The sequence below is a fragment of the Acidobacteriota bacterium genome (genome assembly GCA_016716435.1).
GTDB lineage: Bacteria > Acidobacteriota > Blastocatellia > Pyrinomonadales > Pyrinomonadaceae > OLB17.
The window spans coordinates 1,319,925-1,377,595 of sequence record JADJWI010000008.1; the positions used below are offsets into that span (position 1 = coordinate 1,319,925).

Annotated in this window: 43 protein-coding genes, 1 other RNA gene and 1 pseudogene (2 of these 45 cut by a window edge); 35 read left to right on the forward strand and 10 right to left on the reverse strand. The window is 51.8% G+C overall.

Features of this window, described 5'->3' with window-relative positions; all coding sequences use genetic code 11:
• A protein-coding gene (tdh, locus tag IPM21_18090; protein ID MBK9165780.1) for an L-threonine 3-dehydrogenase crosses the window boundary here: on the reverse strand, window positions 1-289 show its 5' portion. 746 nt of this gene lie to the left of the window's left edge; only the first 289 of its 1,035 coding nucleotides appear in the window; its start codon is at window positions 287-289; the stop codon falls past the left edge of the window.
• Between the two features lie 149 nt (window positions 290-438).
• On the opposite strand from tdh, the gene pheS reads away from it, so the two are divergent.
• From pheS to ssrS, 6 genes are all read left to right on the forward strand, one after another.
• Window positions 439-1,605 carry a phenylalanine--tRNA ligase subunit alpha gene (pheS, locus tag IPM21_18095; protein ID MBK9165781.1) on the forward strand — a complete coding sequence of 389 codons (1,167 nt, stop codon included), beginning with the start codon at window positions 439-441 and terminating at the stop codon, window positions 1,603-1,605.
• Between the two features lie 43 nt (window positions 1,606-1,648).
• On the forward strand, window positions 1,649-2,023 hold the full coding sequence (locus IPM21_18100) for a hypothetical protein (GenBank protein ID MBK9165782.1): 375 nt from the start codon (window positions 1,649-1,651) through the stop codon (window positions 2,021-2,023).
• 48 nt (window positions 2,024-2,071) lie between these two features.
• A complete protein-coding gene (locus IPM21_18105) occupies window positions 2,072-4,159 on the forward strand; it encodes a phenylalanine--tRNA ligase subunit beta (protein ID MBK9165783.1) in 2,088 nt (695 codons plus the stop codon).
• 36 nt (window positions 4,160-4,195) lie between these two features.
• The gene (locus IPM21_18110; protein ID MBK9165784.1) at window positions 4,196-4,537 is read left to right on the forward strand and encodes a hypothetical protein; all 342 of its coding nucleotides are present in this window, start codon (window positions 4,196-4,198) and stop codon (window positions 4,535-4,537) included.
• Complete coding sequence (locus IPM21_18115) at window positions 4,537-4,893, forward strand: cell division protein ZapA (protein MBK9165785.1); 357 nt, start codon at window positions 4,537-4,539, stop codon at window positions 4,891-4,893. The genes IPM21_18110 and IPM21_18115 overlap by 1 nt, the downstream gene beginning before the upstream one ends.
• Before the next feature lie 77 nt (window positions 4,894-4,970).
• A non-coding RNA gene (ssrS, locus tag IPM21_18120) (6S RNA) lies at window positions 4,971-5,175 on the forward strand.
• A gap of 6 nt (window positions 5,176-5,181) precedes the next feature.
• Here the strand turns inward: ssrS and IPM21_18125 are convergent.
• Complete coding sequence (locus IPM21_18125) at window positions 5,182-5,979, reverse strand: hypothetical protein (protein ID MBK9165786.1); 798 nt, start codon at window positions 5,977-5,979, stop codon at window positions 5,182-5,184.
• A gap of 54 nt (window positions 5,980-6,033) precedes the next feature.
• Here IPM21_18125 and IPM21_18130 point away from each other — a divergent pair, with 54 nt between their 5' ends.
• Entirely contained in the window at window positions 6,034-7,014 is a 981-nt protein-coding gene (locus IPM21_18130; GenBank protein MBK9165787.1) for a hypothetical protein, read from the forward strand.
• Here the strand turns inward: IPM21_18130 and IPM21_18135 are convergent, their stop codons facing one another.
• The 3 genes from IPM21_18135 to IPM21_18145 all read right to left on the reverse strand — a co-directional run bounded on the left by IPM21_18135 (window position 7,015) and on the right by IPM21_18145 (window position 9,425).
• Window positions 7,015-7,464, reverse strand: coding sequence for a zinc-ribbon domain-containing protein (locus tag IPM21_18135; protein ID MBK9165788.1), 450 nt, complete (start codon window positions 7,462-7,464; stop codon window positions 7,015-7,017).
• Window positions 7,465-7,507: 43 nt separating this feature from the next.
• Window positions 7,508-8,476 (reverse strand): Gfo/Idh/MocA family oxidoreductase, encoded by a 969-nt coding sequence (locus tag IPM21_18140; protein MBK9165789.1) that lies wholly within the window; start codon window positions 8,474-8,476, stop codon window positions 7,508-7,510.
• A 100-nt stretch (window positions 8,477-8,576) separates the two neighbouring features.
• Window positions 8,577-9,425 (reverse strand): sugar phosphate isomerase/epimerase, encoded by an 849-nt coding sequence (locus IPM21_18145; GenBank protein MBK9165790.1) that lies wholly within the window; start codon window positions 9,423-9,425, stop codon window positions 8,577-8,579.
• Between the two features lie 163 nt (window positions 9,426-9,588).
• Here IPM21_18145 and IPM21_18150 point away from each other — a divergent pair, with 163 nt between their 5' ends.
• The gene (locus tag IPM21_18150; protein ID MBK9165791.1) at window positions 9,589-10,962 is read left to right on the forward strand and encodes a transglycosylase SLT domain-containing protein; all 1,374 of its coding nucleotides are present in this window, start codon (window positions 9,589-9,591) and stop codon (window positions 10,960-10,962) included.
• A gap of 77 nt (window positions 10,963-11,039) precedes the next feature.
• Here the strand turns inward: IPM21_18150 and IPM21_18155 are convergent, their stop codons facing one another.
• Window positions 11,040-11,474: a hypothetical protein gene (locus IPM21_18155; protein MBK9165792.1), complete on the reverse strand. Its 435-nt coding sequence runs from the start codon at window positions 11,472-11,474 to the stop codon at window positions 11,040-11,042.
• 320 nt (window positions 11,475-11,794) lie between these two features.
• Here IPM21_18155 and speB point away from each other — a divergent pair, with 320 nt between their 5' ends.
• From speB to IPM21_18195, 8 genes are all read left to right on the forward strand, one after another.
• A complete protein-coding gene (gene speB, locus IPM21_18160; GenBank protein ID MBK9165793.1) occupies window positions 11,795-12,703 on the forward strand; it encodes an agmatinase in 909 nt (302 codons plus the stop codon).
• Between the two features lie 133 nt (window positions 12,704-12,836).
• Entirely contained in the window at window positions 12,837-14,339 is a 1,503-nt protein-coding gene (locus IPM21_18165; GenBank protein MBK9165794.1) for a Do family serine endopeptidase, read from the forward strand.
• A gap of 17 nt (window positions 14,340-14,356) precedes the next feature.
• Entirely contained in the window at window positions 14,357-14,875 is a 519-nt protein-coding gene (locus tag IPM21_18170; protein MBK9165795.1) for a hypothetical protein, read from the forward strand.
• A 779-nt stretch (window positions 14,876-15,654) separates the two neighbouring features.
• Complete coding sequence (locus tag IPM21_18175) at window positions 15,655-15,885, forward strand: hypothetical protein (GenBank protein ID MBK9165796.1); 231 nt, start codon at window positions 15,655-15,657, stop codon at window positions 15,883-15,885.
• A gap of 521 nt (window positions 15,886-16,406) precedes the next feature.
• The gene (locus IPM21_18180; protein ID MBK9165797.1) at window positions 16,407-19,094 is read left to right on the forward strand and encodes a pyruvate, phosphate dikinase; all 2,688 of its coding nucleotides are present in this window, start codon (window positions 16,407-16,409) and stop codon (window positions 19,092-19,094) included.
• A 9-nt stretch (window positions 19,095-19,103) separates the two neighbouring features.
• Window positions 19,104-20,750 (forward strand): NAD(P)-binding protein, encoded by a 1,647-nt coding sequence (locus tag IPM21_18185; protein ID MBK9165798.1) that lies wholly within the window; start codon window positions 19,104-19,106, stop codon window positions 20,748-20,750.
• A gap of 39 nt (window positions 20,751-20,789) precedes the next feature.
• The gene (nifJ, locus tag IPM21_18190) at window positions 20,790-24,353 is read left to right on the forward strand and encodes a pyruvate:ferredoxin (flavodoxin) oxidoreductase (GenBank protein ID MBK9165799.1); all 3,564 of its coding nucleotides are present in this window, start codon (window positions 20,790-20,792) and stop codon (window positions 24,351-24,353) included.
• Between the two features lie 12 nt (window positions 24,354-24,365).
• Complete coding sequence (locus IPM21_18195; protein ID MBK9165800.1) at window positions 24,366-25,376, forward strand: dihydroorotate dehydrogenase-like protein; 1,011 nt, start codon at window positions 24,366-24,368, stop codon at window positions 25,374-25,376.
• Between the two features lie 299 nt (window positions 25,377-25,675).
• On the opposite strand, the pseudogene IPM21_18200 reads toward IPM21_18195, so the two are convergent.
• The 3 genes and pseudogenes from IPM21_18200 to IPM21_18210 all read right to left on the reverse strand — a co-directional run bounded on the left by IPM21_18200 (window position 25,676) and on the right by IPM21_18210 (window position 30,286).
• Window positions 25,676-26,894, reverse strand: a pseudogene (locus IPM21_18200) (IS256 family transposase).
• Window positions 26,895-27,074: 180 nt separating this feature from the next.
• On the reverse strand, window positions 27,075-29,684 hold the full coding sequence (locus IPM21_18205; protein MBK9165801.1) for a serine/threonine protein kinase: 2,610 nt from the start codon (window positions 29,682-29,684) through the stop codon (window positions 27,075-27,077).
• Between the two features lie 41 nt (window positions 29,685-29,725).
• Window positions 29,726-30,286, reverse strand: a complete 561-nt coding sequence (locus IPM21_18210) for a sigma-70 family RNA polymerase sigma factor (protein ID MBK9165802.1) — start codon at window positions 30,284-30,286, stop codon at window positions 29,726-29,728.
• A gap of 615 nt (window positions 30,287-30,901) precedes the next feature.
• Here IPM21_18210 and IPM21_18215 point away from each other — a divergent pair.
• The 7 genes from IPM21_18215 (at window position 30,902) to IPM21_18245 (ending at window position 41,705) form a co-directional block, all read left to right on the forward strand.
• Window positions 30,902-31,762 (forward strand): hypothetical protein, encoded by an 861-nt coding sequence (locus tag IPM21_18215; GenBank protein ID MBK9165803.1) that lies wholly within the window; start codon window positions 30,902-30,904, stop codon window positions 31,760-31,762.
• A gap of 85 nt (window positions 31,763-31,847) precedes the next feature.
• Entirely contained in the window at window positions 31,848-34,004 is a 2,157-nt protein-coding gene (locus IPM21_18220) for a hypothetical protein (GenBank protein MBK9165804.1), read from the forward strand.
• 12 nt (window positions 34,005-34,016) lie between these two features.
• Window positions 34,017-35,927: a hypothetical protein gene (locus tag IPM21_18225; GenBank protein MBK9165805.1), complete on the forward strand. Its 1,911-nt coding sequence runs from the start codon at window positions 34,017-34,019 to the stop codon at window positions 35,925-35,927.
• A 100-nt stretch (window positions 35,928-36,027) separates the two neighbouring features.
• Entirely contained in the window at window positions 36,028-37,680 is a 1,653-nt protein-coding gene (locus IPM21_18230) for a hypothetical protein (GenBank protein MBK9165806.1), read from the forward strand.
• An 89-nt stretch (window positions 37,681-37,769) separates the two neighbouring features.
• The gene (locus tag IPM21_18235) at window positions 37,770-39,386 is read left to right on the forward strand and encodes a hypothetical protein (protein MBK9165807.1); all 1,617 of its coding nucleotides are present in this window, start codon (window positions 37,770-37,772) and stop codon (window positions 39,384-39,386) included.
• Window positions 39,387-39,533: 147 nt separating this feature from the next.
• A complete protein-coding gene (locus tag IPM21_18240; protein ID MBK9165808.1) occupies window positions 39,534-39,944 on the forward strand; it encodes a tail fiber domain-containing protein in 411 nt (136 codons plus the stop codon).
• A gap of 9 nt (window positions 39,945-39,953) precedes the next feature.
• The gene (locus IPM21_18245; protein MBK9165809.1) at window positions 39,954-41,705 is read left to right on the forward strand and encodes a tail fiber domain-containing protein; all 1,752 of its coding nucleotides are present in this window, start codon (window positions 39,954-39,956) and stop codon (window positions 41,703-41,705) included.
• 828 nt (window positions 41,706-42,533) lie between these two features.
• Here the strand turns inward: IPM21_18245 and IPM21_18250 are convergent.
• Entirely contained in the window at window positions 42,534-43,685 is a 1,152-nt protein-coding gene (locus IPM21_18250; GenBank protein ID MBK9165810.1) for a site-specific integrase, read from the reverse strand.
• Between the two features lie 771 nt (window positions 43,686-44,456).
• Between IPM21_18250 and IPM21_18255 the strand changes: the two genes are divergently transcribed.
• The 12 genes from IPM21_18255 to IPM21_18310 all read left to right on the forward strand — a co-directional run.
• Window positions 44,457-45,017 carry a hypothetical protein gene (locus IPM21_18255; GenBank protein MBK9165811.1) on the forward strand — a complete coding sequence of 187 codons (561 nt, stop codon included), beginning with the start codon at window positions 44,457-44,459 and terminating at the stop codon, window positions 45,015-45,017.
• A gap of 113 nt (window positions 45,018-45,130) precedes the next feature.
• Entirely contained in the window at window positions 45,131-46,048 is a 918-nt protein-coding gene (locus IPM21_18260) for a hypothetical protein (GenBank protein ID MBK9165812.1), read from the forward strand.
• Window positions 46,049-46,542: 494 nt separating this feature from the next.
• A complete protein-coding gene (locus IPM21_18265; protein ID MBK9165813.1) occupies window positions 46,543-47,874 on the forward strand; it encodes a hypothetical protein in 1,332 nt (443 codons plus the stop codon).
• Window positions 47,875-47,991: 117 nt separating this feature from the next.
• On the forward strand, window positions 47,992-48,957 hold the full coding sequence (locus tag IPM21_18270) for a tetratricopeptide repeat protein (protein MBK9165814.1): 966 nt from the start codon (window positions 47,992-47,994) through the stop codon (window positions 48,955-48,957).
• A 1-nt stretch (window position 48,958) separates the two neighbouring features.
• Window positions 48,959-49,810 carry a tetratricopeptide repeat protein gene (locus IPM21_18275; GenBank protein ID MBK9165815.1) on the forward strand — a complete coding sequence of 284 codons (852 nt, stop codon included), beginning with the start codon at window positions 48,959-48,961 and terminating at the stop codon, window positions 49,808-49,810.
• Window positions 49,811-49,846: 36 nt separating this feature from the next.
• The gene (locus tag IPM21_18280) at window positions 49,847-50,548 is read left to right on the forward strand and encodes a hypothetical protein (GenBank protein ID MBK9165816.1); all 702 of its coding nucleotides are present in this window, start codon (window positions 49,847-49,849) and stop codon (window positions 50,546-50,548) included.
• A gap of 163 nt (window positions 50,549-50,711) precedes the next feature.
• The gene (locus IPM21_18285; protein ID MBK9165817.1) at window positions 50,712-51,278 is read left to right on the forward strand and encodes a hypothetical protein; all 567 of its coding nucleotides are present in this window, start codon (window positions 50,712-50,714) and stop codon (window positions 51,276-51,278) included.
• A 75-nt stretch (window positions 51,279-51,353) separates the two neighbouring features.
• Window positions 51,354-51,755, forward strand: a complete 402-nt coding sequence (locus tag IPM21_18290; GenBank protein ID MBK9165818.1) for a hypothetical protein — start codon at window positions 51,354-51,356, stop codon at window positions 51,753-51,755.
• 160 nt (window positions 51,756-51,915) lie between these two features.
• Window positions 51,916-54,771 (forward strand): CHAT domain-containing protein, encoded by a 2,856-nt coding sequence (locus IPM21_18295; GenBank protein MBK9165819.1) that lies wholly within the window; start codon window positions 51,916-51,918, stop codon window positions 54,769-54,771.
• 795 nt (window positions 54,772-55,566) lie between these two features.
• Complete coding sequence (locus IPM21_18300; protein ID MBK9165820.1) at window positions 55,567-56,142, forward strand: type IV toxin-antitoxin system AbiEi family antitoxin domain-containing protein; 576 nt, start codon at window positions 55,567-55,569, stop codon at window positions 56,140-56,142.
• A 234-nt stretch (window positions 56,143-56,376) separates the two neighbouring features.
• On the forward strand, window positions 56,377-56,727 hold the full coding sequence (locus IPM21_18305; GenBank protein MBK9165821.1) for a helix-turn-helix domain-containing protein: 351 nt from the start codon (window positions 56,377-56,379) through the stop codon (window positions 56,725-56,727).
• Window positions 56,724-57,671 carry the 5' portion of a type II toxin-antitoxin system HipA family toxin gene (locus tag IPM21_18310; GenBank protein ID MBK9165822.1) on the forward strand. Its footprint extends 354 nt past the window's final position, so 948 of the gene's 1,302 nt are visible here — the first part of the coding sequence; the start codon lies at window positions 56,724-56,726; its stop codon lies beyond the right edge, outside the window. Before IPM21_18305 ends, IPM21_18310 begins: the two co-directional genes overlap by 4 nt.

The window sequence follows — 57,671 nt, forward strand, 5'->3', positions numbered from 1 at the left end:
GGCAGCGGCCGCAGACCAGATGGCCCTCAACGCTGACAACGTCGCCGGCGGCAAAATCAACGACGTTCGAGCCGACATCAACTATCTCGCCGACAAATTCGTGGCCAATTATCGTCGGCACCGTGATGGTCGCCTGTGCCCAGGCGTCCCAGTTGTAAATATGGAGGTCCGTGCCGCAGATGCCGCCACGCTTCACGCGGATCATCACATCATTGATACCCATTGCGGGCTCGGGCACATCCTCTATCCAAAGACCGGGCTCGGCCTTGCTTTTAACAATAGCTTTCATTTATGATCTCACTTTACGGGGCCGAAAAGCCAATGATATCAGAGGTACGGACGCCGGTCGAAGGTCCGCACCGCGAACCGCGGCGGCCGATTCGGATATTTCCTTCTGTCCTGTATTTTCTCGCGCGACTTCGGTTATCCTTAGTGTTTATGTCTGATGCGAATCAACATATCGAAGCGGCGAGGACGGCATTTGCCGAGGCCTTTTCTCCGTTCGATTCACTTGACCTAAATGGCGGCGGCCTTGCCGACGCCGAGGCGAAGCTCCGCGAACTCGGCGAGCTAAAGGTCCGCCACACGGGCAAGAAATCTGCCCTCGCCGAGGCGAAAAAGATGATCGGGCGCGTCGCCCCGGAGGAGCGGTCCGACTTTGGCCAGGCGGTTCAGGCCGCCGAAAAGGAGATCACCGATCGGCTTGAAAAGGCCGAGACGGAGCTTAATGTATTCATCACGTCGGCTCGTATCGAACGCGAGCGGCTTGATGTGACGATTCCCGGCCGCCGGCCGCGGACCGGCCATCTGCACCCGATCACGATACTACGGCAAAAGATCGAGGACATCTTTGTCTCGATGGGCTACGCGATCGAGGACGACCGCGAGATAGAGACGGACTATTATAACTTCGACGCGCTGAACATCCCCGAGGGGCATCCTGCCCGCGAGTCGCAGGACACGTTCTACACGACCGGCGGCTTTGCATTGCGTTCGCAGACCTCGACCGTCCAGATCCGGGCGATGGAACGACGCGGCGTGCCGATCCGCATCATCGCACCGGGCAAGGTCTTTCGCCGCGATACGCCGGACATGACACACGTGCCGATGTTTCACCAGATCGAAGGCCTCTGCGTCGATAAAGGCATCACGATGGCGCACCTGAAGGGCACCGTCACCGAATGGCTCAAGCGGCTCTTCGGCGAGGACACCGTCACGCGTTTCCGCCCGTCGTACTTCCCTTTCACCGAGCCCTCGGCCGAGTTCGATTTCTCGTGCTTCGTGTGCCACGGAAGTGGAAGGGTGAGCAGCGAGCAGTCAGCAGTGAGCAGTGAGAAAGGCGAAGATGGCGGCGAACTGCTTACCGCTCACGGCTCACAGCTCACTGACAGGTGTCGGCCCTGCAAGGGCTCGGGCTGGATCGAGCTTGGCGGGTCGGGAATGGTCCATCCGAATGTGCTGCGTTCGTGCGGCGTCGATCCGGCAGTCTACTCGGGCTTCGCCTTCGGCTTCGGCCTCGAACGCATGGCCGCGATGATGTTCAACATCGACGACATCCGGCATATGTTCGAGAACGACGTGCGTTTTCTTGAGCAATTCCGGTAGAATCCGGCCTGGAAACCAAGCGAGCGGGGCGAGGAGGCATGAAATGTCCAAGTTATTCCGATCAAAAGCGGGTTTTGCAACAGCGGGGCTTTATTTGCTTGTTACATTGCCGTTTATTGCGGCGACGGCGGTGTTTTTTCTAGTCCGTTACTACAATAATAACCAGCCCGTTCCCCCGTTCGAGGAACCGCTCAGCATCGTCTCCTTTGCATTAACGCTGCCGTGGTCGATCGGCGTGACCATATTGGGGATAATCATCCACGGTGGGCAAGGGATGCATACGGGAAGACTCGTAATTATCATTGGTCTGGTTGTTTCGGCGATAATTAACGCCTTGATCCTCTATTTATTGGCATTTGGGGTGTCGAGCGCGGTTAAACACCTCTACAACGCCGGCAATCCGAAACCGAAACCGTAACCGCAATGTTCGCTGCGTGCTGGAACATTGCGAGACTTTAAAATATAAATGAACATCAGTTACAATTGGCTCAAAGAGCTCATCGATATCGACCTTTCTGCCGAGGAAACTGCGGCGGCTCTGACGCGCGTGGGGTTGGCGGTCGAGGGGATCCATCCGCATAAGGGCGACCTTGTTTTGGACATTGATCTTACGTCGAACCGCTCGGACTGCCTTTCGCATCTCGGTGTCGCCCGCGAGCTCGGTGTGATAACCGGACGGTCGCTCAAGGCTACGAGCGGGTCGGCGGCGGCGGGCGATGAGCTTGACGCGGTTCCCTTTCCTTCGGTTCTTGCGCCTGAGGTCGTGCGGGTTGATGCTCCCGAGTTTTGCAATCGCTTCACCGCCCGGGTGATCCGCGGCGTAAAGATCGGCCCTTCGCCTGAGTGGCTGGTCGATCGGCTTGAGGCTCTCGGTGAGCGTTCGATCAACAACGTCGCCGACATCACTAACTACGTAATGCTCGAGCTCGGCCAGCCGATGCACGCCTTTGACCTCGATAAGCTTGCCGAAAAGCGGATCGTCGTCCGCACCGCTCGAGCCGGCGAAACGATCACGACGCTGGACGAAATTGAGCGAACGCTCGATGAAACGATGCTCGCCATCTGCGACGCCGAACGGCCGGTTGCGGTCGCCGGTGTGATGGGCGGCATCGAAAGCGGCATCACCGAGACGACGACAAACGTTCTTCTCGAGGTCGCATATTTCAAACGCGAGAATATCCGCCAAACCTCGCGGAAACTCGGCCTCGCGACCGAGGCGAGCTATCGCTTCGAACGCGGCGTCGATATCGAAAACCTCATCCGTGCCTCGGACCGTGCGACGGAGCTGATCGTTCAGCTCGCCGGCGGTGAGGCCGCGGACATCGTCGACGTCTATCCCGAACGTCAGCCCGAGCGGACGGTTCGTTCGGCAGATGTCGCGTCGGCCGTCAAACGGCTCACTGGGCTCGATGTTGCGGCGGATGAATGTGAACGGATACTCTCGGCTCTCGGCATTGCCCGCATCGGCGATGGCGAATATACGTCGCCGACCTGGCGGCACGACATCGCCATCGAAGAAGATCTGGTGGAAGAGGTCGCCCGCCACGCGGGCTATGAGAATATCAAGGACGAGCTGCCGCCTGCCTTCGGTGCTGGCGAGTATCAGGCAAGCGAGGTTCGGAAACGCCGCCTCCGCGGTGCACTCGTCGAGCAGGGCTTTGACGAGGCCATCGCCTATAGCTTCATTGACGTCCGCCACGATGATCTTTTCGCAGCGGTCCCCGAGTTCCTTCGCGAAGGCGGCGAGGAGAAATTCGTTACGCTGAAGGATTCCGTCATCGAAGGCTCCGTTCGAATGCGGCCGACGCTTATCCCGGGCCTGCTCGGTGCTCTGCGGCTCAATTTGAACCACCAGCGACGCGACGTAAAGCTCTTCGAGATCGGCAAAGCATTTGCCGCTTCCGGAATGGGCGAACTCCCGACCGAGCGTGAGCTTTTCACGATCGCCGTGACCGGCGGCGAAGTCCATGAGGACCGGGCGATGCCCGCCCGACAGCTCGATCTTTACGATGCGAAAGGTGCGGTCGAGGCCGCTCTCGAGGCCGCCGGGGCCGCAGATTGTGACTACCGTCCAGCGGAGATCTCGCATTTGCGGGCCGGACAATCGGGCGAGGTCGTGAAAGATGGTCGCGTTGTTGGAACCTTTGGCCGGCTAAATGAGGAAATCGCAGCCAATTACAAGTTTAAGCAGCCTGTATATGTTGCGGAGCTCGATCTACAAACGATACTCGCGGAACCGAGCGAGCCGGCTGTTTACACGCCTTTATCGCGGTTTCCTGCGGTCGTACGCGACATTTCGTTTTTGGTCCCGCGTTCGCTGACCTTTGCGGAGATTCAAAGCTCCGCCATCGGAGCCGACGCAACGAACCTCCGGGCGGTCTCGTTCGTCGATATTTTTGAAGGCAAGGGACTTGCCGATGATGTCCGCTCGCTGACGATCCGGCTCGAATTTCGCAGCGATGAGCGAACGCTTACCGACGCCGAGGTCGATGCGGAGTATTCGGCCGTTCTTACAAAGCTCAAGCATGAGCTTTCACTGGAGCCTCGAACGTAGGCTTGAAACATACAACTTGCAGTTTGGTGAAAAAATTTGGATAATCATCGTCACGCGATCAGCCAAAACCTCTCACCTGGAGTCAATCGGATGAATGGTCTAACGGGAATGGAGAAATTCTCGCATCTCGAGGATAAGATTTACCTCACCATCGAGTTTGCAAAAAAACTTCGTGAAGAGAACGACAAGCTCGAAAAAGAGCTCGTTGACCTTCGCAGAGAAAAGCTCGGCTTTGACCGAGAGCGGATGCGGCTCGAGGAAAAGATCGAATCGCTGCTCACCGAGCGCGATGCGATCCAGCTCAAGGTCGAGGCCATGCTTGAGGCAATGACGATACTCGATACCGAGGTTGCCGCTGCGGTCGGGAGGGTTCAGTGATGGCTGTCGGGCGTGAGGACGGAGGTTCGGCCGAGCAGGCGATCCGCGTCGAGATATACAATCAGACGTACAGCATTCGCTCGGATGGCGACAACGAGTATATCCAGAAACTCGCTGACTATGTCGATTCGAAAATGCGGGACATCTCTTCCGGAACGCTCACTGTCGATTCGCTCAAGGTGGCGATCCTCGCCGCTCTTCACATCGCCGACGAACTCCATCAGCATCAACATCAGAACCAGCAGACCGATGCTCAGCTTGCCTCGCGAAGTGCCGAATGTTCCGAAATGCTCGACCGGATTTTGAAGCACAAAGACATCGTTCCGCAGGAGCTCGAGTCGGACCGTTCGATGTAGTTTACTCGCCGCTTTTTTTACCTTCGTATTTCTTTATTTCCACTTCCCTGAGTGCTATAGTTTTTCTAGGCGGCGAGCAATGACTGCCTAGTGCGTCACCAAGCGCAACTATAATTGAGCCAACACTTGAATTGAGGGAGGCTGATGCCGATTTCAGTGCGGCCCCCTACGCGGGAAGCCGCCGGAGGATGAGGCTTCGATGCATCGAAAGATGCAGAAGGCCACCCACCTGTTAAAAGCAGGTTCAATTCATGCGTTTGGAACGGCTCAGGCGGTCGCTCGCTGCCTTTACTTTTCTAAGAGGGTTTGTTCGGCCGCTGCGGCCTCGCTCTCAAGCTCCAACCTGATTTCTTCCGTAGCCTGTGCTTCCTGCAGTGCGAGAGGCAATTCAGATGAACGAGCCGAGAGCCGCTTCATCGCGAGCTCGGTTCCGGCGAGGCTGCCACCGCGAAGCACCGCCGCCTCGATCATCTGCAAGCGGGCCTCGGCCTCGCCGAGCATTCCCTGGGCGTCGGCGTTGATCTTGCCGATCTTGTCCGCGTCTTTCCTTATCGATTCGAGAAACTCTGACTGTCGCTCGGTCTTTAGCTGGCGGAGTTTTGATTCGCGGCGTTTTGTTTCACTAAGTTTCTTGCGCGTGGCCCTTATTACACGCGTCGCGGTCAATCGCGAGGCAAGCGTTTCGCGATAGGCATCGGCAAGCAACGGTTCATTCCGCTCCATTTCCTTGAGGGCACGCTTCTCTTGGGGTTTGAGCTCGTGGCGGAACCACTCGACCTCGTTCGCCTTTATGCCGTCAACGGCGATCATTTCCCTGATCTCCGCTCGCCACCGCGAATATTTATATCCAAAAATACCCGAAAGTATCGCTCCTTTGAGAAAACCGATCGCAGTTATCAGGAATCCAAAAAACAAGATCGTAGCCGCGACCGGAGGCGAAGAGGCGAACAAAACAAAAAGAATTGCAGAGACGATGACGGGAAGCAGCGTCAAAACGACCGGCGAGGCAATGGCCGCAAGCCGCAAGTTTCGCCCGCGTGCAAGCTCGCGCGGCTCGATATCGTATTTTACCGGAAGTTCGCTCATTCCCGATTAACTTTACAAACACTGCCGTTCTAATTCAAACTAAGGCCTGTAAAGATGAGCAAGGAACGAAATGGTTTTGCGTTTAATGATGTGCGGCCGCGGGTGGCGGTGCTGTTCACCTTCGTTCTGATCGCCTCGGGCTTTCTCACCGCACAGGCACAGGACCCGCAAAACAGTCAGGCGAGAACCGTTTCGATCCCGATCTCGATCTACACTCAGCAGGAACTCCGCACCGGGCAGCAACAGGAACTGGTCGAGGTCGATCAGTTGCTCGTTCGCGAGAACGGTATGGACCAGACCATCCTTTCGATCCGCAGCATCGACGAGGCTCCGTTGGCCCTTGCCGTGCTGATTCAAGACGACCTTGCGACCGAGTTCAATCTGCAATTAAAAGATGTTGCCAGCTTCATACGCGGGCTTCCGAAAGGCTCGCGTGTGATGGTCGGATATCTTCGTTCCGGAACGATCCAGATCCGGCAGAGATTTACGACAGACCTCGAGAAAGCGGCAGGGGCTCTCAGGATAGTCGCGTCGAGTACGGCCGTTTCGCCCCGCAGCCCCTATGACGGCGTCCTCGACGCACTCAAACGCTTTGATTCGCTGCCGGCCGGACGCCGGGCGATCCTTATGGTTTCGGACGGTGTTGATGCTTCGCAAGGCTTTTTCGGCGCTACGCCGAGCCAGAGCGTTGACCTCGACCGAGCGATCTTTAACGCACAGCGAAAAAGTGTTTCGGTCTTCTCGATCTATTCTCCGACAGTTTTGACGGACAATCGAAACACGCAGCTTGCCTTATTTGGCCAGGGTTCGCTTGATCGGCTCGCGAAGGAAACCGGCGGCCGTGCATTCTTTCAGGGCCAGATCGCTCCGATCAACTACGACCCGTTCTTCCGTGAGCTCAAGCTTCTGCTCGACAGGCAGTTTCTGCTCACCTATCTCTCTACAAATACAAAAAAGGGCTTTTATCGTCTTGATGTAATAAGTACGAATCCGGACGTCCGCATCGTTCATCCAAAGGGCTACGTTTACCGTTAATTATTTGACCGCGCGTTTGCAGATCGGGCAAACCGGAACATCCTCTTTCAAAAGAAGTCCGATCCAGAAAAACACTACCGTGAACAAGAGTAGGGTTCCGAAGACGATCCAGCCCGCGGTCGAAATGCGCCGTTCGTTCACGGGCAGAAAGTGTGTGCCGCAGAATGGGCATCGGTAGTTGCCCGAAAGGTCTTTCGGCCCGGTGTAGGCGAGGGCTCCGGCGTGAGGAGCTAAATGGGTCTCAAGAAGTGGCGAGGTTCGCTGTTTGTAGTCAAGACTGACGGTCCGTCCTTCGGCTTGGGTCTGGTACTCGTCCGTCTTCCAGGCATACGGCCGCGGCGGAGCCTGGTCGAAATCAACCTCTTGCCGCAGAGCCATCCTCGCTCCGCAAAATCGGCAGAACTGGCTTTCATCGGCATTTGTTTTGCCGCAATTTTGACACTGGATCACAACCTTAGCTACGAGCAACTATGAACCGAGGTTCCCGCCACGTTCAAAAGCGAATGCGTTCACCGCTACGGATGGCAGTATACACCGATTCGACCAACTCGACCGACCGAAATCCGTCATCGGCGGTCACGGGCGGCTCGCTGCCGGACAGTATCGAATCGATAAAAGCCCGATCTTCCTGAACGTATCCCCAACGCTCCTCTTTCTCGGTCATATGAAAAGAAAGCGTTTCAAAGTTGGCGTCCATTCCGCGTGAATCGAGAAGCCGCTCCATTTCTTCGGTCATTATCGTTCGGTGGTGACAGAAGACCTCGATCCGCTCGAACGGAAAATGCCAGCTCGCGTCCGACGAAGATGCGAACGTGCAGTGAAAGCCGTTCTTAAACTTGAAGATGATCGAAAATTCATCAAGCTCCGGATATTCGTGCTGCGACCCGTAGGCTACAAGCTCTTCGATCTCGCCGAACTGGAACCGCATCATATCGAAGAGGTGGATGGTCGTCTCATAAAGAAAGCCGCCGGTCACATTCACATCGCCGGTCCAGACCGGATTCTTCAGCTCACCGCGGTTCATCTTTATGTGGGCAGAGTGGGCCGTGTCGTTACCGAGCAGCTCCTTCAGCGTCGCATAGACCGGTGCAAAGCGGCGATTGTGCCCGACCTGAAAGACGCCCTTGCCGTTGAGAGCCGCGTCGCGGAGTTCGCTCGCGTCTTCAATGCCGATAGCGAAAGGCTTTTCGCAAAAGACATGCTTCCCTTCCGCGATAGCGTGCAAGGCGATCTCTTTGTGCGTCTTGTTCGGTGAGCATACAAGAACAGCGTCGCAGTTCTCCATCAGCTCATCACGCGACGAGCAGACCTTGCCGCCGATGCTCTTGGCGGTACGCTCCGCCCGCTCCGGGACGATATCGTACAACGCCGAAACCTCAACACGCTCATCGCGCGTATAAATCCGCCCGTGAACATTGCCGATATACCCGGTTCCAACGATTCCAATTCGAACTTTACTCATTATATTTCCGACAACGGATCAGCACTGATTCCCACAGATTCTGATCGATTCTCCGACAAAACGATCCGTGAAGATCCGCGAAAATCCGTTGTAAACCTTCCTACCAAATTCCTCCGGCGGCGTATTTGCCCAGCCCAAGTGCCTTTTCGGCGGCTTCTTTCGCCTCTTTTGCGACGACGAACGGATCGCGCTCCCAATATTCGGGGCGAAAGATCTCAACGCTCGCCGGGCCTTCGTAGCCGATCTTGTCTAGTGTTTCTTTCATCTTTGCGATGGGCAAAACACCTTCGCCGGGATATAGCCGCTTTGAGTCGTTCAATTCGTCCTTCGGCAGATCTTCGGCACCGTTGATGTGAAAAATGAAGAGCTTTTTCGGGTCGAGGCTCTCGAGCGCTTCCCAAGACGAGCTCCCGGCATAGAAATGATACGTGTCTATGACATTTCCGACGCTTTCGCGCCCGACCAGATCGACGATCTTGCTGCCGAGATCGAGCGTCGTCACCGAATTCCCTGCCTCGCCCAGAAACTCAAAACCGAGCTTGATGCCGTGCGGTTCGGCAATATCTGCCAGTTCATTCAAGACGCGGACCGATTCCGCGATCGTCTCTTCGTCGGTCTTCGGCCCCTGCCGCAATGCACCGGGCACGGAGAGAACATACGGGCAACCGATCGCCGCTGAAATGGCCGAGAGCTTTTCGCACTCGGCTTTGATCGCGGCGTAGTCCTCGTCCGAACGCCAAGTAATATGCTCAAGCGTGTTGATCGAAAGAACCTCAACGCCAGTCTCCTTTAGCAGCCCGATCAGGTCTTCAACCGAGTGCACGTCAAGATAGTCGTAAAGCTTATTCGAACGCAGTTCCACCATCTCAAACCCCGCCGCCGCCGCCGAGCGGATGTCCGTCTCGAGGTCTGCGGTCATCGTGGTCGCGCCATTGATCGCCAGTCTCATAATCTCTCCTCTTGCTCAAAAGCAAAGCCAGATTTTAGCACGCCGAATGCCGCTGAACATAAGCAGCAACCATGCTCGGCAACCCCAAACATTGCCATTACGTCCAAACATCGGTTAACCTAGGGCTTTGGCCCCTGCCCGCTTTAAATTCCGTAAGAATATTATGAGGTTTGTACTATCTTCACTTGTTTTCGCCCTATTACTTTCGATCGCTTCGCTCGGCCAGTCGTCCGACGCCGCTCTGAGGCGGGCAATCGACGCCGACAACGCTGCAAAGATCGAATCCGGTGGAAAGTTGCCTGTGATGGCCGCCGAGGAGCACCTCTCGCGGGCGGAAACCTACATGGCTAACCGCTTGTTTCCCCAAGCTCGAGAGCATTGGGCGATCGTGCTTGCGACTTATCCGGAACATGCCGGAACGCCGAAGGCTCTCTTCGGCACGGCCCGCTCGTTTATGTGGGAACGCGAGTACCTGAAGGCGGTCGAGTGGTTCGATCGGCTCTTAAAAGATCATTCGATGAGCAAAGAGGGCCGCGATGGCCTCTCCTTCAAAGGGGCAAGCTACGTTCGTGCCGGCAAGAATCTTGAGGCCGCCCGGACCTATGAACAATACACGGTGATGTTCCCGACGGGCGAGCGGATCGAGTCGGCTTATCTCAACATCATTGACGCCTACCGCGAGGCTGGCGAATACGCAAAAGCCGCCGAATGGGTCGAAAAGGCGGTTCGCGAGTTTCCCGGTAAGACCACTGAGGTCAATGCTTTACAGGGTTTGGTCCGAATGGAACTTTATCGCGGGCGATGGAATGAAGCCGCGGCGGCGGCGGATCGAATGCTCGCGGTTCGAACCTTCGCGGGTTCGATGACGTCCGCTGACGAAGCTCGTTTTCTGAAAGCCTATGCCCTCGAAAAGGCCGGGAAGGAAGCCGAAGCTTCGGCCATTTTCTCGTCGCTCCCGCAAACGAGCACCTCCTATTTTGGCGGGCTCGCGGCCGAGCGAAACGTTGCGTCGCCGGTTAGAAAGACGGCAGCCGTTTCGTCGGGGATGTATTCTCAATATCCTTCGCCTTTCCGTGCGCAGGTCTTGAAGCACGCTACAAAGCAGCGGATCGACCCCCGATTTGTCCTTGCAATAATGAAGCAGGAAAGCTCATTCCGCCCAACTGCAAAATCGCCGGCGGGTGCTCGCGGCTTGATTCAACTAGTCTTCGATACGGCAATCAAATATAAGGACGAGGCCGGATATCCGCGACTGCAGCCGGACGATCTTTACGATCCGGAGACTAACGTTGCCATTGGGTCGATCTATATCCGTAAGATCAAGGATGAATTCGGCGGGCTTTACGAGGCCGTTGCGGCAAGCTACAACGCCGGCGAAGACAACGCGGCACGTTGGCTCAACCGGACGAAGCCGAAGGATCCGGGACTATTTGCCGCCGAGGTCGGGTTTGCAGAAACCAAGAATTACGTGTTCAAGGTGATGAACAACTATCGGGTCTATCGCGAACTTTACGACGAAAAGCTGAATCGCCGATAACCTCGTGCGACGACCGAAAATGAAAAATGCCCGGCAATTTGCAAACGGGCATTTTTTCGTTTCTCGATATTGCTGATCTATGGACAGGCCGTCTTGCGCCAGCCGACCGGGCCTTCCATACACTGAAAAAGCTGACCGACGCTGTTGAGTGTGAACGACTCATCCCCCGCACCGTTCGTGCTTAGCTCGAGTCGATACAACTTGCCTAGCACCGATTCATCATCCTCGAGCAGGCGGGAAACAAAAACGACCGTGACGTTCTTCTCCGCGACTTCGCCGAGGCGGTAAACGCTGAAATCGGGTTCGTCGCCGACCTCAATGCTAAGCTCAGTGAGCATTTTCACGGCACATTCTTCAGGGTTCCCAACGCATTCTGCCGGTGCGGTGAGCTCGATGGCGTCCCAGCGTTCCGGCTCGGTCACGAACTTGGAGAATTTCTGTTGTGCCAGAGCGTTTGTCGATAGCAAGGCGATGGTGAATACGAAGAGCGCGAAGAGTGTGAATTTTTTCATTTATTTCCTCCTGTGGTGTTGAAGAGATCTAGGTGATCGGGGGAAACAACCGGGAACGTTTAGCGAAGGATCCGGTCATAAACGGGCAACTCGCGAAGTCAACGGAATCTTACCAGGCTGATTTTTTTGAGTGGTCTCGGCGAGTGTTGCGTGCGAATTGTTGAAGAGTTCGGGTCAGTCAAGCAGGCCAGACTGTGAATCACCTCTAATAATAGTACATTTTGCTGGCTTTTTGCAATATTTTCCCGAGAACGCATCTTAGGCAAGGTTCGCCGGCCGAGTTTTTTTGAAAATTGCGGACAGGAGTCTAAAATATCCGTATGAGTGAATCTGAAAACTTGCCGATGAATTTCGGCGGCATTGATGAGGTCGAACTATCATCGTTCGATCAATCAAGGATACTGATCTGGCCGGTCTCGTACGAGGGCACCGTGTCATTCGGCACCGGAACCGGGCGCGGGGCGATGTCGATCGTCGATGCCTCGCGCAACATGGAGCTCTACGAGGAAGAGACCGATACCGAGCCATTTCGCGTCGGTATCCATACGCTTGATGAGTTCAAGCCCCGGCCGACGCCCGATGAGATGATGGCGGCACTTTACGACGAGGCGAAACGGTTGGTCAGTGCCGACAAGTTCCTCTGCATGATCGGCGGCGAGCATTCCGTCTCCGGCCCCGTCATTAAGGCCCACGCCGAGAAATACCATGACTTCAGCGTTCTTCAGATCGATGCCCACGCCGATCTCCGCGACACCTACGACGGCACGCCGCATTCGCATGCCTCGATAATGGCTCGGGTCGTCAGAGATATGCGGATCCCCTCGGTGCAGGTCGGTATTCGTTCGCTTTCGGCGGAAGAGGCGATCGCGATCGCCGACGGGCTGCCGACAAAGATATTCTGGGCTCGCGACGTCGCAGGCAAGACCGACTGGATAGACGAAGCGGTCGCCGGCCTTTCGGATAATGTGTACCTGACCATCGACATCGACGGGCTCGACCCCTCAATAATGCCGACGACCGGAACACCCGAACCGGGCGGGCTCGGCTGGTACGAAACGCTCGAGCTGATCAAACGCACGGCAGAGAAAAAGAACATCGTCGGGATGGACCTGGTCGAGTATTCGTTCAACGACCTTTTCGACGCCCCCGCGTTCCTGTGTTCGAAGTTGATCTACAAGTCGCTCGCGTATGTTTTTCGGGACTCGCTTTCGCGTGTTGCCGGCGCGTAACGCATCCCGATTGGACGGAATTTTCCGAACCATTAGTGCCACAAGGTCGTATTGATTTGTTACAGTAGAACTTTCGCATCGAAATTTTGACGGATCATCTTGATCGAGTTTAGTGAATTGCGGAGTATTTGAAATGAAAAGGTCACAAGCTTTATTCGCCTTTATATTTGTTTTCTCGCTGTTTATTGCAGGCTGCAATACGGGCCTGCTTTCACCAGCGGAAGTTCCGGCGCCATCTGAACCGGCTGCGCCGCCCGCCCCGGTTGTTATCGACGGCATTCGAACTTCCTACGCGGACATTGTTGAGAAAACTACGCCTGCCGTACTTACGATAGAATCTGAGGTCCGTTCGCAGCCGCAGGCCCGGCAAACTCAAGAGGGTTCGCCGTTCGACGAATTTTTCCGCCAACAACCCGGCCCGCGCAGAAATCAGGGACCGCGAGTGGAGAGAGGTGTCGGCTCGGGCGTCATCGTATCGGCGGACGGAACCGTCCTGACCAATGCCCACGTCGTTGACGAAGCGACGCGGATCACGGCAATTACTTCGGATAATCGACGGTATGAGGCGAAGCTTGTCGGCATAGACAAACCGAGCGACCTCGCCGTCTTGAAGATCGAAGCACAGAACCTTCCCTTTCTTTCGCTCGGAAATTCGGATGCGGTCCGTGTTGGCGATATCGCCCTCGCCATTGGCAATCCGCTCGGTATCGGCCAATCGGTAACGGCCGGCATTATCTCTGCCAAAGGCCGCAGAACGGGGCTTGCCTACGGCGGGAGCGACTCTTTTGAGGATTTTATCCAGACCGATGCACCGATCAACCGCGGCAACTCGGGCGGTGCACTCATTAACCTCGAAGGCCAGCTGATCGGCATCAATTCGCAGATACTATCTTCACGCGACAGCGGTGGCGGCAATATCGGAATCGCATTCTCGATCCCGTCGAACATGGCCAAGAACGTGATGGAGCAACTGCTCGCGAGCGGCAAGGTCCGCCGCGGCCTGCTCGGCGTTAACATTCAAACAGTCACAGGCGACACAGCGAGAGCTCTTGATCTGCCGGACGGCTCAGGCGTACTTGTCAGCAATGTCCGGCCCGGAAGCTCGGCTGAAAAGGCGGGCGTCAAACGTGGCGACATCATCACAGCGGTGAATGGCGAGAAGATCGACGACGGCAACGTGCTCCGAAACAAGATCGCGGGCACGCTTCCGGGCTCGGAGGTCAAGCTGAGCGTCCTTCGCGACGGCAATACAACGGAACTGACTGCGGTGCTTGACGAGTTTGATCCGGAAACCGCAGCGACCAACGCTCCGCCGGCCGGGCCGGGACAGGAAGCTCAACCGGAACGCGGCAGCGGCAAGCTCGGCGTCACGCTTCAGCCGGTAACGCCCGCTCTCGCAAAGCAGTTTGGCTCAGGCACGGAGACCGAGGGGCTTGTCATCATCGAGATCGATCCGAGTGGATCGGCCGCCGAGGCCGGCATCGCAAAGGGTGATATTATACTCGAGGTGAACCGACGTAACGTGAAGTCGGCCGAGGAGGTCGAGGCCGCGTTGCAGCAGTCCGGTGACCGTCCGGTTCTCTTGCTCATCTCAAGGCGAGGGACCGTCACCTACTTGACCGTCCGTCTGAACTAGTCGATCGTAGAAAAAGGATGTGGAATAAGATCTATTTTGGATCCCTTGCGGCCGCGACCGGCCTTACAGCGTTCCTGGCATATTATGCCTGGTCCTGGCTCGGCAGCATCGGCAAACCGGCAGATGCTCTTGCCGGGTTCGAATATTGGCACTTCTTGCTTAGGAACGCTTTGTGGTTCCTCTCGCTCGCTCTTTTGACGCTCGGTACAATTTGCCTGGTCAAGACGAAAAAGGCGTGGAATCTTTGGATCACATTCGGATTCTTTACCACCTTCGCCATCTTTACCTACTTCATTCTCATCTTTTCCGCGAGTTCATTTGAGACGGTTCGCGGCCTTCCTGCACGAAGCTCGTTCACCGCACCGATCATCACCGTGCTGCTCATCGCCGGTTTTGGCGGACTGACCTTTGCAGCTCATTTTGTAACGCTGAGGTTTGTAGAAAGGCTCTATCCTGAAAAGGACCTGGCAGTTGATGATCCCGCTCTTTCGTCAGTTGCCCCGCCGGAACCCGAAACCGAAGAACAAACCAAATAAGAAAAGGCCGGCTCGTCATAAAAACAAGCCGGCCTTGATCTATTGGTCGGGACGGCGAGATTTGAACTCACGACCTCTCGCACCCCAACCAACCTGAGGGGTTATCATAAGCTCTCAAGATCTCTCAAAAGCAATCAAAATCAGCTATATGCTTGTCACTCATAGGTTGTGTGTAGATGTGCGCCGGGAAAAGTGCAACCATCTTGCAACCAACTTACGGAAAATGGTTCTTACTAGAACGTCGCAAAAATGGACCTTGCAGGATAGTGAAGATAACACATTCTGACGGAAAATAAGCAGTAATTTTGCAAGTTGGTGTTTTGTAACATTTTATTGCATGAAATGTCACAACCATATGCATTAGCTCGTCTGGCTCGTTATTAAACCGTTTGAGCTCCACCAATCTGATCGGCCATACCTCGCGGCGACGGGCGGCTTTTGGTAGAGCTTCGCGTTTGGGACGGGTTTTGGGTCCTGATCCGATCTCTTGGACTTCATGGGCGATCCTCAAGCATTCGCGCCGCGAAGCGTCCGCAAAGAACCATCTCCATTTCGCATAAAATGCACGTGGAGATGACCGCCAAAACATTCTACATTTCTGACTCTTCATGCACTTTGAACAGGGAGAAATCCGGAGTTATTCCTGAAAAGGTCAACTCCCTGTAAGTTCTTTTTTTAATGGATTTAGATACAACTCTAGGGGCAGTGACGATTTTCTGATCGACGACGCAACGCTCTCGACCGCCTGCGTTGCCGTGACCGCTATCGTGTGCGGTCGAGTGACGATACCCACCGGTCTCGGTCTCCGAAGCGCTACGCTGACGCTGACCGATCCGCAGGGTGTCAGACGAACGGCCGCGACAAGTTCATTCGTCTTTTACAATTTTGGGAACGTAGTGATGGGGCAGTCCTACACGAACTGCGTTTCCTCAAGACGCTACCGTTTAGTCTCTCTCATCCTGACGATAATCGGAAATCTGAACAACGTCGATTTCGTGGGGCTGGATTGATGAGAGAACCGAGGCTGGAATTGATGGGCAATTCCCGTACGGTGAAGACTAGGCTTGTGCCTGTGCGAGATGATTCAAATCGGTCGCTTCCGGATTGTTAGCGCGGGTCGCAAGATAAACCGTATTGTTCTGACTGAGAAGGCGGTCACCGCTTGTGCACTCGTGTGAAAAAGGCGCATGGGAAACCGCAATCGAAACCAAATTCTCGAAAGCAACATTACATCCCGCCGACGCGAACGCATTTTGGGCACGATAAGCACGAAATGTCGAACACACTCTACGGAATCGGCGAACTGCGAGAAAACTCACAGTTTGCATTATGCTTTTCAGCGCTTTTCAGGACAGGGCAATCTCTTAAAAACAAGAATTCGAGAGAGCGCTGAGCGACGGTTGCCCAACGTTCCTTTGGAACGCTTCTTGCCGTAAGACTGAGCATAGAAAAGTGACTTCACCTGCTTTGGGAGGAGGTTCTTTTCTTCATAACTTGCAAAAAAGGAGCATCTCTTATGCAGTCAGGGCAGATGATCAAGGAGGAAGTCTGGAGCTTCCTGTTCGAAGAGTGTGCCGATCCGGCATCCAACGCGGGAAAATTTCTTTTTGGAGGAAAGGGTTCGGCTCTGGCGAACATGACGAAGCTCGGGTTTCCCGTCCCGCCCGGATTCGTCATCACGACCGAATGCTGCAAAGCCTATCATAGGAACGAAAAGGTGATCCCGGACGGTCTCTGGCCGCAGGTAATGGCGCAGTTGTCCGCGGTAGAGGCAAAACTCGGTAAACGATTTGGTGACGCGGAGAATCCGCTGCTGGTCTCGGTGCGATCGGGATCTGCTTTTTCGATGCCGGGAATGATGGACACAATTCTAAACCTCGGCCTCAATGACGAAACCGTCGCTGCATTAGCCACACAAACCGGCGACGAGCGTTTCGCGTGGGACGCCTATCGCAGGTTTATATCGCTGTTTGCCCAGATCGTTATACGCATACCGCACGAAAAGTTTGAGAAGATCCTTGACCGGTACAAAGCTGATGGGCGACAGGACACGGACATTACGACCGATGAGTTGAAAGAGATCGTCGCGGCCTATAAGCGGATCGTTCTTGTTGAAGGAAGGATGAACTTCCCGGTGGATGTCCAAAAGCAGCTTCGGATGGCGATCGCAGCCGTATTTGATTCCTGGATGGGCAAACGAGCAGTCGATTACCGCCGCGTGCACCGGATATCTGGCGACCTCGGCACCGCAGTCAATGTTCAGGCGATGGTCTTCGGCAATCTCGGCGAAGCCAGCGGAACAGGCGTTTGCTTTACCCGGAACCCTTCGACCGGCGAAAAAGCATTGTATGGCGAGTATCTGCTCAACGCGCAAGGCGAAGACGTCGTCGCGGGAATTCGCACGCCGCTACCGATCTCCGTCTTGGAGGAGCAAATGTCAGAGGTTTACGCTCAACTCCTGGAACTCACCGATCGGCTTGAGCAACATTACCACGACATGCAGGATATCGAGTTTACGATCGAACGTGGCAAGTTGTTCATCCTGCAAACCCGAGCCGGAAAACGAACCGGCGCGGCGTCTGTAAAGATCGCCGTCGGGATGGTGCAGGAAGGATTGATCGATCGAAAAACGGCGCTTCAAAGAGTCTCTCCGGAGCATCTCGACCAGCTTCTTCACCCGACGATCGATCCGTCGGCGAACGAGGAACCGATCGCAACGGGATTGCCCGCCAGCCCGGGTGCGGCGCAGGGAATTGTCGTCCTTGACCCAGACGATGCCGAGGAAATGGTCAAGCAGGGGCATCAGGTGATACTCGTCCGAAGAGAGACAAGTCCTGACGATTTTCACGGCATGGTTGTCGCCGAAGCGATCCTGACTCAGCGTGGTGGCATGACAAGCCACGCGGCCGTGGTCGCTCGCGGGATGGGCAAGCCGTGCGTCGCCGGAGCAACGGACGTCAACGTCAACTATGCACACAACGAGTTCACGGTTGGCGACCTAACAATAACGAGAGGCGAATGGTTAACTGTCGACGGGACTACAGGACATGTCTTTAATGGAAAGGTGCCAACTGTTCAGCCGCAACTTGGCGAAGATTTTGAGATGTTGATGACCTGGGCTGATGAAGTTCGCCGTCTCAAGGTGAGGGCGAATGCCGATACCGGACATGATTCCGAAGTAGCGCGTGGATATGGCGCTCAGGGAACGGGGCTCTGCCGAACCGAACATATGTTTTTCGAAGGCGACCGTTTAGCTGTGATGCGCGAGATGATACTAGCGCCCGGGCTCGGGGAACGCGAAAAGGCTCTTGCGAAGCTCCTGCCATTTCAGAAAAGGGACTTTATTGAGATATTCCGTGTCATGAACGGCCAGCCCGTGACCGTCCGTTTGCTCGATCCGCCGCTTCACGAGTTCTTGCCCGAAAAGCCAGAATTGCTTGAGAAGCTAACCGAGTTGAAATTCAGCGCCCGTTCGGCAAGTCCGAAGGAGATGGACTTTCTGCTGGACGAGATAGCGGAAAAAAGAAAGCTGCTTCGCCGCGTGGAAATCCTTTCAGAGGCAAATCCGATGCTCGGTCTTCGCGGCTGCCGACTCGGGATCGTTTACCCGGAGGTCACGCGAATGCAGGCACGGGCTATCTTCGAAGCGGCGTGCGAAGTTCGTAACGACGGGATCGACGTGCGGGTCGAGGTAATGATACCGCTCATCTCGACCGTCGAGGAGTTTCGCGATCAGGCCGGGTTGGTCCGGGAAGTCGCTGCACAGATCCTGAAGGAGAATGGCGTCGAAATAGAGTTCTTTGTCGGGACCATGATCGAACTTCCAAGAGCCGCTCTCATGGCCGACCAGATAGCGGCCGAGGCCGACTTCTTCTCGTTCGGGACAAACGACCTGACCCAAACCACCCTTGGTTTGAGCCGTGACGATTCGGGCAAATTCCTGCCTAAATATATTGAAGCGAAGATATATCCCGACGATCCTTTCCAGACGCTCGATCAGGAAGGTGTCGGTCAACTCGTCAAGATGGCCGTTGAACGTGGACGCTCTGTAAAGCCGGCGATCAAGCTTGGTATCTGCGGCGAGCACGGCGGCGACCCGCGTTCGATCGAATTCTTTGATTCCATCGGCCTGGACTATGTAAGCTGCTCGCCGTTTCGCATCCCGATCGCAAGGCTGGCTGCGGCCCAAGCAGCATTGAACAGATCTGATATGAAATAGGGAAATCGTATGTCAATCTCCGTTAACGATCTTACCTTAAAGACCGATCTCTCGGATCACGCCGTGGGGACCGGGCCGGTTAGGGCTCAGCGTCCCCGGTACGTCGATTTTCTTCCCCCTTGTAACAATGCGTGTCCCGCCGGCGAAGACGTCCAGTCGTGGCTTGCGTTTGCCCAGGAGGGCGAGTACCGCAAAGCGTGGGACAAGTTGACCGAAGAAAATCCGATGCCCGCGATCCACGGGCGGGTTTGTTATCACCCCTGCGAAACCTTCTGCAATCGGGGTTCGGTCGACAGCTCGGTAAGCATTCACGCGGTCGAACGCTTCCTGGGGGACCTTGCCGTGACCAATGACTGGCACTTCCCAGTTCCCCCAAAGCAGAGCGGGCGTCGCGTGCTTGTCATCGGAGCAGGGCCAAGTGGGTTGTCGGCTGCGTATCACCTTGCCCGACTCGGCCACGACGTCGAGATCATCGAGGCCGGGCCGGTTGCCGGTGGAATGATGCATTTCGGCATACCAGCGTATCGCTTGCCCCGAAACATCCTGCGTGCAGAGATCGGGCGGATCGAGCAGATGGGCGTCCGGATAACGCTAAATCACAAAGTAACGGACATTCTCGCAGAGAAGTCAGCCGGGAATTTTGACGCCGTTTTCATTGCGATCGGAGCTCATATAGGTAAAAAAACCCACATACCGGCACGGGACGCGAGCAAGATACTCGACGCCGTGACGTTCCTTCGGGATGTGGAACTCGGCAACGCCCCGAACCTGGGCCGCCGGGTGGCTATTTATGGTGGAGGAAACACGGCAATGGATGCGGCCCGTACGGCAAAGCGACTCGGTGCCGAAGAGGCATTGATCATCTATAGACGCGACCGCGACCACATGCCGGCTCATGATTTCGAGGCCGATGAAGCATTGACCGAGGGTATCAAGATACATTGGCTACGCACGATCAAGGACCTTGACGAAACGACGATGACCGTTGAGCGAATGGAGGTAAGAGAGGGGCAACCGGTTCCAACTGGTGAGTTCGAAACTCTTGAGGCAGATTCAGTCATTCTTGCTCTGGGACAGTCGACCGAGACTGACTTTCTAAAGGGAATTGAACGAATTCAGTTCGACGCCGACGGAACTGTGATCGTCGATCAAAGAATGATGACAGGTTTCCCGGGTATCTTCGCGGGCGGTGATATGGTGCCGAGCGAAAGGACCGTAACCGTCGCAACGGGTCACGGCAAAAAGGCGGCGCGAAACATCGACGCCTGGTTAAGTGGACGGACGTACGAAAAAGCAGAGAGTAATCCGTTGGTAACGATCGAACAGCTCCACGTCTGGTATCGGACTCAGGCAGAAGCCCGTCAGGAGGGCCACGTAGAGCCTGCGGTTGCGGTAACCGGTTTCGAGGAGATCGTCGGAGGCCTGAATGAAGAAGAGGCAAAGTATGAAGCCCAGCGATGTTACTCATGCGGCAATTGCTTTGAATGCGACGGCTGCTTCGGAGCGTGTCCCGAGGGAGCGATCATCAAACTCGGCAAGGGCAATCGTTACAAGTTCAACTTTAACCTTTGTACCGGCTGCGGCGTCTGCTATGAGCAGTGCCCGTGCCACGCAATCGATATGGTTGCTGAATCTGCAGTAGTAGCTGGTGTGTAGTGTAAAGGCCCTGTACACAGCAGGAGCATCAGGAGTTGCATGAACAAGATAGTAACTATCGACGGTAATGAGGCCGCGGCGTATGTCGCCTACAGAGTGAATGAGGTTTGCGCGATCTATCCGATCACGCCGTCGTCAACAATGGCCGAGCTGGCGGACGAATGGTCGGCGAAACACGTTGCGAACATCTGGGGCAACGTCCCTGACGTGATCGAAATGCAAAGCGAGGGCGGGGCTGCGGGCACGGTCCACGGTGCACTGCAGACAGGCTCATTGACCACGACCTTCACGGCTTCGCAGGGCCTAATGCTGATGCTGCCCAATATGTACAAGATCGCGGGCGAGTTGACGTCTGCCGTCTTTCACGTCGCGGCCCGCTCGCTGGCGGCACAGGGGCTTTCGATCTTTGGCGACCATCAGGACGTGATGGCAGCGAGGACCACGGGCTTTGCCCTACTTGCATCATCGAGCGTACAAGAGGCTCATGATATGGCGTTGATCGCTCAGGCAGCTACGCTCAGGTCGCGTATTCCCTTCATTCATTTCTTCGACGGGTTCAGAACCTCACACGAGGTGAACAAGATCGAATGCCTTTCCGATGAGCAGATCCGTGGGATGATCGACGATCGGTTTGTTTTCGAACACCGTGGCCGAGCACTTAACCCTGACAACCCGTTCGTTCGCGGTACGGCGCAGAATCCGGATGTGTATTTCCAGGGAAGAGAAACGGTCAACCGCTTTTACGCTGCGGTTCCGTCGATACTGAAAGAGGAAATGCGAAAATTCGCCGAACTGACGGGCCGAGCGTATTTGCCCGTTAGGTATTTCGGCCGGGCAGATGCCGAGCGTGTCATTGTGGTAATGGGCTCAGGTGTCGAAACGGCGGTTGAAACGGCCCGGTTTCTCGCCGGGCACGGAGAAAAAACAGGCGTAGTTCAGGTCTCGCTTTACCGCCCGTTCCCGGCGGAAGAATTTCTAAACGCTCTACCGGTTGGCACAAAGTCTATTGCCGTACTCGACCGAACTAAGGAACCCGGTGCCTCCGGCGAACCGCTTTATCAGGACGTAATGGTCACGCTAATGGAGGGTCTGGCTTCAAGCCCGCTCACTGAAATGCCGCGTATCGTCGGTGGCCGATACGGGTTGTCGTCGAAGGAATTCACTCCGGCGATGGTCAAAGCGGTGTTCGACAATATTTCGGCGGATGAACCGAAAAATCATTTTACCGTCGGGATTAACGACGATATCGGATTCACAAGCCTCAAGGTCGATGAGACTTTTCGGCTCGACGAATCTGCGTGGACGCAGGCCCTGTTTTTTGGACTCGGAGCTGACGGCACGGTCGGGGCCAATAAGAACAGCATCAAGATCATCGGCGAAAATACAGATCTTCATGCCCAGGGCTATTTTGTCTATGACTCAAAGAAATCGGGTGCAAAGACCGTTTCCCACCTTCGCTTCGGCAAGAGCCCTATCAAGGCGCCATATTTGATCACTTCCGCCGATTTCGTGGCGTGTCATCAGTTCAACTTTCTGGAAAAGGAGGAAATGCTCGGTTTTGCGAAACATGGAGCGACATTCCTGCTGAATAGCCCATACAGCAAAGAGGAGGTTTGGGACAGGCTGCCCTACAAAGTTCAACGGGCAATCATCGAAAAGGGATTAAAACTCTGCATAATCGACGCGGCCGATGTGGCAGGTAAAACCGGCATGGCTGGCCGAATCAATACGATAATGCAGACTTGTTTCTTCGCACTTTCGGGCGTTCTCTCGCCCGAGGACGCGATTGCGCAGATAAAAAAGGCGATCGAGAAAACTTACACCAAAAAAGGACGGCAGGTCATCGAAAAGAACTTCGAAGCCGTCGATCAGACACTTGAAAATCTCTTCGAGGTTATTATCCCTGAGACAATCACCGCAGCCGAGACGGATGGCCGTTCGATTCTCGAAAATGCGCCGGACTTTGTAAGGAACGTTACCCAAATGATGATAGCGGGTCAGGGCGATCAAATACCTGTCAGCGCCCTGCCGGTGGACGGAACCTACCCGAACTCGACTTCTAAATGGGAGAAGCGAAACGTATCGAATCGCGTCGCCGTTTGGGAGTCGGACACCTGCATCCAGTGCGGCAATTGCAGTTTCGTATGCCCGCACAGCGTCATACGATCAAGGTTCTTTCATAAGGAAAATCTTGGCACCGCTCCGTTAGGATTTAAGTCGGCGCCGATAAACGCACGCGGTTTTCCAGAGACGCGGTTCTCGCTCCAGGTCTATCTGGAAGACTGCACCGGCTGCAATCTCTGTTATGAAGTCTGTCCGGTTCGTGATAATAGCTCGGGTGATCGGCGGGCGATCAATTTGGCCGAAAAGCCCGCTGACCTAGCCGGGGAGAGGGCGGGCATTGAGTTCTTCGAAGCTCTGCCTCAAAACGAGAAAACCGACGTCAATTATTCGACGGTCCATGGCGTTCAGTTCCTAGACCCGCTCTTTGAGTTTTCGGGTGCTTGCGCCGGCTGCGGAGAAACACCGTATATCAAAGTCCTAACGCAACTTTTCGGAGACCGGCTACTTGTCGCCAATGCTACCGGCTGTTCGTCTATCTTCGGCGGCAATCTGCCAACTACGCCGTGGGCATCGGACCTAAAGGGCCGCGGCCCGGCGTGGTCGAATTCGCTGTTTGAGGATAACGCCGAATTCGGTCTCGGCATGAGGGTAACGGCCGACAAGCAGCTCGAAATGGCACATCGATTGCTCGACCGGCTGCGGGCGGACCTCGGCGACGAGGTGGTGGATGATCTTATCAACTCTCCGCAATCGGTCGAAAGCGAGATAGAGCGGCAACGCACGCGGGTGGCGTTGCTGAAGGATCGACTAGCGGACATCGACACCGCTGAGGCTAAACACCTTCTCTCGATGGCGGACCAGCTTGTTCACCGGACAGTCTGGCTGATCGGCGGTGATGGATGGGCATACGACATCGGTTCGGGCGGACTTGATCATGCTCTTTCGACGGGCCGCAACATTAATGTACTGGTGCTCGACACTGAGGTCTACTCCAACACGGGAGGTCAGATGTCCAAGGCAACTCCGACCGGAGCAACCGCAAAATTTGCCTCGGCGGGCAAACGGGTCGGGAAAAAAGATCTCGCATTGCAGATGATCTCGTACGGCAACGTTTACGTCGCGCAAATTGCGATGGGAGCGAATCCACAGCAGACGCTGCTTGCTATGCGCGAAGCGGAAGCATACGACGGTCCGTCGCTGATCCTCGCATACAGTCACTGCATTGCCCACGGTATCGATATGGAAAAAGGTCTCGATCAACAGAAAATGGCGGTCGAAAGTGGGTATTGGCCGTTGATCAGGTTTAACCCGGTTCTTAGGAAAAACGGCAAGCGCCCGTTCGTGCTCGACTCTACAAAGCCCACGATACCGCTCCGGAAATATGCCTACAACGAACTGCGTTACAAGGTACTTACGCAAACGGCCCCGGAAGATGCCGAGCGGCTGATGAACCTCGCTCAGGAGATCGTTGACCTGCGCTGGAAAACCTATGAAGAGATGGCCGGATTCGGAGCCAGCTCCTTCCAGCCGGTGTTATAAAGGAGGAAAGAAATGCCTGATCTAACTACCCAATACATGGGGCTGAACCTCAGCTCGCCACTCGTCGTCTCTTCGAATCCGCTCTCGCAGAAAGTGGATAACATCCTGCAAATGGAGGATGCCGGTGCGGGTGCGGTCGTACTCTTTTCACTTTTCGAGGAACAGATCCGAGGCGAGGCGGCCAGGGTCGAACAAGTAAGCATGGCGACCTCGAATGCGTTCTCTGAGGCTTCCGACTATTTCCCGGATATCCGTGACTATCACGTGGGGCCGGGCCGTTATTTGGATCTCATTCGAAAGTCTAAGGAACGAACCGGGCTGCCGATCATCGCAAGCCTGAACGGGACCACGCCCGAAGGCTGGATCGAGTACGCTCATGAGATCGAACAGGCCGGAGCGGACGCTCTGGAAATAAACGTCTATTTCATCCCGGCTGACATCCATCTGACGGCCGCTGATGTGGAAGATCGGTATCTTGACGTCGTGCGTCTTGTTCGCGAGACAGTAAAAATTCCGATAGCCGTAAAAATGAACCCGTATTTCTCCTCGACCGGGAATATGTCTCAGCGGTTTTGTGAAGCCGGGGCCGACGGCCTTGTCTTCTTCAACAGGTTCTATCAACCGGATTTCGATATCCTCGAGTTAAATGTACTATCGGATCTGGACCTCAGCGTTAAGGCTGAGATCCGCCTCCCGCTTTTGTGGATCGCCGTTCTTTACGGTCAGATCCCAGCTTCCCTTGCCGCTACGACCGGCGTACACGGCGCCAGAGAGCTCATCAAATACATCCTGGCCGGGGCCGATGTAGCAATGTGCGCCTCCGGTTTGCTAAAGAATGGAATACCGTGGATAAAGGATGTCTTAACGGATCTTGAATTTTACATGAACGAAATGCCGTTCTCCTCGGTTCAGTCATTCAAGGGCATTATGAGCCAGCAAAAAATAGCGGATCCGTCTGCATACGGGCGAGCCAACTACATTGCGATCCTCGAGAAGAAGCAGTGGACGTCGCCCCGGCCTTGACCGGCCTTCCGCGTAGTGCCCTCTGATTCGAGTTACCAATCGTCTTATTGCTACGTCGGAAAAAGGGCTTACCGAACAGGCGAAAAAGATCGTCGAAGATACGGACCCGTTGATACTGCGCAGAACAATTAGTTACCTATACACAAGAGAAACAGAGTCGTCATTCGCAATAGAAGGAGAAAAAGCCATTGAAACAAGCGCCGAGCGGCTCGTCAACCCTCTTCACGCCGCGGAGTTCGACACTGGCGACAACGACGCCTTAAAGCGATTTTTCCACGGTTTCCATTGCCTTCTTAGCTTCAGGCGATGGGCACCCGGTTCTCGAAGATGATCGCGAAGCGATTGAGGTCGGCCTTCCAGTTTTGGATCGGCATCGTTCAATTTTTCGAGATGTTCCCCAAGGCAAGATAGAGCAATTTCAGGACGGCCTCGTCTCAAGGGAATGAGCTGCGTGCCTTGGTCACTTTTCGCAAAGACATATTCAGCGACTCGATGGAGTTGGTCGTGTAGATCACTTTTCTGATCTCCGGCGGATGTGCGAAAAACGGTACCCCGCGGGCCCGGTTTCTAGCTTTTTGCGATCATCGGAAACCTGTCATCCCATTTCTCCGCGAATTCCGCGAGCCGCATTTCGGTCTCGGCTTCGGTCTCCGCCGGATAGATCGTTCTCAGATCGGCGGCAACTTCCTTACGTTGTTTCCAGCCGACGAAGTTCAGCGAATGCCGAACCATGTGCACAATGCACGACTGAACCTCGGTCTTCGGATACACCGTCTCGATCGCTTCGGGAAATCCTTTCAGCCCGTCCACGCACGCGATCAGGATGTCGTCCAATCCCCGGTTCTTCAATTCGGTCACCCCTTGCAGCCAGAACTTCGCTCCTTCAGTCTGGGCTATCCACAGCCCGAGCACCTCTTTCATCCCATCCGTGTTCACGCCGATCGCAAGGTAGATCGCCTTGTTCCGCACCGTTGCTCCGTCCCGCACCTTGAACTGCAGTGCGTCCATGTAAACAAACGGATAGAAGCTCTCCAGCGGTCGGTCCTGCCACGCTTTCGCTTCATCGATCACCTCGTCCGTCACCGCCGAGACTAGCGCCGGCGATACCTCGACCTGGTGGATCTCTTCCAAATGCTGCTTTATTTCCCGAGTCGAAAGCCCTCGTGCATACAGCGAGATTATCTTGTCATCGAAACCTGTGAACCGCGTCTGATGCTTGCCGATGATCTTTGGATCGAACGTACCCGCACGGTCCCTCGGCACCTCGATCGGCATTGTCCCAAACGTCCCTTTCAGCGTCTTCGCCGTTTTCCCGTTCCGCGAATTCCCGCTGTTCCGGCCCGCCGCCTCGTATTTGTCATACCCGACGTGCTCCGTCATCTCCGCCGACATCGCCCGCTCCAACAGCCGTTTCGTCAACTGCTTCAATAGCCCGTTTTCTCCGATCAAATCCTCCGGTTCCTTGTAATCCTTTAGCAAATTATCAATGATCTCGTCTTCGATCCGACTCTTTTCCATGGTCATTTTCCTCCTTTTTCCAAACCTATTTCATTTGTCTCATGAAAGGGAGGCAGTCTTGTTTGCGTATGACCTCTCGCGTGGGCGAGAAGTTTGAAGTTTGGGTTGAGAATTTAGTTGGATGATACGCCCTTGCCGATGCGCGGTCTGGGCTGCCGCATTAAAAGTGAGGGGTAGCATTTATTTGAGGAGTGCTAGGGCTTCGTCACATTGGGTAAGGAGGGCAGCGACCTCGTCGGTGACTGCGGCGTCTTCGGCTACGGTTATTTCTTCGTCGCGATATCGTTTATAAACATCGTAAGCTTTTTGCAAAAGTGGCCGAGCTTTGAGCAAGGCTTCTCTTTTGGCTGAGCGGTTCGTTTCGGCTAGGCCCATTGCGAGATATGCCCGGCCGAGTTCATCATCAATGCCGGCCAACTGAAACGGAGCGATCGTGTTATCTGGGTCGCTTTCGACAACTTTGGCAAAAGCGTTTCGGGCATTCTGGAGCACGGCGATCCCTTCTTGCCATTTGCCGGAAAGTGCCAGTACGCGCCCGCGATTTGCGGCTGTTAGCGAGGTGAGCATCTCCGCATCAAGATTTCCGGCGTCGTTCCCTCCGATCCTGCGTGCGTGTTCAACGGCAATATCGGCGCTCTTTAGTGCCTCATCATATTGGCCGATATCAGCGGCGGCACCGGCAATGCTGGTATGGACCACAACCGAGATCCGCAACACGTCCGTGTTGTTGGGACGTTCTTTAACAATGGGCTCGATGAGGGTTCTGGCTTTTCTGAATTCTGCGAGGGCCGATTCCTTTTGGCCCGTTCCGGAATAGATCTCACCAAGCGTATCGTAAGCGAGAATGAGCCCTGAAACGTACCGATCACTGCCGGAGTCTCGCTTTACAAGAGCTTCGAAGATCTCGGTGCCCTTTTTCATGGTCGCAATGCCTTCATCAAATTTATTGACTACGGCGGCACCGCGTCCGGCATTTAGGTATGCCGCTCCGAGCTCGAAGATAAGTCCAAGGTCCTCTCCCTTCTCCGGCTCAGCCGCGACCAATAGCTCTAAGGCGAGCTTGTGATTTTCATAGTAGCCTTGTAGATCCGTCTCAAGATAAGCAGCATCGGCCTTGCGGGCATAGGCCGCCGCAAGCTTCGCCTTGAACTTCGGATCGGTCGCTCCGCTATCTACTATGGAACGTAATATCTCAAACGATTTTTCGTAGCTTGCTTTCGCTTCGGCCGTTTGGCCGAGGTTTGCCTGCCCGTAACCACCCTGGATGTTTCCGATCCGCAAATACCCGTCGGCCAATTCGGCAAGCAAATATGGATCATTGCTTCCCTCGGCTGCGAGCCGGTCGAGGTACTCAAGAGCTTTAGCGGCCAGAAGTTCTTTCGCCTTGGTACTTCCGGGCACCGCTTCGATGGCGTCGTAAAGCTCGTAAAGCACGCTTTTTGCCAAGGTTCTCGTATCATTGAATCGCTTTTCGGCAATCTGGCGTTCGCGTTGGGCGACGGTGTATTGCCAACCGGTGACACCCGTTGCGGTAAGAAGAAGAAGGGCTGCTGCGGCCGTTCCGATCACGGCCTTCTTGTTCCGGTTAAGGAACTTGCGAAAGCGATAAGATCGCGAATCGGCGGTCGCATTGACGGGAAGGCCCTCAAGGTATCGGCGAATGTCTTCCGAAAATTCCTCGACCGAACGGTAGCGTCGCTCAGGTTCGCGACGGATGGCCTTTAAGATTATGTTGTCAAGATCGCCCTGGAGCAGCTTACGGTCGATCGCGGTCTCAGATCTCTTTTTCCCTTCAATGCTCTCGCCCGTCTCAGCGTTCAACTTTCCGTCGGTTCGTTTGTCCTTCCCCGAGGTCAAACCGGAGCTAACCGTTGAAGGCCGCGGCGGTTCGTTTGATAGCACGCTGTCAAGAAGTTCCTTCGGCGCCTTTCCGCGTGTTTGAAAGGGCCGTCCGCCGGTTAGTAATTCGAAAAGGATCACACCCAGGCTGTAAACGTCCGTGGAGGTTGAGGTCGCTTCCCCGGCGATCTGTTCGGGCGACGCGTACTCAGGCGTCATCACTCTGAACTGCGTCACGGTCGCTTCGTGCGTGTCGTCGTTCCAGTCTGGGGAAAGCAATTTTGCGATGCCAAAGTCGAGCAGTTTAGGCTCGCCGTCTTTGGTGACAAGAATGTTTGTCGGTTTCAGGTCGCGGTGAACGACCAGCTTTTGGTGTGCGCTTGAAACGGCGTTGCAAACCTTCCGAAAAAGCACAAGCCGTTCGGTCAGACCGTATGAGTTGTCGTTGCAATATTTACGGATCTCGTCGCCGTCCACGAGCTCCATCACGAAGTACGGTCCGCCTTCCGCGGTCGAGCCGCCATCGAGCATTCTTGCAATGTTAGGGTGCTCGAGATTGGCGAGGATCTGCCGTTCCATCAAGAAGCGCTTCAAGACGGAGTTCGTATCCATCCCGCGTTTAATGAGCTTCAGGGCGACCTTCTGCGAAAAGCCTTCGCCGGTCTGCTCGGCCAGAAAGACCGTCCCCATACCGCCCGTCCCGATCTCACTGATGAGCCGATAGTCATCCACCTGCTCTGGGTGGCGTGCAGAGTTGCTGCCGAGCGAGGCCTCGTCAACAAACAAAGGTTTATCGATGAACCCGTCCGGCGATCCGGCAGAGGCGAGCCGCTCGACGTCCGTGCGAATATCCGGAGCAAGACCGTTGAGAAATTCCTCGCGCTCATCGACGGGCCGCTCAAGAGCCTCAGCAAGCTTGGCCTTTACTATCTTCCATTTGGCTGCGTCCATTTTCTTCCACTCATTTACGCGGAAATTTTTTCATTGGAGGGTCATTTTTTTGAAATGCGGTCGTAGAGCCAAGCCCGGGCCGTGGCCCACTCGCGTTTTACCGTTGCCGGTGAGACCTTTAGCACGTCTGCGGTTTCCTCGATGGTCAGGCCGCCGAAATAGCGGAGCTCGACCACACGAACTTGATCGGGGTCGAGCGCGGCCAGGTCAGTAAGTGCCTCGTCGAGCTCCAGCAATTGATGGTCAACCTCGACCGAAATACTCGGGGCGTCGTCGATCGGTACTTTTTCGGCTTCACGCTTTACGGCCTTTCGCGAACGGGCGGCGTCGATCAAGATCCGCCGCATCGCTTGGGCCGCGATAGCGAAAAACTGACCGCGATTTTCCCAATCGACCGATCGCTGGTTGGTCAGTTTGAAATAGGCTTCGTGCACCAATTCGGTGGTCTGTATCGACGCCGCATATTCTCGATTGAGGAAGCTTCGCGCAAGCCGACGAAGCTCGTTGTAAACAAGCGGAAGCAACCGGTCAAGCGTTTCCTTTTCGCTGCCTTTTCCTTCTTTCCCGAGCTCGTTCAGTAAAAGGGTGACTTCCGTTTCCATACTTGGAATGAGCCAATATTAGCACAGCAAACCCCTATATACTGCAAATTTTGGGGGCTGGCGCCGGTGACATTCTGCGGTACCTAAATAAACGAATCGTCTGTTACTGAATGCCTAAAACGAGGCCGCGATATTTTGAGCCGCTTTTACTAAGAACGTCGCGTTTTAATGTAGAGGAGCCATTCATCGGAAGGAATTAGAGCTGATATGTTGAATCGAACATTTGCAGGAGTCTTGATCTTAGTATTGGCGGCGGGCCCGATCTTCGCCGATTACAAGATCTCACAACAGACGGTCATAGAGACTATGACTTTTGAATCTACTACTTACTCAAAAGGCGTTCGCCAACGTCGTGAACAGAAGATCGATTTCGGCGGTGACGCTGAGAAAGCGGCGATCATGGCGAACGCAATGCCAAATTTCATCGAAATTTCTCAGTGTGACCTGAAACAGGATGTTACTTTGAGCGAGGCAAAGAAGTCCTACTTTATCGATTATTACGACTGGTCTAGCCTGCCGCCCGAAGTCAGAAAACGCCGGCCGAATCAAAAGATCGAGATCAAGGGAACCGTAACCGTGTCTTCGACTGTTACGGATTCGGGAAAGTCTCAAACGATGTTCGGCTTCAAGGCGAGATGGCTAAAAAGCGTGACTGCCTTCGATCAATCGGCGGATTCTTGTGATGGACGAAAGAATGTCAAGATCGAAACCGAAGGCTGGTTTATCGATCTATCCCTCGATCAACAATCGTGCAAAGTACCTCGGGCTCCGGTAGAGGTCGGTGGATTTTGTCGGCCCAAACTTGTTCTTAAAGCGGCTCAAGACCCCGGTTTTCTTCTCGAAGGCACGACGAAGATCTATGACAACGATAAACTCCAAGGTACAACTAACATCAAAACGACCGCCCTTTCCCGAGCGACGCTTGACCCCGCCTTGTTCGAAATTCCCAAAGATTGGACGGAAGTTGATGCGCTTTCCGAATTGATGCCGGGTTTTTCGAATGTCGCGCGGGATAATTCCGCCACCACGATTATCGGCAACTCAAATAGAAGCTCTTCAGTGAAAACCATCGCGGTCGACTTCTTTTCAGGCAATGCGTCCAAGGTCGATCAGGCCGAACTGCGGAGCTATATTTCACAAAGAGTTTCCGCGGCCGGGATGAGCGGTTTTCCGATCAACTCACAAGCCGAAATATCCTCGGGGAAATTTGCCAACGTCATAGGCGTTGAGCTTAAAAAGGTCAAAGAATCCGGCGGAGCAAAGATCGGCGGACTGTTTGGTAAAGTCACGGGCAACAGCGATGTTGTCAAACTCGGCGATTCCGAAGCCGAGATCGTGGTTACTATCTACGGCGCTGATGGCAAGACCGTGGTTGCCAGCATGGCCGCAACCGAAAAGGTGAAGGGTAAAGGAACCGATGCGGTTAAGGCCGCACTTGATAAGGTTCTTGGCAGCCTGTTGGATAAGATCAAATAGCAGATCATGAGGGTAGTGTTTTCCGTGACCACAGCTACTTTTGGATACAAACTTCGGGAAGCTTTCGGGGATGAGGAACAAAACCATGAATCGAATTTCTACCTTAACTCTAGTCCTTCTGACCGTCGCGAGCTTTAATTCGATCCTCGCGCAACGCACGACGACGAGTGCTCCGCCGCCGGACCCGAAACTGGAAATACTTGAAAGCAAGAATCCGCTCGATAAATTCTCCGAAAAAGGGTTGCCCGAAGCATATATCATCGGAAAAAATCGATCAGACGAACTTGCGGAATGGCTAGCCAAAGAAATCTTGAAACATGACAACGAATCGCTTTCGAAGATGATCGCCGCTCTGCAAAAGGCCGGTTTCTACATCATTGACCGAAACCAGAAGATCCTCTATCAACCGACTTCCTCCTACGATATGGAGATGTCGTTCTATGACTTTGAGGTAGCCGGAATGCTCAGGGCGTCCGCGATGGGGTCGACCACGACGATCAAAAAGATGGCTGAGGTTCTCTCGCAGAACAACCGCCAGGTTCCGGCCGAAAACCTCGGGAAAACGATCTTGGAGGACCTGCGAAAAGCCAATACGTCAAAAGATATGCGAATCCGTTTTGCGGCAAAATTGATTTTTGCGCTCGGCAAACATTCATCTAAACCCGTCGATTTAAACCTAACTTCGCCGGAAACCTCACTGATAAACCTGATACAGGCCTCTTTGATCGAGCGTATTTTACTTGGAGATCTGATCGATACTTATTCCACACTCGTTGCCGGATCGTATCGGAATGGGAACCTGTTCCGCGAAAATACGTTTCGTTTTGTTAATGCTAGTTTCCTAAATAGCAGCAATAGCTGCGACTCGTGGGACGATCTGACAACACTTCGAAACACCGGAAAGAACGCCTATAGATCGGTCGAGAAACTTGCGATCTTTGAACGAACTCTGGATGAGTGCGAGATGCTCGGAGATCAAAGAGCGATCGCCGAATGCAAGTCACGCAAAGCAAACCAAACATATCAAGCTTTCCGCCGGCAGTTTCTTGAGAGCTTCGGAAAGGGGCTAAGATTTGTGGTTATTTCAATGGCGTCGAATAAGTTGAGAGCAGCATCGCAGAAGATAAATATCGAGCTAAGGGCCCAGGATCCGATCCCGCTTGTGAGAACCAAATCGGCCGTCAATGCAGGAGAAACTCGCGATGTAAACGCGAAGTTTACAATTGAATGGGCGAAGGCGGAGAATGCGGCTCAGGCCGGGTGTTTAGACAATCTGGTCGCTGATTCTAATCCGAAGTTCGACATTCTCGAATCCCCTTCGCTGGAAGGAAAAAAGGTCGAGTGGATACTACTTGCGGAGGATGCTGAGTATTTAGGGGACGATTCAGTCAAGTTGAGCACACAGACCGATAAGCTGCTAGGTCAGGCGGGCGAAAGCACGGTCAGCGTCGTCGGCAAGCCTCAGTCGGAAGACCTAACCAACAGGAAGACATATGCCACGCCGCACACCGCTTATCTTATGGTAACGATCGGCGAGAATGGGACGGTTCTAGGTTCGAAAGGCATTCGTATTCCGGTCCGGGACTGGATCCCATGCACGGATGATTGGAGCGGAACGATCGAATATGAACGTAGTTACGAGAAGACGTACATCATGAAATCTACCCGGCAAAGCAACGGTAACGGAACGGGCGACGGCATAAGAAAATACAAATTCATCGAGGAGGCTCAGATCAAACTCAACCCGCGCAAACCAGAAGAAATGAAAACTAAGCCCCCGAAACCAGCAAACATGTACATCTTTTATCTATTGGAAGATATTTTTGAGGGCGTGCGTGAGAACGATCCATGTTGCGGAAAATCCGAAGGCAGCTTTACCACAAAGTTCAGAAAAGGGAGAAAGGAGTGGTTCACAGGACCGTTGCAGAGACCTTTCATGGTGAGTCATCGGTACGGCGAACGTGATTACAGCTTAGGATTTAACTCATCGACCGGTAGCTTCAAAATGACCGAACTCAATATCGATGAAGTTATCGACACAAACTGCGACCTTGAAGAACTTACCCCGCTTGATCAACGTGAGAGGATCAACTCATCCTTCGATATGATCCTAGAATCCGGCCGGTACGGACAGAGATACGTCGGCACGGCGGGCGAAGGATTCTACGGCACAAAAGTTTTGAATCCGCCGGACGGCACAAAAATAACTTGGAAATGGAATCTCTACCGCTGCCGAGATTGATAAACGAAAGGCATGAAAGAGGAAATAGTGAAGACCCAGACCCATATACGATTATTTCTCATCAACTTGTTCATCTTGGCCGGTTTTCATCCAGCCTTCGCCCAGTCGTTTTGCGATGCGGCCGGTGACCTGGCAGCAGACAACGCGTCATTGCCATGGAAACTTCGGACTGAAACAAAGACCGGCACCTGGGCGACCGCGATGAAGCCGGTAATTCAAGAAATGCGAAGGCTGTTTCCTGAACCGCCAAAAGGCCTACAGGTCACCTACGGCATATTCGATGCAATGGGCATACAGACTTCACCGAAAAATGCACGTCAGTATTATGAAGGCTTTTTCATGATAAAGGACATTGTCTGCTACACGCATCAAGGAAAAAACGTCATCGGACCCGAAGGGGAAACGGGAAACTGGATCTACTTTCGCGTAAATGATTTCAAGGGCTTTGCCGTAAACGGAAACTCCGGTGATCTGGTGCTCGCGGGAACTGAATTGCGTTTGAATATGAGTGGAGATATCCGTATCGAAGAAAACAAGAATGGGATGCGAAGCATTTATTTCTTTAACGAAAATGACGAACAACAATTCTCGGGCTGGTATTTTTCCGAAAGGAAAGCATTGCCTTACCGTCGTGTAACCAGAGAGGAGTTTGCCCGGTCTTATCGCGAGTATTGGCTCAAAAAGATCGACGGAGAGATTAACCGGCTTGAAGGGGTTCTGGCTACCTCGCAAAGAACTTTCACGCGCGTTTCGGCCGAAAGGGGAATTATGACCGATGCCGAAAAGCAGAGATTCTTCCAAAGTCTTCGTGAAGGCGATCAGAAAACGCAACAGGCGATCGATCAATATAAGGCCCGACGCAGCGATGCGATCCGGTTCACGGATGTTGTAGCGAAGTCGCCCGATAGTGGCTCCGAGGCTTTTGTTGCAAACTTCAACGAGATCCTAAATCAGCCGAGCGAAATTCGATTCGGGAGCGGGAAAGGAAAGGGAAAATTTGTTTACGTAGCGAATCCGGCGTTCTACGATCCCAGATTGCCGAAATGGAAGCCGCAGGTCATAACTGTCGAACTCCGGCGGCAGGATACGTCGCCCGCAAAAACGGCATTTACCAATAAATTCGAAGACGAGTTTGATTTCAACGTCATCCGTAAAATGGTCGGGATGAGTCCGCTGCCGAAGCCGCCGACGATCACGGGCATGGGCGATACGCCGGTTCGGGAAACCGGACGGCCTGTCACCAAGAACTCGTCGAACGCGGAAAACGGCGCCGGATTTTTCGAAGATTTTGCCGATTCCGCTATCGGGCAGGCCCCGGCCAAATGGACGCTTAGCAACAATACGGGCATCGTCAAGAAGAATCCTGGACAGTCCGGAAACTGGCTTGCGATGAGCAAAGAAGGGTTGTTCTTCCCCGATTACGCGGTTCTGGCCCTGCCGAATAGTTTTACTGTGGAGTTTGATGTCACTTGGACCAAGAACATCTCGTACTACAGCCCGAGTTTCTATTTTCACCTCGGAGCGGCCCCGTACGACAACACTCTGAAACGCTACGACCGAGCGCTTGTTAATCTAAATGCCTACACGTCGTCGCGAATGGAGCGTGTCGCTCTCTGGATCGATCCGCACTGGAACAACGAACACGGCCGTTACGGCCTGCAGGTCTTTGACGCACGCGGCGGCTATAAACTTGATAAAGCCGATAAAACGAAGATCTATTTCAAAGATAAAAATCTCGTCAAGGTAAAACTCGTCCGCCAGGGATCGCTGCTTTCGATCTTTTTTAACGGAACGAAAATGTCCGAGGACGCCGTGCTGAGCGAGAATATTCGCTGGAACTTTTTCGGCTTCGGCGTCGACAACGCTCCGAACGCCGACCCGAGCGATGAATTTTACGTGAGCAATATTCGCTTGTCGAAGTAATAAATGGCAGAAATGCGACTGTTAAGGAGCGTGTTTCTTCGGTCGATCAAAAAGCAAAACACGATTCCTGACCGTCGAGCTTCCGCCTAAGAGGAAAGTTATGAAAAATCAACATTATTTGACGCTAATTTTTACGATCATGCTGATGACTATTGGTTTGCAAGCCCAAACCTACAATTCAAACGCAGGCGGTTACAACGGCGGTTACGGGCAAGTATATCAATCATTTGGGCTCGCCCAAGCGACCATCAGTATGCAGCAAAATACCCAAATGCAAATTCAAAAACTGATGATGCAGCAGGCGATGGAAAAGAAATTCGGGAAAGCCGCGGTCGCAAAGGTGCAATCAGGTTCGAATACGAAAACCGCAACGAGAGGTCCCGCATTTTTCACGCCCGTTTCAAAAAGCGACAATTTCAAGATTATCGCTGATTCGGTCGGGCAAGACGCCGAACAAAGAACTCTCTTTAAGCAGCTTTTTAGCGAAGCCAAGAAAGGATTTGACGCTGAAATGGCACCGAAAGGCAGAAAAAATAATCTCGCCGCCGCAATGACCTTTTTTATCGCTTCTACTGTCACTGTTTACAATGACGATCCCGAACCAAGCGATGAGGCGACCGAAAATCTCTTTCAGGCGCTCACCGCGATGTATGAAGAAACGCCCGGAATGACGGAAGTTCCGAATAGAGACAAACAGTTTCTGCACGACGCTTTTGTTAGCTTTAGTGCAATCCCTTTGACATTTTACATGGCGGCAAAAGAAAAAGATGATGCCGAAATGATGAAATTAGCGAAAGTAACAGCTGGTGCGTTGCTTCTCGAGATCTTGAAGATCAATCCAAATGACGTTCGTTTTGAAGGCAGTACTTTGAAGTTAAAAACCGCTCCTTCATCGAACGAAGCTCCTCAAAACACGGCTCCGCAACAGACTTCGAGTGGTTACGGAATCACAAAATTCACCACCACTTTTGATGATGGTTGGGTGGCAACCCCGTTGAGTGATTATGTTGGCGTTGAAAAGGATGGCGTCGAAGTTCGACTTTACTTTCCTGATGCACGGATCGACGGCAATAGGCCGCAGAACACTAACAATTTTGAGCCTTATTACTGGGATGTGTTTGTGAAATCGTCATTTAATGTCAAACAAGCTTTCGTCCGTGAAAAAGAGCAGTACAGCATGGGTCAATCGGACAACTACGAAGCCGCAGCCACCGATAAACAAACGGGTAAAAGCCGTTATGTCGGTATGGGTCTCGCTTTTTTCAACGGAAGCTGCTGGACGATTGTCGTTAACGCACCGGACAGGAAAACTTATTATTCGATGTTCCCGAACGATTCGAGCCTTAAACAGATGCTCAACTACAATAAGTTTGGCGTTGCAGAAGAGGATTTGATCGGTAAATGGAGCAGTTTTGATGCCGCCAGCATTCAGTTTTACAACATCTATTCGGGTGACCTAGCAGGAATGGCAACTGCTTCGACAAATGATTCCTTTGTTTTCTACGGCAACGGAACCTATCAGAGCGAGCACGCCGGAACCAGCACTTTCCGTGGGTCTTTGGCTCATGGCAAATCCAACTACAGAGGAACTTTTCGTGCAAACGACTGGAATTTAACCTTATCCAACCGCGGAGCAAATGATCCCGGGGAATTCTCCTCCCAATTTGAAGCCGTAAAAGGCGGTTTTATGTTGAATCTTGTGAGTAAGAAATTTAGTGGTATGAAAATGAGTCTTTACAAAATCAAACAGTAGCCGGAAGGTCCGAATTCGTGCAAACCAAGCGGAACTTGCTAAGGCAAATTGATGCGAATTCATAATTGACAGTTCTTTACGAGGTGAGAATGAAGAATCGAAATTTCATTATTTTGACGATACTTTTAGTTTTGGCAGGTATTAGCACAACCAACGCCCAAACCTTAAATTCGGGTGCCGACGGCAACAACGGAGGTTATGGCCAGGTATATCAATCATCCGGTCTTGCCCAGGCAACGCTGAGCATGCAGCAGAACACGCAGATGCGGATACAGAGTGCGATCTTAGAGCAAGCAGCCGCGAACGATTCCGGCAAGAACCGTTCGAGTGGGGCCGTTAGTTCAAAGAAGAGTCTCGCATTCTTTACGCCGGACGGAGCGCGAGACAACTTTAAGATCATTGCCGACGCGGTCGGCCAAGACGCCGAGCAGCGGACATTGTTTAGACAGCTTTTTGCTGAGACCAGGAAAGGGTTTGACGCCGAGGTCGGCCCGAAAGGGAGGAAGAATAATCTCGCGGCGGCATTGATGTTCTTTATCGCGACGACGGTCACGGTCTATAACGACGATCCTGAACCGAATGAAGCCTCGCAAGAAGCTCTGTTTCAAGCCCTTACATCAATGTTTGATGAGACTCCCGAAATGGCGGGTGTTCCTGACAAAGATAAAGAATTCCTGTACGACACTTACGTGAGTTTTGCGGCAATGCCTTTGGCTTTTTACGTACAAGCCAAGGATTCGAAAGACCCGGAAATGCTAAAGCTGGCAAAGGTCGTTTCCGGCGCGTTGCTGCTAGATATCCTGAAGATCAACCCGAACGACGTCCGCTTTGAGGGCAATACCTTGAGGTTCAAGAATGCTTCCGCTTCACAACAGCTGCCGGAGGCACCGGCCTCGCAGCAGCCCGCAGGCAATTACGGGATCGCTAAATACATAACCAGTTTCGACGACGGCTGGAAGGCGATACCGGTCGGCGACTATGTCCAGCTAAAGCGAAACGAAACAGAAATACGGCTTTATCACGTCAACAAAGAATGGGACGATAGTCGGGCAAATACGGTTGAGCCCAACGATCATTACTGGGACAGAACTGTTTCTCCGTATTTCAATGTAAGCAATATCCAGAACTGGTCGGGAGTTCAATATCCGGTCATCTATTTTCGCCAGGCTGACGCTATTGACAGACAAACCGGCAAGCGGTCGTTCGTAACGATGAAGATCGTGTACGACGGCGGCGCCCGTGTGATTATTACCATTGCGCCCGATCAGGGTTCGTACAGTCAGCAATTTCCACATCCCAACGATCTGAACCGAATGCTTGCTTACAATAAGTTCGCGGTATCGGCCCAAGACCTCGTCGGAAGATGGACCGGCGGCGGAGGGGGTGGCGTTGAATACTACAACGCATACGGCTACCAGGGCTTGAGTGCGATCTCGACCTCGGACGAATTCGTGTTTGCCGCCGCCGGCAGATACGAAAGCACTCACAACAGCGCCGGCATGAGCGGCGGCGGTACGAACTTCGCGAAAATACAATATCGCGGCCAGTTCACGGCCGGTGACTGGGAAATTTCCGCAACAAACCGCGTAAGCGGCAAGACGAAGAAATTCTGGGCACAGTTTCAGGCCGTTCGCGGCGGATTTCTCTTGATCCTTATTGATAGCGATTATGAACCACTGAGGTACACCCTCTACAAGAAACGATGAGTGGCCCCGAGGCCGATCATTTCAGATCTACTTTCAAGAGCTCGCGTTCTGTCTTCGCCGGCAACTGCGAGGAGTCGTCTAAAGGCTCGGGTTACGGTGCATAACAACTCAGAAAGGCTTCCACGTTTCGAATCGAAGGAGATATTTATGAACATCGTTTCTAGTTGCTCATCATCCGCTCGATACAAAGACAACCTCCGCACATTTAGCTCCGGCCTCGACCTGATCCACAGACTGCGGCCTGTATCGTTCAACTGGACGGACGGGGGCTTGGCCGATCTAGGACTCATCGCCGAAGAGGTCGCCGCGGCTGAACCGCTACTGACAACGACCAACGCTAAAGGCGAGATCGAGGGCGTCAAATACGACCGCGTCGGTGTGGTTTTGGTCAATGCTGTCAAAGAACAGCAAACGCAGATCGAAACGCTCGAAGCGAAAGTCGAAGAACAAAACGAGCTTTTGAGAAATCACAAAGCCGAGATCGACGCGCTCAAAAAGTTTATCTGCAACCAAAATCCGGACGCCGCTTTTTGCGCGGCTAAACCGCAGCCACAATAGGAGAAAACAATGAAGATCTCAAGAATTATTATCCTGATCGTCTTTTGCGCCTTCGCCGCACCAAGTGTTTTGGCACAAAACACAGCGTTCACTTATCAGGGCAGTCTCAACACGAGCGGTCAGCCGGCGAACGGTAATTACGATATGCAGTTTACGCTGCATGCCTCGGACGTAGGAAATAGCGGCGTCGGAGCGACGATCACGAGGTCTAATGTGGCCGTTGTGAACGGTTATTTCGCAGTTTCGCTCGATTGGGGAACATCGGTCTATCCGGTGTTCGGCTCGCGTTGGATCGAAATTGCTGTGCGGCAGGCAGGCGGCGGAGCCTATACGACGCTCAGTCCGCGGGAGCTAGTGAAGGCCACGCCTTATGCGATCTCGAGCTTCTACTCAGAAACCGCGAAGTTTGCAGACTTTCTCGGCGGCAGGACCGCCAGCGAGTACACGCTGACGACCGACCCGCGACTTTCAGATGCCCGCAACCCGCTGCCGAATTCGCCAAGCTACATCCAAAACGGGACTGGCGTTCAGAACTCTTCGAGTTTTAACATCTCGGGTAACGGTACCGTCGGCGGGGCTCTTTCGGCTAACTCTGTAAATTCGGCATCGCAGTATCTTATCAACGGACAGAACGCTCTTTTCATGAATGCCGACACTGTGTTGGTCGGATCCGCTCCGTTATTTGCTCAACCAAGCACCGGCAACACGATCATTGGACGCAATGCCGGAGATAATCTGTTTCAGGGTAATTCGAACACGTATACCGGAAAGGATTCTGGCAAGAACCTTATTACCGGAAGCCAAAATTCCTTTTTTGGCGCTGGTGCTGGCCGCGACGCCAACAACGGCAATCTCAACACTTATATCGGTGCTGAAACAGGTAGCGGAAATTCTTCGGGCGCAAATTTCCAAACCATGATCGGTGCTTACGCTGACGTTCGAGTCCCCGGTCTCTCGAACGCAACCGCGATCGGTTTCCGTGCCGCTGTCGATCGCAGCAATTCGCTCGTGCTCGGTTCGAGCAACGGCATCAACGGAGCGACCGCCGACACTAACGTCGGTATCGGCACTTCCAGCCCGGCTTTCAGATTAGATGTGGTCGGTCGAATGCGGCTGCAGCAGACGCTCAATGCGAGCGGCGGTGCCGACTCAGCCGGCCTTTGGCTCTACCAGCGAACACCAAACGCAGACCGAGCTTTTATCGGTATGCAAGACGACGGCAAAGTTGGATTTTTCGGAACGAATGGTGGGGGTTGGGGTTTGGTGATGGACACAGGAAATGGCAGGACGATCATTAATCAACTTGGTGTCAGTGGTGCCACGCCGCTGTGCCGCAACGCCTCGAACGAGCTCGCCACGTGCTCATCTTCAGCTCGGTACAAGAACAACATCACTGCCTTTTCATCCGGGCTTGACCTAATTCGTAGGCTGCGTCCGGTTTCATTTAACTGGACGGACGGCGGCTTGGCTGATCTAGGACTCGTCGCCGAAGAGGTCGCCGCGGCTGAACCGTTACTGACAACGACCAACGCTAAAGGCGAGGTCGAAGGCGTTAAGTACGACCGGGTTGCCGTCGTTCTTGTAAATGCGGTCAAGGAACAGCAGACCCAGATCGAGGCACAGCAGAAACAGATAGAACAACAGCAGGCGGAGATAGAAAAGCAGCGTGCTGAAATAGAGCAGCAGAAAAAGCGCCTCGACGCGCTCACCGAATATCTTTGCTCAAAACAGGCTGACCCGGCGATCTGCGGAACACCATAAGTAAGGCCGCGGCCAGAGAAGACTATTTTGATCCGGCGGAATTGTTTGCGTTGACGATAAGCTCTGCCAATGGATCACTCGCGGGGCGTCATCCGATGCCCCGTTCTTTCTGTTGAAATCTCCCAACACAAACAACATACGCAGGGGCCGGAGATCGTCGAAAAATCAAAGACGCGTGCAACCCACGCTGGTCTGTCCCCAGCTCGAACGAACCCCCGCATCTATCACGGGGCTCAGAGCACTCGACCTCTGCGTCGGCGTCGGCCCGCCGTTATTCGGAAGCTAACCATAAGCGGACGATGTACAAATACCAAATACGATCGCAAGACAGAACGAGACGGAATTTTTCATTGGGCCTCCGTCATTCAGTTTTTTGAGCGATGGTCGATTTAGAAAAGCGAAACCCCAAAAGAAACAATTTCCACAAAACCGTCGATAAACCCTAATCTTGCGGAGCCTCGCTCCGTGTCGGGGCGGGATGCACGACTTCTTGTCCGACTACAACTGGATCCTAAAAGCCCAACACGCGGACCGATCCGAATCCGCCCCCCATCCGCCTAAGCGTCTGCCAAGCCAGTCTCGGGTGCAGTTCGAGTGAAACGCGAAGCCAAATATCGTGTAACTTCGACAGTCGGTATTCGCTGTGAGGGTGGCAAGCCGGAGCAAACAGGTGTTGCAATACCGACTTTGTTTTGCAACTCTTTTAGTGACCGTTCACCGCTAACTCACTCAGACTTGATACTCGACATGCCAAATCCAGGGTCTTCGGCCCTCCCTGCGAGCAACGTGAGAAATTTACGAAGTTGTGCAATTCCCCGAATTGCTTTCTCACTGGGAATCGTTGTCGAGCCGCTTGACAGCTTCAAGCAGCAGTCTGTCATCGGTTTGAGCGTAAACTGTCGTGATACTCATGTCCGAATGAGCGAATAGGTTCTGGACAATGAGCGGATTCGTGTTTCTCCGGATTAGCTCGCTTGCGAAATAGCTGCGAAGATCATGAAAATGATAGTTCTCTTCTCTCGTACCGCCTTTCTTGTTGATGCCGGCATTGCGGAGTGCGGTGTACCATCTCTTGCGGAAGTCTTTTACTGGGAAAGGAAGCTGCCCGTCCTCGATCATCGCTTTAAGAACCTTCGTTGCAGTGGCGTTGAGCGGAACCAGACGGGGCGGCCTTCCCTTTGATCCGATCACCAGAACCTGCTCGTTCTCAAAATCGATAAAATCCTCAGTGATGGCCATTAATTGGCCACGGCGTAACGGAAGATTGACCGCCAAGACTATCAGCCGATACAGCAGAGTGTCCTTCTCCAGTTCTTTCCAAAGATCTTGCTTTTGTTTTTCATTAAGCAACCGCCTACGGGGCGGTGGTTCTGGTAAGGCTTTCACATATTGCATCGGATTTCGGTCAAGGATTCCCTCCTCGCAGGCCAAACTCAGGATCTTTGAGAGCGTCGACATTATTCGGTTTATCGACGATGGTGATAGCTCACTTTCCTTCTTACGTTTATTTTGGCGGGTCTGAAGCTTGGACCTAAAGTCCCTGCAGTCTTGTGGACTTATGCTGGCCAGTGGACGCTTCTTGAAATGTCCCAGGAGAAGTCGGATGTAGAGGTTCTTTGCACCTTTGTTGACATTGTTCTGCTCAACATACGGCCGGTATTTCGCCTCAATGAATGACGCCAGGGTGGTGGTGCTATCGGCGACACCATAGTTGTGATTAAAGGTCGTCTTTATTATCTGACGTTCGGCTAACTCAGCTTCCTGTTTCGTTATCGCCTCAGGGATGGCTTGGTGAAATACCTTTCCATTAAGGCGTTTATACATCCACCAACGAGCCTTCGCGTAAGCCGGATGGGAAGAAGTTATGCGCTTGCCATTGTATCTTTTGAAGACCGACATAACTCCCCCTAAGAGTTCACAAGTGAAATAGCCGAAAAACGAAACCAGTCCTGCATTCGCAAGTTCTGTTCCGCTTGCCAACCGCCTATTTTTTTGGGGTTTTGGGGGAGTTCTATCGAGAAATTGGAACGCCAACGCACCGGGTCGGTGCATGTCTAGACCAGTTTTGGTTCGCTTATGAACGAGTAGCTGTTGGTTGCAAAATGGTTGCGGTTTTTTCTGCCTTCGCTAGCACCCTAAACCATTGATCTAGAACTGGTTAGTCCCAGGCCCGTTCGCGGGATAACCGAGAACTGCATCCAACTGCACAAAAAAGGGGCTTTCGAATTTCTTCGAAAGCCCCATGTTTATTGGTCGGGACGGCGAGATTTGAACTCACGACCTCTCGCACCCCAACCAACCTAAGGGTTATTCACCGCTTCTCAAAGGCGCTCAAAACTAATCAACATCGACTGTTTGAGCGTCGCTTAGATGCTGTGCGTAGATATGAATCAGCAAAAGTGCAACCATCTTGCAACCAACTCCGCCATTTCTGGCATGTTATTCTTATCGTCGATATGTTTGTCTTATCGGGAATTTTCTGACTTTCCTTGGAGACAAAAGAACAAAAACACCATGACCTTTTCAACCTGCCTGATTAATGAATCATAATACTAATTACGAAATCTAAATCGAAAACCTTGCAGCCGCCGTGCTGTGCGTCTTTAGGCCGATTAGTCGTTGTTGAATTGTTTCAGAAGACAACATTGCAAGGCATGCCGGATCAAATTAGTTATTTCTCCGAGGTTGGGAATGTTTGATTTGTAGGCAGCGTTGAGCTTTGAGCACACCCGAGGCGTAGATGAGTTCTGAATGGGAGAGGGGTTTGATGCACTATTAGGAACGCTTGATACGGACCGCGACCGCGCGGCTGACATATATTTGCGCCTTCGCGAGCGTATCGAACGATTTTTTGAATGGCGAAACTGTGAGGACACTCAGGAGCTAGCAGATATTGTCTTTGACCGGACTGCCAAAAAGATCGTTGATGGCGAAAAGCTCAAGAGCATTGAGGCATATTGCATTTCGGTCGCCAAATTCGTTTTGCTAGAGGATCGTCGGAAAGCCTCTCGTCGAGAGGAGCTTGAAGAAAACTCCTCTACGATTAGCGGCGGCCCGAATGAAGCAGACCTGATTCCCGACGGTCAGGCTGCACTTCGCCATCAGTGTCTGGAAAGGTGCCTTGGCGAACTCGCGGTGGACGACAGAGTGCTGTTGGTCGGCTATTTTGATACGGATCAGCAAACCATGATCTCGAAACGCCAACGGCTGGCAGCATCGCTGGGAGTTACGCTAAATTCATTGCGAATTCGGGTGTGCCGATTGAAGTCAAAGGTCGGAACCTGTACGAAAAAATGCTGTGAGGATGCATGACGGAGTTTTACGGAAACGTTTCTTGTTAATGGAACACTACTAACAGGAAGCAATTGCTCATTTTGATGGAAATAGAAAATGAAGAGATAATTCGGAGATTCCTGCTCGGCAAAATGTCTGAGGAGGAACGCGTTGAATTCGAGAAGCGTTTTGTCGCTGATGCTGATCTGTATGAGCAGATCGCCGCCGTCGAGGACGAACTCATCGAAAAATACGTTCGCGGATGGATCCGGCCGGAGGAAAGTGCTGAGTTTGAGACGGTCTTCCTCGTGACCAAAAAGCGGCGTGACCGAATAGAATTTGCCCGCACTTTCATCGATCAAGTAACAGGAACAGACTCTTCGGTGACGGATGCGGTTGAAGAGAATGCACCGAAACGAGACTTCTTTGCTGCTGTCCGCTATTGGTTTAGCAGTCCTAAAGTCGTAATGGCGGGAGCGATGGCCCTTTTGGTGGCCTTCGTCGGCGTCTGGATGTTTTCGCGTCTTCTTGCCCCCAACCAGCCGGAAGTGGTATTTGAGCCGAACAATGGAGCTCTCGGAACGCCATCCACGATGAAGCCCACGGAGCCGGTCAACTCCTCCTCCCCAGTAAATTCAACTGGAACGCCGGAACCGACCGCGAACACTGAAACGACCGACCAGGTTCCGGCAGCGACGAAAACGCCTATTGCAACTCCAATCCCCGCGATCGAGCAGCCAGTCCGCAATCCCGTTATCGCTCTATTTTCCGGCAATCTTCGGTCTGGCGGATCAAACAACGTTTTGAGACTGTCAAACGAAGCAAAGGCCGCGACCTTCATATTGAATCTCCCGACGACCGACCATAGCGCTTACGCCGCAATAGTTACGGACGCCGACGGGAATACGATCGCGCAATTCAACAAACTAAAGGCGTCGAAAGGTCGCATCAGAATAGTTGTAAGTGCGAATCGACTAAAGAAAGGTGATTACATGATAAGGCTCGACGGGAGTAACGTCTCCGGTGAGAGCGAATCGGTTGCCGATTTTCAGTTTCGAGTAGACCGTTAGATCCGTCCCTACCAAAAAGGCTTCACAGCATTTTTATTTCGAAAAATATGTATGAAATGGATTTGTCCGTTTTTACACTACTAATGGGTGCGCGTTGGCGACGAATATATTCAAGGAGAAAATCGATGAGAAAACTAACAGTAGGCCTGATCGTGATCGTAATAATGACCGCGGCTATTTTTGCGGGTGATTCATACACGAAAAACTTAAATATTGAACCGGAGTCTTCTGAGAGCTTCACCCGGAACTTTGCGGAAAGAATGACGGTCACGGTTCAAATTGCAGGTGGAGATCTTGGTTCCGGCCGAGACGTCGCGGAAGTTTATGACCCAACCGGGAAAAAGGTTGCGAGCGGGCCACGGGGATTTTCGTTTAATACGAAAACACAAAAGGCAGTTACAAGATCGTCGTCATAAACAAGACTAAAAACCGCCAAAACGTAGAGGTTTCGGTAAATACATCAGGAAGTTAAAGGAATAAAGAGGTATAAGAAAATGAACAAGAACATAGTATTTTCAGTGATAGCAATTTTGTTTTTATCAACATTTGCGGCGGCACAATTTCCGAAAATTAAGATTCCGACGGTGAAAACTCCTACAATTCCAAAGGTTGATAAAGCAGTTCCCGGTATCGATAGAGCGGTTCCCGGTTCGGTCGGAACCTCGAGTGGAAAAAATCGGCAGAATGTGATGGATGACGGGTTTACATTTTTTGAGGCCACGCCGGTTACGGAGTACAACGAAAAAAGCAGTGGCAACATTTCAAAAGGATGGACGCTGACAGCAAACTTACGAGCTTTTGGAACATTTCCTGATAACAGCGGATTCAAGGTCGTCGTCGCTCAGAGCGGAAAAGCACTAGCGACCTATATGTGTCAGGGCAAAACTCATCGCAAAGCTGAAAGCCCGGTTCGCGAAGTGAAAAATAGCCCTGACGACGATTCTATGTCGACTGAAACAGGCGGAACCTGTGGCGGAAGTAAAGACATCTTTGTTAAAAGTCCCGGAAAATACGATGTGAATGTCTTTACGACAAATGGCAATGATGACAGTGAGACAGCCGTAAGAACATACAAGATCGATGTACACGAAGCCAAAATGATCCGTCCTGGCAAAATTGTCGGACCTTCTGATTTTTATATACAAAGATACGCCGAATCACCTGTCTCGTTTTTGTATCTGCGTCCGGGCCTGGGTAGTGGCCGAGTAAAAGCTGATTATCACGAAAAAGGCCAAGGAACGACCCTCAAGGGAAATGTTGATATCTATTTCAGCATTGCAAAAAATGAAAACAGCAACGGAGCAGGATTTGCCGGTGTTCCATATGTTCGCTGCTCTGTAAACGGGCAAGTAGTCAATTTTCTGAACAAAGGCCAAGTTAAAGACGCCTCGATGCGGGGAGACAAAGCCGACTATAAACGCGATGGAAAGCCAACCGAATATATTGGTTTTTACAGCTACTGGATAAATCTTCCGATCAATTGGCGCGGAAATGGAACAACCGGCAATCCGGATATGGAGAGCCAAACCGGTGAATGGAAATGCGATCTAAGAGATGGCTCTACGACGGTACGAACGTTTAAGTGGACTGTCGGCGGTGACGGTTTTCCACAACAGCATCCAGAGCAAACAAGCGGAAATATAAATTTACACTGGGGGGCATATCTTATCGAGACCGAAATTCCCGCAAGTGGAAGTTCTATGGATCAGCGTTTAATGCCCATGCCAGACGCAGGCCTATTCTATGGAATTCCCTGGAAATCTGCCGAAGGAAAGAAAATGGCCGCCGGAGTTCCGACAAAGGGAACACCTTACTTTATCCCTTAGAAGTTTAGGTTCCTGTGGATTCCGCGGATCAGGAAGGTCGTGTCCGCGGAATCTGCTATTCATCTCAGTTTCGACAAACCCGGAAGTTCGGCGGTCCCGCAAACATGGGACTCGAAAATGATCACAATTCACATGAGCTTAAAAAGTTCTAGATCCGTATCATTCAACCGTGCAGGTTATGCCACGATTGCAGCCTTGATCTTGTTCGTGTCATTGTCCGCCCAAAACCCCAACAGGCCGCTGAAATTATCAACAAATGAACCGATCGACGGTCAGATCAAAGGCGGCGAAACTCACATTTATGAGGTGACGTTAAATAAAGGCGAATATGCACGGGCGGAAGTTGAGCAGAAAAATATCGATGTTGTTGTTTCGCTGTTTGATGCGAATGGAAAACTCGTTGTCGAGATGGATGGCAAAGACGGCAGATTGTGGCATGAATCGGTTTCGATGATCGCGAAAAGCGGGAAAGCGGCTTTTCAGGTCAAGATTCGTGCTTACGGCGGAAGCGGACATGTTGGTGATTACAGGATAAAACTTGCCGAAGTACGTCCCACAAATGCGAACGACGGCAAACGCCTCAAAGCAGAAATACATTTAAGTAAAGGCAGGACATTCTACGAACAATTGAGATCACAGGCAGCGGCGAATGAATATGAGATCGCAACCGCGTTATTTCGAGAACTCGGAGATTCCCAACAAGAAGCAATAACATTGACAAACCTCGGACAGGCCTTCTTTAGGTTGTCGGAATATGACAGATCGATCATTGCTAACAAACGTGCGATGGAGCTGTTTCAAAAAACAAAGGATCGCCTTGGTGAGGCTAAAACTGTTAACACGCTCGGAAGCAACTATAGAGCTCTCGAACAGCCCGACAAAGCCCGGCAATTTTTTGAAAAGGCTTTAGCAATTCGCCGGGAAGTAAAAGACCGCAACGGCGAAGGCGGAACGATCTATAATTTAGGGCTCTTGCATTACAACCTATTGGATTATAAAAAAAGCGGCGGAACACTATACACAAGCTCTGGTCATTTTTCAGGAAACAAAAGACCGCGGCAGCGAAGGCAACGCTCTGAATAACTTGGGAAATGTTTATTACCAGTTATCAGATTATGAAAAAGCGACGATTCATTTTGAAAAAGCACTCGTCATTTCACGTGAAGTAAAAGACCGTTCTGAGGAAGGCAAGATACTCTTTAACTTGGGAATTTCCAATTACAACTTATCGATTTATGAAAAAGCAAAGGATTATCTTGAACAAGCACTTCACATTTCTCGGGAACTAGAAGACCTCTCCGAGGAAGGTAAAACGCTCTATGCCTTGGGAAGCGTCTGTGATCAATTATCAGATCACGTAACGGCGATGGCTCACTATGAGCAAGCAATGATCATCTATCGGATGTTAGGCGATCGCATGAACGAAGTGAAAGTCTATTGGGATCTATCGATTGCGTCCCAGCTTTTGAATGATTCGCAAGTTGAAATTTTCTACGGCAAACTGGCTGTAAATGTTTATCGGGAGACTCGCGGCAATTTGAACGAGTCGGATAACAGATCACGGAAGAAATTCCTTGCCGACAACTCAGTTCGATATCGTCGTGTTGCCGACATTCTTATCTCGGAAGAACGTTCGACGGAAGCACAAGCCGTTTTGAATCTGCTTAAAGAACTGGAATCTGACCAATCTTCTGCCGGAAGCATTAAACTTACAGACCTTGTTCCCTACAGCAAAGGCGAAGCGGAAACGATTGCCACTATCGATAACCTTGTCGAATGGAAACGCAAGAAAGACGAACTTGAGAAGATCAAGAAGACTACAGGTTCACTGCGCGCAACAGATCAAAAGAAGCTTGACGGAATTGTGGCGGCTATCGCATCGGCGAGTCGGGCATTTCGGAACTCAATCGAAAGATTAAAGAAGTCCAACTTCTGACAGACCCGGCACAAAAGATCGAAACCTTAAATCCTAATGAACGCATCACTCCTGATCAAAGGCTACAACGTATTCGCCGTCTTGTATTGTTTGGCAATATCTCTTATCGCCATTGTAACGTTTATCTTACCGCTTGACGGTTACTTTATCGGCCCGCCGTATGACGAGCAGAAGAGGATCTTGTATACGATTCTGTTGATGGTGCTGGCCGCCTTAGTAGTTACACCACAGCCCGTCTCCCTCATTGGATACTGTTTAGCCGGCGGAATCGGGAAGAGAAGGTTTTCCGGTATTGTCTTCCGTTTACTTATTATGAGTCTGTGCTTGGCCTTTTTCACGATTCTGTATCTGATCTACATTAATTTCACGATCGTGCCCGCCGACAAAATAGGCGAAACGATCATTCAAACGGATCTAGCAAAGGCATTACTTTTTTTTCTGATTGTCTCAAGCTATTTTCTTTTCCCTCTGACCCTCACCATCGCCGCCCTGATTGTTCAGAAAGTCAGCTTGTGGAAACGCCTTTTGCCTATTATTTCCTTACTTTTATCGCTTGTTGTTGTGGCCTTTATTTCAGCAGCACTTTATGCGATCGGGACGATCACACGATCTGAAAACATGTACAGCGCGATGCAAGGAGCGACGATCCCCCAATTCGCAATGCTCGGTTCGGCTGCTTGGGCGTTGATCGGCCTGGTCGTTGTCGGAATGCCATCCGGATCGCCACAAGACAATTAGAAATAAGGTCACTTCAAAAGAACAGTCACGGTCCAAGTTGAACAGTTTGAGATCGATTCTCGAAATTACGACGGTTCGCAAATTGAACTCTGAGAATGTGGAGAAATGTTTTTGCGGTTTCCAACACTACTTTATGAAGAACATATTATCCGGGAGAAGAAGAATGAGAAAAAACTTAGGAACGGGATCTTTGATAGTTGTTTCGGGGTTGATAACACTATTATTTTTACAATCTGTGTTTGGGTCTGTTTTTGTGGCCCAAGAGGCATATGTATGCTGGCAAAAACCTGTTGCTGCGGTTTGGATCGATATGGGCACTCCCGACGCCGATTGGAATAGTTTAGATCCGCTATTCCGCAATAAGAATAAATGGACCTACACGCCGGCGAGAGGAGTGGATTTCTTTTTGCACGATGATGGAGAGCGAAGACTGATTGCTTCAAAATGCAATAGTTCTCGGGAAACGATCAAACGCGACCACAATGGACTTCGCGACAGTTGTGGCACGGGAACAAAGGAAGTGAGATCGCAAACAAGTGAACCTACCTGCCCGGCAGGTTATACCAATAGGGGACAATACTGTTATAGAAACGGCATTAGTCCCAGCGAACAAGAGGCCAACAAAATAGATTTGAAATGTCAGCGCGGATTCGTCTTAACCCTCAGATCTGTTTACCAAAGGTGGCTCAGAGAGAACACAACGAGAGAAGCCGGGCCACGTACGCAGTAAAAGGTTCGCCGACATCAGAATCAAATGCAAACTTACATCCCAATGCTTCATGTCAAACCTATAAGGAGAAAATAAATGAAAAAACTAACGCTACGATTCTTAACCATCGCGATCGCCGTAATAGCATTTTCGGCAACCGAAGCGATCGCACAAAAACGAATCAATTTAGATTCAAACGGCAAAGCGACAGTTAGTGCGACGGTCCAGCCATGGAAACTTGGCGATATAAAAGAAGTATGGTCGATTTCTGGCAAGCAGTTCCGTAATTTAAGCATTAAACAAACAAAAGGCGGAAAGTTCAAGTATGAGATCCATCGCGGAAGTCAATTTTTATCGAGCGGACACACGACAGGCTCGAATATCACGATCAACAGTGACGGCAAAAGCACTTATACGATCACGATCATCAATGAAGATGACCAGCCGAGAAAGATCGAACTATCAGTTGTAACAAGCGGCGGCAGTAACAGTATTTGAGTTTTCGCTTTGGCAGGCTTTGGAATTAAAGCAACAAAGTAACGCAAAAGTTGGCTCTAGAAGATAAGTATTTCCGAAAGCCGATCTATGAAATAATTGACTCAAATTCATATTTAGTAGAAGGTATTCGTAACACAAGTTTATGGATACTTCGCTAATTATGAAAAAGGAACGAAATAAAACAACCGTCATTATCAATATATTGGCGGTTCTTTTTTTATTTTGTACGAGTTCTTTGGCACAGAGTTCTCCAACCCGTTTGACATTAAATACTCCGCTAAATGCTGAGATCAAGGGCGAAGAAATAAATTCATATTCAGTTGCTCTGACGGCTGGTCAAACCGCCCGTGTCGAGATGGTTCAGGATGGCATTGATGTCAATTTTGAAGCGATCGATCTGAAAGGCGAGATCTTCATTATCGGAACTTCGCCGAGCGGGCTTTATGGTGACGAGTTGATCCTCGTCACCGCGAAAGAAAGCGGAGATTATAGAATTGACGTATCGGTTTCAGATCCGGCTGCGAAACCCGGGAAGTATACCGTTATCTTAAAAGAGATCCGCCCGACCGTTGCGGAAGACTTTGAGGTAAATGACGCTACCAAGAGAATTCTGCAACTTGCTCGTGATGCCTATCAGATAAAATATAACGGCACTATCGAAGGTTTGCGTGGGGCGAACGCAAAATGGGATGAAGTAATCGCTGCGTCAAAAATAAAAAAGGATAAGGTTTGGGAAGGCGTGGCAATCGTTCAACAGGGTTTGATATACAAACAACTCGGCGAACTGCAAAATGCACTCGATTCATATTTGAAAAGTCTGGAGATTTGGCGTGAATTGGGAAATCGTCAATACGAAGGCTCGGCGGTCAATAATATTGGTTCGGCTTACAGCGATCTTGGGGAATATGAAAAATCGCTTACTTATTTTCAACAATCTGCCAATATCAATCGAGAGGTCGGCGACCGCGTATATCTCGGATTTTCATTAACTAATTTGGCTGAAGCGTATAGTCGTCTCGGAGATTTTACGAAGGCGGAAGATTATTTTAAACAATCCTTAGTAATCAGACGTGAAGACACAACCGAGCGTGGCAAGAGAACGTTAGCCGGCACGATCAAGAATTACGGCTACATGCTGGCCACTAAAGGCGAGGCAAAGAACGGTTTGGCATTGATTCAAGAATCTTTAGATTTACGTCGGGAGATCGGATATTCATGGGGAATTGCCGATTCGCTGTTAGCGATCGGGAATCTGAAAGCGGAGAATCGATTTGAGAACTACACAGAAGCAAATCGAATCGCTCTCGAGGTTGGCGACAGACGCTTACAGGCTGAGTCTTTTTATCTGCTTGCCGTCGCTGAACAAGATCGTGGAAACCTAACAAAGGCAGTTGAAAATATCACGAACGGGCTCGATCTGATCGAACAGATCCGCAGCGAAATAGTCGGTTCTGAATCGCGCTACGCATATTTTTCAACCGTTCAAAATTATTACGAACTCTACACCGAATTGCTCGTTTCGCGGTTTGAAAGAACAAAGAAAGAGGAAGATCTAGCACTCGCATTTGAGATCAGTGAACGTTCGCGTTCACGCAGCCTGGTCGAATTGTTAGAGGAGGCGAAAGTTGATTTTAAACTTGGAGTTGATCCGAAATTATTGGCGGAGCAAAAAAATCTTCAAAAGCAGATAAACGACAGATACCAACGGCGTGAGACCCTCATTGCTGGTAAGTCTAAACCGGAACCAATTTCAAAGGTCAATGATGAGATCAATGAACTAAACACCAAGATCCAAAACGTGAATATTAGGCTCCGTCGTGAGAATCCTAAATTTGCCGACCTTGCCGAAGGCAAAGCAATAGCTGCAAACGACATTCAGAAATTGCTCGATGATGATACCATTTTGCTCGAATACAAGCTTGGCGAAAAGCGAAGTTTTCTGTGGCTGGTTGCTAAGGACTCGATCGAAATTTTCGAGCTGCCAAAACGTCAAATAATCGAGACCAAGGCAAGGGCCTTCTACGATTCCGTCGTGGCAAATAGCAAAGGTCAGCCGGCGAGAACTGAGCAGGTCACGAAAGATCTAAGCAGAATGTTGTTGTCGAATGTTGCTGCCAAAGTAGCCAACAAAAGACTCGCGATCGTTGCCGACGGAGTTTTGCAATACATACCGTTTTCCGCTCTCATCAGTCCACAGTCTGAGGTTTCGCCACTTGTCGAAACGAATGAAATTGTGATGCTGCCGTCCGCTTCGGTTTTGTCGCAACTGCGAGATAACCCGAAACCCGGGCGAGAAAACAAAAAGACGATCGCAATTTTTGCCGATCCGGTGTTTGATCTTCTGGATTCGCGGGTCGCAGGAACTGCCAGCCGAAAACCGAGTGATGAAAACACAGCAATGAGGCGCACTTTGCGCGATTTTCGTTTCGGCGAAACCTTGCCGCGGCTTCTCGCTTCAAGATTGGAAGCTAAGGGCATCTCGAGTCTCATTGAAAAAAGCGATGCGGAGGTTCGAATGGACTTTGAGGCAAATCTCGATAATGTCGAAAATTCGAATCTGAAAGATTATAGGATCTTGCATTTTGCGACACACGGTCTGCTCAATTCTTCGCGGCCCGAGTTGTCAGGGTTGGTCTTTTCGCTGTTCGATAAGAACGGCACCAAGCAAAACGGTTTTTTGACCTTAAACGATATTTACAATCTCGATCTTTCCAGCGATCTGATCGTCCTGTCAGCGTGCCAGACGGCTCTCGGAAAAGACATTCGCGGCGAGGGTTTGATCGGAATGTCGAGGGGCTTTTTATACGCAGGTTCCAAACGGATCGTCGCGAGCCTGTGGAAAGTTGATGATTCTGCAACTGCTGAGTTCATGAAGCGTTTTTACACAAATCATCTGCGGAAAGCTATGCCGGCTTCAAAAGCATTGCAACAGACAAAGAACGAGATGAAAAAGATCAGGCGCTATCAATCGCCATATTACTGGAGTGCTTTCACTCTGCTTGGTGATTGGCAGTAGTTCACCAAATAGACGAAGACAATGACAGGCAATGAAATGTTTTCGGCCTTTCGGTGAGATTTGGAAAGCTGAAATACCGGGTTGGTAATTGTCCACATCGTTGTGGTGCGTAGGTTCACCAAAATGGTTCTAATCCGAGGTCCAGAAAGTTGGTTGCAAAATGGAGGAGCTTTTTCTTACGGGTGGTAGTTCGTAAATGCGGCAATTATGGGACTTAGCAATCCGCCCTCTCGCAGCCATTTGGAAACCACGAAAAATGGGACCTTCGAAATTCTTCAAAAGCCCCATGTTTATTGGTCGGGACGGCGAGATTTGAACTCACGACCTCTCGCACCCCAACCAACCTGAGGGTTAATCGCAAGTTCTCACAATCGCTCAAAACCAATCAAAATCGGCAACTTGCTTGTCGCTTATAAGCTTTAAGTAGGTATGCGTCGGGAAAAGTGCAACCATCTTGCAACCAACTTACCAAGATTATTCCCCACTTAGAACGTCGATAAATAACACTGGCGAGAACAACAAAATAACACATTCTGATCGAAAATAAACACTAATTTTTCCTTTTAGTGTTTTGCGACATTTTCGGGAAACAAATGTGACGAAACCCCATCTCCTAAGTCATTCTGGCTTATTAACACACCAATAAATTGGTATCCGGTTTTCACTACTTTTGCCCCTCTCGCCTACCGCTCTTTTATATATTTGCGCGATGTTGTCTGAACTGCCAACCTTTCTCAGATTGGTGCATCGCGGCATTATTCATTGACAAATGTCACTTTGCACCACAATACTTTAATGGTGGGTAAGGATCAGGTACTAAAGTTAAAAAAACTTGGGGTATTTACACTGGCTCAGGGCAAGGCTGCGGGAATTAGTCAGCAAGACATATCCAGGCTTGTCGCTGCAAAGGACCTCGTTCGTCTTGATCGTGGAATCTACCTTCATCCGAAGACGTCGCTCGATAAAGATGTAGGATTCCAGATCGCATATTCAAAGTTTGGGCCCGGTTCAGCAATCGGTGGTCTTTCAGCTCTATATCATTACAACCTTGCCGAGCAGGTTCCGGGAGAAATATGGATGATGGTCCCTCCGGAGAAAAGAACCCGAGAAAATGGTTATAGACTGATTCGAACAAAAACAAGCCTCGACAAACAGATCATAGATGAAAAGGGCTATCGAATCGTCACAGTCGAAAGGGCGGCACTAGAGGCTCTTAAATTCATCACAAAGGTAGGTGAACGAACAGCCATAAAGGCCGCCAGAGAAGCTCTTGCAACAAGAAGAACTACGGAAGCAAAACTTGCAAAAGCAGCAAGAGAACTTGAGCTTGAATCGGTACTAGCCAAGTATCTGGAGGTCATCGTGCCCTGACCACCAAAGAAAAGGCACTTCCAGTTGGCGATCCGGTTTCCACATAATCTCAGTCAGAAACCAGATAGTCGAATATCTGCTACACTTCGCCGAAATTGGCGAGCTGCCGCTAAAATCGGTCCTAACTCATTATTAATGACGATATCATACTCCTGAAGATGCGTTGCACTTTACTCGCCATAATTGCCGATATATATTGACATTACCATAGCTACTCACCATAATTGACGTATTATGAGATTCGACACAAACACGACCGATCAAGCGATACTTAAAGAAATCGGAGAACGTGTTGCAATGATTCGATTGAATCAGAACTTCACCCAAGCAAATCTTGCGGAGCAAGCGGGCGTGTCTAAGCGAACCGTTGAACGGCTAGAGGCAGGCGAATCGGTACAAGTTACAAGCCTAATTCGGCTCCTGCGCTCATTAGGATTACAGCAGCGCTTAGAAGTCCTTTTCCCAGAACCTGTTTCAAGCCCAATAGCTCAACTGAAACTTCAAGGGAAAAAACGACGACGGGCCTCCTCGAAAGAACTACGAAGCTCGAAAGGGACGGGCTGGAGTTGGGGAGATGATTCATGACAACGTTGGCTGAGGTCAAGCTGTGGGGACGCACCATCGGGGCTGTTTCGCTTGAGGATCGCAATGATGTGGCTGTCTTTGAGTACACACCAGAGTTCATGAAAAGCGGCATCGAGGTCTCACCGATTGTGATGCCGCTCACTGGATCAATATACGTATTCCCGGAGTTGCCACTAGTGACCTTTCACGGCTTGCCGGGTTTGCTGGCTGATTCGCTACCGGATAAGTTTGGCAACGCACTCATTGATGCTTGGCTCGCAACGCAAGGCCGGTCCGCTGACAGTTTTAATGCGGTTGAAAGGCTCTGCTACACAGGCTCACGTGGGATGGGAGCCCTCGAGTTTTTCCCGAGCAAAGGCCCAAAGGAGATGGCCTCTCGGAAGATCGAGCTTGACGCTTTAGTCAATCTGGCTTCGGACGTTTTGAACCAACGAAGCAATCTTGATACTAACTTTGACGATCCTGATTCTCTCAGAGATATCCTTCGCGTAGGAACCTCCGCAGGTGGTGCCCGGGCGAAAGCGGTGATCGCGTGGAATCGGAAAACCAATGAAGTTAGGTCTGGGCAAGGAAAAGCCGGCGACGGATTTGAATATTGGTTATTGAAGTTCGACGGAGTCACCGGAAATCGGGACAAAGAACTTGCCGATCCTCAGGGCTATGGAGCAATCGAGTATGCCTACTATCTAATGGCACTCGAGGCAGAAATACAGATGAACGAATGCCGCTTACTCGAAGAAAACGGCAGAAGGCATTTCATGACCAAGCGATTCGACCGTCTCGAGAACGGCGAAAGGCTGCACATGCTTTCATTAAGCGGCCTGGCTCATTTTGACTTCAACAATGCCGGCGCGTATGGCTACGAGCAAGCCATGCTGATCATGCGTCAACTTAAGCTCCCGACATCCGCTATTGAGCAGATGTTTCGCCGGATGGCATTTAAC

Excerpts from the sequence above, each read along its gene's own strand:
- pheS (MBK9165781.1), top strand. The coding sequence starts at position 439 with ATGTCTGATGCGAATCAACATATCGAAGCGGCGAGGACGGCATTTGCC.
- IPM21_18100 (MBK9165782.1), top strand. The coding sequence starts at position 1,649 with ATGTCCAAGTTATTCCGATCAAAAGCGGGTTTTGCAACAGCGGGGCTT.
- IPM21_18105 (MBK9165783.1), top strand. The coding sequence starts at position 2,072 with ATGAACATCAGTTACAATTGGCTCAAAGAGCTCATCGATATCGACCTT.
- IPM21_18115 (MBK9165785.1), top strand. The coding sequence starts at position 4,537 with ATGGCTGTCGGGCGTGAGGACGGAGGTTCGGCCGAGCAGGCGATCCGC.
- IPM21_18125 (MBK9165786.1), bottom strand. The coding sequence starts at position 5,979 with ATGAGCGAACTTCCGGTAAAATACGATATCGAGCCGCGCGAGCTTGCA.
- IPM21_18130 (MBK9165787.1), top strand. The coding sequence starts at position 6,034 with ATGAGCAAGGAACGAAATGGTTTTGCGTTTAATGATGTGCGGCCGCGG.
- IPM21_18140 (MBK9165789.1), bottom strand. The coding sequence starts at position 8,476 with ATGAGTAAAGTTCGAATTGGAATCGTTGGAACCGGGTATATCGGCAAT.
- IPM21_18145 (MBK9165790.1), bottom strand. The coding sequence starts at position 9,425 with ATGAGACTGGCGATCAATGGCGCGACCACGATGACCGCAGACCTCGAG.
- IPM21_18150 (MBK9165791.1), top strand. The coding sequence starts at position 9,589 with ATGAGGTTTGTACTATCTTCACTTGTTTTCGCCCTATTACTTTCGATC.
- IPM21_18155 (MBK9165792.1), bottom strand. The coding sequence starts at position 11,474 with ATGAAAAAATTCACACTCTTCGCGCTCTTCGTATTCACCATCGCCTTG.
- speB (MBK9165793.1), top strand. The coding sequence starts at position 11,795 with ATGAGTGAATCTGAAAACTTGCCGATGAATTTCGGCGGCATTGATGAG.
- IPM21_18165 (MBK9165794.1), top strand. The coding sequence starts at position 12,837 with ATGAAAAGGTCACAAGCTTTATTCGCCTTTATATTTGTTTTCTCGCTG.
- IPM21_18170 (MBK9165795.1), top strand. The coding sequence starts at position 14,357 with ATGTGGAATAAGATCTATTTTGGATCCCTTGCGGCCGCGACCGGCCTT.
- IPM21_18180 (MBK9165797.1), top strand. The coding sequence starts at position 16,407 with ATGATCAAGGAGGAAGTCTGGAGCTTCCTGTTCGAAGAGTGTGCCGAT.
- IPM21_18185 (MBK9165798.1), top strand. The coding sequence starts at position 19,104 with ATGTCAATCTCCGTTAACGATCTTACCTTAAAGACCGATCTCTCGGAT.
- nifJ (MBK9165799.1), top strand. The coding sequence starts at position 20,790 with ATGAACAAGATAGTAACTATCGACGGTAATGAGGCCGCGGCGTATGTC.
- IPM21_18195 (MBK9165800.1), top strand. The coding sequence starts at position 24,366 with ATGCCTGATCTAACTACCCAATACATGGGGCTGAACCTCAGCTCGCCA.
- IPM21_18205 (MBK9165801.1), bottom strand. The coding sequence starts at position 29,684 with ATGGACGCAGCCAAATGGAAGATAGTAAAGGCCAAGCTTGCTGAGGCT.
- IPM21_18210 (MBK9165802.1), bottom strand. The coding sequence starts at position 30,286 with ATGGAAACGGAAGTCACCCTTTTACTGAACGAGCTCGGGAAAGAAGGA.
- IPM21_18215 (MBK9165803.1), top strand. The coding sequence starts at position 30,902 with ATGTTCGGCTTCAAGGCGAGATGGCTAAAAAGCGTGACTGCCTTCGAT.
- IPM21_18220 (MBK9165804.1), top strand. The coding sequence starts at position 31,848 with ATGAATCGAATTTCTACCTTAACTCTAGTCCTTCTGACCGTCGCGAGC.
- IPM21_18225 (MBK9165805.1), top strand. The coding sequence starts at position 34,017 with ATGAAAGAGGAAATAGTGAAGACCCAGACCCATATACGATTATTTCTC.
- IPM21_18230 (MBK9165806.1), top strand. The coding sequence starts at position 36,028 with ATGAAAAATCAACATTATTTGACGCTAATTTTTACGATCATGCTGATG.
- IPM21_18235 (MBK9165807.1), top strand. The coding sequence starts at position 37,770 with ATGAAGAATCGAAATTTCATTATTTTGACGATACTTTTAGTTTTGGCA.
- IPM21_18240 (MBK9165808.1), top strand. The coding sequence starts at position 39,534 with ATGAACATCGTTTCTAGTTGCTCATCATCCGCTCGATACAAAGACAAC.
- IPM21_18245 (MBK9165809.1), top strand. The coding sequence starts at position 39,954 with ATGAAGATCTCAAGAATTATTATCCTGATCGTCTTTTGCGCCTTCGCC.
- IPM21_18255 (MBK9165811.1), top strand. The coding sequence starts at position 44,457 with ATGGGAGAGGGGTTTGATGCACTATTAGGAACGCTTGATACGGACCGC.
- IPM21_18260 (MBK9165812.1), top strand. The coding sequence starts at position 45,131 with ATGTCTGAGGAGGAACGCGTTGAATTCGAGAAGCGTTTTGTCGCTGAT.
- IPM21_18265 (MBK9165813.1), top strand. The coding sequence starts at position 46,543 with ATGAACAAGAACATAGTATTTTCAGTGATAGCAATTTTGTTTTTATCA.
- IPM21_18270 (MBK9165814.1), top strand. The coding sequence starts at position 47,992 with ATGATCACAATTCACATGAGCTTAAAAAGTTCTAGATCCGTATCATTC.
- IPM21_18280 (MBK9165816.1), top strand. The coding sequence starts at position 49,847 with ATGAACGCATCACTCCTGATCAAAGGCTACAACGTATTCGCCGTCTTG.
- IPM21_18285 (MBK9165817.1), top strand. The coding sequence starts at position 50,712 with ATGAGAAAAAACTTAGGAACGGGATCTTTGATAGTTGTTTCGGGGTTG.
- IPM21_18290 (MBK9165818.1), top strand. The coding sequence starts at position 51,354 with ATGAAAAAACTAACGCTACGATTCTTAACCATCGCGATCGCCGTAATA.
- IPM21_18295 (MBK9165819.1), top strand. The coding sequence starts at position 51,916 with ATGAAAAAGGAACGAAATAAAACAACCGTCATTATCAATATATTGGCG.
- IPM21_18300 (MBK9165820.1), top strand. The coding sequence starts at position 55,567 with ATGGTGGGTAAGGATCAGGTACTAAAGTTAAAAAAACTTGGGGTATTT.
- IPM21_18305 (MBK9165821.1), top strand. The coding sequence starts at position 56,377 with ATGAGATTCGACACAAACACGACCGATCAAGCGATACTTAAAGAAATC.